Below are 57,671 nucleotides of genomic sequence, written 5' to 3' on the forward strand. Positions count from 1 at the left end.
AAGGACATTAGGAAATCCGTACTACCAGGAGTTCAATTTCAACTCACAGCCATGGCAGCTGATGTCGCTCTGGCCTCGGGTGAATATGTGAATGCACTGAACACCACAGTTCAGGCCCTGGAGTCCCCCGCCCTCCATGAGGAACCCAGAGACGTGCTCTACATGGCAACGTTGGGCCTTCTCGCGTCCTCCGGCGCCCGGCCCTTCATGGCCAACTCATCCATCGAAGAAAGAGTTAAACTTCTGGGTACCGCCGGATTGAGAGCAGCGGCGGAAAATTCCGGTGTCGTCCAGCAGGCCTGGGCAACAACTTTCGGCGCCGCGTTCGCTGCGGTATCAGGAGCACAGTCCACACCGGAGTGGCTGAAGGCAGCTCAACAGTGGGAAAGCCTCAGCAATCCGCTCTGGGCTATTCGGTGCCTTAACGCTGCTGGGAGCGCGGACCTCCACAGGAATCGTCGACGCGCAACTAGATTGCTTTCAAAGGCAAGATCCCAGGCCATTGCTCTCGGCGCTAGCCAGCTCATCCAGGGCATTGAAGCGCAGGCGCTAAGCACCAATCTGGTTTTGGCGGACCAAGTGGCGCCGGGCAAGAATCCATCACTTCCGTGGGGGCTTACGGCCCGGGAACTGGAAGTACTGGAGTTCCTCACCCACGGCGCCTCCAATCGAATAATCGGCCGCGAGCTCCTGATCACGGAACGAACAGCAGGGGTACACGTTTCCCACATATTGACAAAGCTTCGAGTCAAAACAAGAGCCGAAGCCGCCGCCATTGCGTTCAGGGAGCGAATGAAGGTGGCAGCGGAGTAGCCCAAAGGGGCCCGCATATCAGGGGATCGCCATATCAAGTGATCACCCGGATGCCGTGCGTTCCCCGATCATCTCTTAGCGACGCTACCGCAATAGTGTAAGAGCCTGAGTCCGGTGCGAGCCCACGCACTTCATCACCTCTGACTGGGTAAGGAACCCCTGCGTCGATTGAGGCCCAAAACTCAGACAACTTCTGTTGTGCTTCGGGCGGATACCCTTGGCTGGGGTAGGAAGCCACGCACCACACGGTGCGGCGTTCATGATCGACTTGAATAACGGCTATGTGCTCAGGTAATTCCTCGAGGCCGATCTTTTCGAGCTGGGTCCAAACGTCCGGCCGTTTATGTGCCAGCCAAGTCTGCAGCAAGTAAAAATCAGCCTTCTCAATCCTGAAGACTATAAGGTCCTTCAATGGCCATGACATGAGCTCCGCCTCCTCAGCAAAACATCTCTTAGACTACGGGGCCGCACCCTAGCCCCTTCGGCTTGCTTGCCGACGCCCTCGAACACGCAAACGACAACAGACAAAAGGATCATCGCACCCGCTGAATCGGATTGTGGGCACCACAAAGGATGCTCGAAAATACGGGAATCGTAGTCGGCGGCATTTTCGCGAAACCGGTCCAGTGTGTGCCCATGCCCGGCGTTAGAATCCCCTCGCGACACCTCCTTCGCTTGTTGACACAGAACGAAGTTACGCCTGTCTACATGAACCGTAAACAGCAAGGGATGAGACGATGGCCTTCCCGGTCATGAAACTGTGCCGCCGGCCGCCGTCAAAAAAATTCCCGGACGCTTGTCACATAGGTACGCCTCGTAACGCTCGGCTAACAAAACGGCCGATGCTAATGGTTCGTCGCAGAGGGAGGCTGGCCGGCTACGGCCTGCTGATCCTGGGCCATGGTGCCAGCCAGGCGCTCGTAGCTGGCTCCTGGCAACTGTTGATCCGTTGGTGCGTCGCCGCATTTGTCTGGTTTGAGGGCTTCGGCTGGTCTTCATCAACAGGCTCCGGACTCGCACGTGCCATCCAAAACCCTTGATAGGTATGCCGGTCGTCAATCGGTCCTATACTTGGCACGGCAAACACGCGCAAATCGGACATGTGGGTTCTTAGCGGCGGCGTCGTTCGCGGCTTTAACCTCGGGTGGATCGGTGAGGCAGTTTTGCCCCTAGAGGAACAGCGATGACGTCAGTCTGAAGTACACCCCGACCTGACGTCAGGCAGGTGGTCAGGGGTCGTCCAAATAGGGTTAGATTCTTCTTTTCTGACGATGGGTCGAGAAACTCTTAGACCGCACAGTGACACCTGATTACTCCCTGACGGCAGCACGACACATGGCAGGATATGGGCGTTTCATAGAGGTGCCGGGCCGGTGCGGCAGAGCTGTTCGACTTGGCGATCGCACAGGAACTAGCGGTTCGGAAGCCAATCCGTGCAGGCTGATTCTAGAGCCTTCATCATTCGCCGAGCACCAATGCAGGAGAGATGAGAGCTGCGGGGTGCTTCTGTATTCACAGACAAGTCCCTCGTCGAACATGCCGAACTCGCCCTCGCAAAGCACTCGGCCCACACCTAACACAGTAGATTCCAGACGAACTCCGCAGGATTCGACGGCGTCATACCGCCCCACTCCCCCGCCTCCATCAACCACCAGAAGCAACTTCGCTGTTTGATGCTCCTATGTCTCGTCAAGCGGCGTTAAGCCATTGCCGGTAGGCGGTTGTTAGGGCGGTGTCGTGGAGTTTTCCGCGTTCGATCTCTGAGATCCGGGCGGGTTGGACTCCGAAGTGGTTGGCGACGGTTTGAAGGGTGATGGCGCGTTTGAGTCGGGCCGGGCGTAGGTCCTCGGTTCCCGGGGTGGTGGGCGGGTTGGTCAGGAGCCGGTAAACCTCGCGGGCGATGGCGCGTTTGAGACAGCGGATGGCTTCCTTGGTGCCTTTGCCTTCGCTGGTTCGTTTCTGGATGTAGGCCCTGATGCGTGGTTCGCTGTTCATCCGGGTCAGGGCGATGCGGTGGAGCGCTGCATTGGCTTGACGATCTTCGCCTCGGTTGAGGCGGTGACGGGTGGTCTTGCCGGAGGATGCCGGCAGGGGGCTGGTGCCGCAGAGGGCAGCGAACGCGGCTTCGTTCTTGATCCGCTCCGGGTTGTCCCCTGCGGTTACCAGCAATTGCGCGGCGGTCACGATGCCGATGCCCTTGGCCGCGAACAGGGCCGGAGAGGTGGCCTGCACGAGTGCGCGGAGCTGGTCAGTGGCTTCGTCGATCTCTTCAGTTAGGCCGTGGTGGCGACGGGCGAGGTGGCGCAGGGCAATCATGGTGGCAGCCTCGGTCCCGGCGAGCACTTCACCCGGGCGGACGCGGCGCGGGGTCTCGAGCAGGGCTTTGCCGGTGTGCCGGGCGAGTTTCTCGCGCTGGGTTGCAGGGGCGGTGACCAGAACGGCCTTGTTTTGGCGCAGCACGTTCGCCCTGGCCTGCACGGCCGAGTCACGCACCAGGTGCTGGACACGGATCGATTCCACGGGACCGTTGGCGAGTTTAGGTGCCGGCAGGTCATCGTGGGCAAGAGCTTCCCGGGCGGCGGCCACCGCGTCCAGAGGGTCGGATTTGCCACGCAGGCGCCGCGCGGCCCTGTTGGGGCGGACGATTTCTGCGACCTCGAACCCGTTGCGGTGCAGGTGGCGGGCCAGGCCTGCTCCGTAGGAGTTGGTGCCTTCAACCCCGAACCGCACCGGTTCACCGTGCGCCAGGACGAACTCTGCCAAAGCCGCGTAGCCGGCCTGGTCGGCCCGGAACTGCCGGTCTGCCAGCATTTCGCCGGTCCCTGCGTCCAGGACCGCTGCGTGATGGGTGTCCGCATGCGTGTCGACGCCGACAACAACCGTGCGTTGATTTGTCATGATGGAAGTGCCTTTCGCTCGAGCGCGGGGCGGCAACACCGGCCGGGCGGGCAGACAAGACGTTGATGGGGCCTCTTGGCCAGGCTCCTGACTTGTTTCATTGATGGTGGGATGCCGCAGGATCTGCAGTCTTGTAGCGTCCAGGGTGTCAGCCGGCACAGGTCCGCAAGCTCCTTGCCGCCCGGTATCGTCCGGGTTGGCTCACTGATAGCGTGCCGCGCCGCTGACACCCGCCCGGGGCGTGGCTCGACAGAGGCATGCAAACACTTCAAGTCAGGGTGCCCGCCACGGGTGATTCATCACCGACATCGGCGAAAGGAACCCGGACGTGATCGTTATCGGCATCGACCCGCATAAATCCTCCATCACCGCCTCAGCCATCGATTCCTCGGGCTGTCAGCTCGCGGTGCGGCGCTTCGTGGTCAACGCGGGCACCGCCAAGCAACTGCTGGGCTGGGTCGCGCAATGGCCCGAACGCAGATTCGCTATCGAGGGTGCCAACGGACTGGGACGCGGAATCGCCCAGATCCTTGTTGCCTGCAGGGAGTCAGTTGTCGATGTCCCCTCGACACTGGCCATGAAGGTCAGAGTCCTTTCTACCGGCGGTGGCCGCAAGAGTGACCCGGCCGATGCGTTCGCTGTTGCCGTCACTGCCCTTCGGCAGGAGAACTTGCGCCCAGTCACCGCCGAAAACCAGAGCACGATTCTTCGCCTGCTGGCAGAACGCCGCGGAGACCTCGGCCACGAACGCGCCCGGCTGCTCAACCGCCTGCACCGGCTCCTGCGCGAACTGATACCCGGCGGCGTCGATCCCGGCCTCAGTGCCGACAAGGCCGCCGCCGCGCTGCGGACCATCCGGCCAGCAACAGCCACCGACGCAATCAGACGCGAGCTCGCCCGGGAACTGCGACGCACAAATCTAACAGACACCCCGGTGCCCGCCAGCCGCGGACTACCTTGCCCACGACGCCAGCCTGCTCTTTGCCGTGTACACCGGAATGTCCATCCGTGACGGGCTCCTCGTCGGAGACAACACCGTTTCCCAGTACGACGGCGATACCCACGACGGACTGACCCTCCCGCTGAAGGCGACCCAGTCGAGCCAGATCAACGCCGAATTCTTCTACCGCGGCAGCACCATCGCATCGACAAACCACATCACCCTGCCAAACCGCCCAGCAGATCTTGATCCCGACATGACGGGGAAGCGACTGAAAAGTAGAGAAGATCTTTCACAGCCGGAACAGGTCATGTCGCCCACTCGCTGAACGACGATGAAGAGGTAGCACGCACCAAAAACATCGAGGAATCAGACAGGGAGCCGCCGGCCACAGCATCGGCCACCAACAAAAAGGGCCCCGGGAGGGGCCCTCATGTGAACAGTTTGTGCACACTCAGAGGCCCGTAAGCCCCTGAACAGGGAAAACACGTGCCCGAGGTGGGACTCGAACCGCATTCCCGGCCTTGAATTGCCGCCTCTCCCCCGCAAAGCTGCGCAATCCGGCCCAGTCCGGCACCAGTACGACCCGATCCGAAGCCCAGGGTGTGCACATTGTGCACAGCCCCGGTTTTGGGCCTCGAATTCCCCCACCGACTGCTCATGGACTTCCGAGTCATCAGCCCTGCGACCCTTCAACAACACCAACTGCCGAATCAGGAGTTTCTCGATCAGGAACCCCGTCGAGGGCAATCGTTGGCGTTCAAGTCGTGCCGGTCGCAGTTGCCCCGGACAGCAAGACCATGAGCGCCCATGCGGTACGTTTGTTGCCGCCGATGAACGGAAGAAATCTGACCACGGACTCGAGGAGTGCTGCGGTCTTCGTGGCCAGTCGAGGAGAGGCTTCCGCGCCCATGACCGTCGTTGCGTGGCGCGCCAGGAAACGAGCAGCCCTTCGTCACGGATGTGACGCCGGGCACCGGCGCATGATCATCGGTCCCGACTGGGAAACAGCGTCACGGGACGACTGAACGTATGGCTCTGCGGGCACGGCATAACGGTGCCGCCCAGAGCATAACGACGGGGGCTGGAGGCGTCCACCCACCTTCGAACTACTTCGATGGCGATGGAGGGTCCAGATCCACAAAGCCTTTGGCCCAAATGGCCCCATAGATGCAGGAAATCGAAGTTTATGTGCGGAATTCTTCACTTTACTAACGGAAGGCGGGCTGTGACTATCGACACATAGACATTGTGATCGAGGAGGATCCACTGCAATGAATGAATCCACAGACTTTGGTTGCCCTTTCGGGTATACAGGGCGGCCCCACGATTCCGCCGTTCAGGTTCTTGACCACGCCGATACCTCTCAGCAGCCCCCGGTTGCGGATTGGGTCGATCTCGCTGAGCTGTCGCGTGATCCTTACCCGACGTACGAGCGCCTGCGTGAAGAGTCCCCTGTTGCGTGGATACCGGGCTTGAATAAGTTCCTGGTAACCAGTTTCGAAGGCTGTCGAGAAGCTGAGTCAGACCAAGCGGTGTACTCGGCAAACGTCAGCAGTGGGGCGATGGCTAAGGCTCTGGGCGCGCCGCCGATGCTACGCAAAGATGATCCGGAACACGCCGCCGATCGCAAGGCGGTCAATTCCGCGCTGCGGCCGAAGAATCTAAATGAGGCGTGGGCTCCCAAGTTCGAACGCAATGCCCGAGTCTACTTGGACGCTCTAAAAGATCGCGGTCCGGAGCACGCTGATCTGAATACAGATTTCGCGGCTCCTCTGGCTGCGCAGAATCTGATCGATCTCCTCGGACTGGAGGATGCCGACGCATCGGACATGCAAAGGTGGTCCTCTAATTTCATTGATGGTATTGCCAATGTCTTGGACCGTGCCGAGGTATGGACCCGCTGCGACGCCTCGCAGGAAGAAGTTGATGCGGTACTGAGGGAACTCATTCCCTACTACCGCCGCACACCGAATTCATCGTTGATTTCGGCTCTCGCCAACGGCGGCATGAGCGATTTCGATGTTGCCGCCAACGTCAAGCTGATGATCTCCGGGGGCATGAACGAGCCGCAGCATATGATCACAAACTCGATTTGGGCCCTTGACCAACACCCGGAACAGCGCAGGCGCGTATTGAACGGTGACGCTTTGTGGGATGCGGTCTTTGATGAGGCGGTCCGCTGGGTTTCTCCAATTGGGATGGCCCCCCGAGAGACGACGCGCGCCACGGTGCTTGAGGGTTACTCACTGCCCGCGAAGGCATCTATCGGGCTCGGACTGGCCTCGGCCAACCGCGACCGCCGGCATTTCGGACAAAATCCTGACCACTTTGATATTTCACGGCCCAAGCAATCGCACATGGCGTTCGGTAGCGGAGTCCACCTCTGTGCAGGACAGTGGGCTGCGCGGATCTCGATAGGGCGTATCGCGGTTCCCCTGCTCTATGAGGAGCTTCCGGAACTGCGGGTCGACACAGAGCGGCCCGCTGTTTGGAACGGCTGGGTCTTCCGAGGCTTAACCCAGCTTCCCGTTGCCTGGTCCTGAACTACACACCGGCGCACCAAAGCTTCCGGCCCCACACCCCACACCCGCACCCCGTAGAGATAAGTAGCGGCCCTTCGAATTAGGGCCGCTAGCACTCGCGTCCCCTGCGCAATGGCCTGGCGCACATTGCTGCACCTCTCTGATTAGGAGTTTGTTATGTCAGCTTCAGCTTCTGCTACCGAACCTCAAGGAATATTGAGGGGCCTGCCCCCGGAAAAACGGCGGGTCCTGGTTGGAACGCTCGTGGGCACCTCCATCGAGTGGTACGACTTCTTCATTTATGCCACTACGGCTGCGATGGTATTTGGTCAGCTCTATTTCCAGCCACTTAGCGACGACAGCCCCGCCATGGCGCAGATCATTGCGTTCGCATCCATAGGCATCAGTTTCCTTTTCCGACCCCTCGGTGCCATCATCGCGGGTCACCTGGGTGACCGCCTTGGACGCAAGAAAATGTTGGTGGTTACCCTTCTGCTGATGGGCGGCGCAACCGCCACCATGGGCATACTTCCCACCTACGCCCAGATTGGCGTTTGGGCCCCTGTCTTCCTCATGGTCCTGCGAATCCTGCAGGGTCTTTCAGCCGGGGGCGAATGGGGCGGAGCGGCGCTCATGGCCGTGGAGCATGCGCCCAAGGGCAAGCGGGGCCTCTTCGGGGCATTCCCTCAGGTAGGTGTCCCCGTCGGCATGCTGATGGCATCGCTGGTTCTTACAGGGCTGACACTGCTCATTGGTCCTGGAGCGTTTGTCGCGTGGGGTTGGCGTATCCCCTTCCTCCTCTCGGTTGTCCTCATCATCTTTGGCTTCTTCATCCGCAGGTCCGTCGATGAAAGCCCCGCCTTCGCGGAACTTCTCACGCGTCGGCGCCAGTCCTCTGCACCTCTGGGCATCTTGTTCAAAGGGCACTTCAAGGATGTAGCCAAATGTGCCCTCATCTTCATGGGAAACAACGCTGCCGGCTGGCTCCTTATCGCCTACATCTCCTCCTATGCAACCAAGACCTTGGGCATGGCGCAGACTCCGGTGCTTGCCGTGATTAGCCTTGCCGCGGTGGCCTGGCTGGCCACCACGCTGTGGAGCGGAGTGGTCTCCGACAAAATCGGGCGGGTCAAGACCTTTCAGATCGGCTACGCAGCTGTCATCCTCTGGATGATCCCGATGTTCCTGTTGATCGACACAGCGAACATCTGGTTCCTGGGGCTGGCGACCATCGTTCTAACCTTCGGGCTGGGTTTCGCCTACGGGCCCATGTGTGCCATGTACGCGGAAATGTTCCCCATCGAAGTCCGGTATTCGGGCGTTTCCATCGGATACGCAATAGGAACCATCCTCGGCGGTGCATTCGCCCCAATGGTTGCGCAGCTACTCATTAATGCGACCGGATGGTCCCCCTCAATCGGTCTGTACATCATCGCCCTCAGCGCCATCTCCCTTGTCACCGTCAGCACCGTCAAAGACGGCCGCAACAAAGACCTCGGAGTTACTCCGTCCGTCCAGCCAACAGAAGCCCGGGCCAGTTGACCCGAGGCCGCCAATTCCTACCAATCCCTTGAACCCAGGAGAAACCATGGCCACAGTAACTTTCGCCCAGCCTGATGGGTCTGAACGTCGACTTGAAGTCCAAGGCGGCACAACCCTGATGCACGCTGCCGTCAGCAATGGCGTCGAGGGCATCGTCGGCGAATGCGGGGGACAGGCAATGTGCGCGACCTGCCATGTCTATGTCCGGCCCGAATATTTGAACGAACTTCCCGGCCCTGACGAGGACGAAGACGAGATGCTTGATTGCACAACCGCCGAGAGAACCGACCGGTCGCGGCTTGGCTGTCAGATCCAAGTAGGAGCTGGCCTGGATGCCATCGTTGTCGACATTCCGGAAGCGCAGCGTTAGGCCGTGGCTGTCGTCATCATAGGTGCCGGCCACGCCGGGCTGCAGGTCGCCGATTCGCTCCGGTCTGAGGGCTACACCGCCGGGATAACGGTTGTAAGCGACGAACCAGGGCTTCCGTACCAGCGGCCTCCACTCTCGAAGGAATATCTGTTGCCGGGCAAGAAACCTCTGCCCTTGCCGCTGCGGGCGGCATCTTTCTTCACCGAAAAGAACATCGCTTTGCAGGAAACCTCCGCGGTCTCCATCGACCGGCAGACCCGCACCGTTACCCTGGCTGGCAACGGAGTCTTGACATACGACTGGCTCGTCCTGGCCACGGGAGCCCGCACCCGCGGCCTGCAGTGCCCCGGCGCCCAACTCCCAGGCGTTCATTCCTTGAAGACGCTTTCCGACGCAGAAGCACTGCACGCGGCACTGCCCTTGGCGCGCCACGTCGTGGTGATCGGTGTAGGATTCATCGGTTTGGAGTTCGCCGCTTCCGCTCGCGCTCATGGCTGCAGCGTAACGGTTCTTGAGCACGGCCCACGTCCCATGGGCCGGGCGCTAACCCGGCCAACAGCAGACTGGTTCGCCGCTGCCCACCGCGAATTGGGAGTGGACTTACGCCTGAGTGAGGGCACCACAGCCTTCGAGCCGGGCCCGGACGGCCGCGTAGCATCCGTCATCTCCACGACCGGCGCAACCTACGCCGCCGATCTCGCGGTCGTGGGCATTGGCGTGACACCCAATGACCGGCTTGCAGCCGAGTGCGGACTAGAAACGGACAACGGCGTGCTCGTCGACGAATCGCTGCGGACTTCTGATCCGGCGATTCTGGCCGTCGGTGACTGCGCGAGTTTCCCTAACATCCACACAGGAACACGCACACGGCTCGAGTCCATTCAAAACGCCACCGATCAGGCACGCAGCGCCGTACAAACGATTGTTGGCCGCGAAGACCCCTACATCGATCTGCCATGGTTCTGGTCAGTTCAAGGCCCTCACCGGCTCCAGATCGCAGGCCTGTCCGACCCAGCCGACGACACTGTAACCACGGGAGACCCGGGCGGGGCAAAGTTTTCGACATTGTGCTTCCGCAATGAGCGCCTGGTCGCCGTTGAATCCGTCAACTCCCCAGCAGATCACGGCACTGCCCGCCGACTCCTGGCATCAGGTCAGGGACCCACCAAAGAAGCAGCGGCGCGAGAAGGCTTTTCGCTGCGGCAGTTCGCCAAGGAGACCCGCGCAGCGGCCCCTGCCGGCAGGTAAGCCAATGAAACACCGCCCGATCACCCGGACGGAGCACCTGAACACATAAGGACTTCACCTTGAATATAGAGCGCCAACTCGCCGCGTTTATCCGGAACATCCAGGCCGGAGAAGCTCCTGCGCACGTCGTGGGCACCGCGAAGCAAGTGATCCTGACCGTCTTAGGCACTGCCCTCGCCGGGACAGGAGAAGACGGGATTGCCAGCCTTCGTTCCGTCCTTGTCCAACGTGGCGGACAACCCGAGGCCACGACGTGGGTCTTTGGTGACAAAGTGCCGGCTTCAAGCGCCGCACTGCTCAACGGGGCAATGGCCCGCGCCTTGGACTACTGCGACGCCATGAAACCAGGGCTTCATCTGGGCTCCTCAGTTGTGCCCGCAGCCCTGGCAGCGAGTGAACTCTTTCAGGATTGTTCCGGGCAGGATTTTCTGGCGGCCGTCATCGCCGGACTTGAGACCGGCTCCAGGCTCAATCTGACTGAAGAGCAGTACGACGGGTTCGACCCCACCGGGGTTGCAGGTGTCATGGGTGCAACAGCCGCGGCAGCACGCGTGGCCCGACTGTCGGAGGACGAAACCCTCCATGCCCTGGCGCTGGCGTTCAACCGCTGTGGCGGCAGCTTCCAAAGCAACATTGATGGGTCCCTGGCCGTTCGCCTTATCCAAGGCTGGGTGGCTCAAATGGCGATTGACTGCGTACAGCTGGCCAAGGCCGGGCTCACCGGTCCCCGCAATTTTCTCAGCGGCACCTACGGCTACCTGCGGCTCTTCGGCCGCGGCAGCGACGACCCTGCGACCTTACTCGAAGGCATCGGCACGGAGTACAAGCTCACCGGGATGGTGTTCAAGAAGTACCCCAGCTGTGGCGTGACGCAGAGCGTCACTGAACTGGCCTTGGACGCCGTAAGAAGCCCCGGATTCGATGTCGCCGACGTACGGGAGGTAGAAGTTCATCTGCCGCCGTACGCGTTCCGACTCGTCGGGCATCCTTTTGAGATGGGCGACACACCGAAGGTCAATGCCCAGTTCAGTGCACAATACTGTGTGGCCAACGCCCTCCTACGCGGTGATTCCCGCCTTGAGCACTTTCGGCCAACGTTGATTGCTGATTCCTCTGTTGGCGCCCTGATGCAACGCATTACGGTCAGGCAGGCCAACGAGTTGGATGAGGTGGGTCATACTGCTGCACGCTTGAGCATCGACCGTTCAGGGCACCCCACCTATTTGCGCTCCATCGAGACCGCCCCCGGGTTTCCCGGCAACCCTCTGTCCCAGGAAGAACACCTGCAGCGGTTCCGGGACTGCCTGAGCTATGCCGAGCAGGACCTAACGGCCGAGCGGGAGCACTCCCTCGCGGCCTTAGTGGATTCTGTGGAAGACATCGAGGACATCCGCTCCCTCATCAAGCAGCTGAATCCTAACCACTAGCCATTCACTGCTAATCGACCGGTTTCAGGCTGCTGGAGGGCCCTCCCAAATGACCGGCTGCGTAGTCCGTTAGTGCTCTGGCCCGGGGAGTCAGCTCAAACCCCTCGGGCCAGACAGCAACCACAGAGGAAAGGCCTGCACGCGGCGTCAGTGGACGTGCTGCAATTTCGCGGCCCTCAGTTGTCAGGTTCGTAGAGTTCGGCCGGGACATCAGCAGGCTATATCCCAAACCGCGCCCCACGAGGGCTTTCGCCAGCTCGACCAAGGGAACGGACGCTGACATGCGCGGGACGAGCCCCTGCTCCCGAAAGATGCGGTAGGTGTTTTCGGTACTTGGTTTGGAGTCCACCATAATAAAAGGCTCGTCTATCAGATCGGCCAAGCTGATGGACTCCTGGCCGGCCAGCCGGTGTGCACCCGGTACGACTGCCGTCACTTCAGTTTCGTATATGGTCCGACGGTGCAGGTTCGGGGGCAGCAGCATGTCATAAAGAATGACGAAATCGAGCTTTCCCCCATACAAACCAGGCAGAAGACTGTCATCAGTTCCTATGGTCAGCTCGATCGAAACATCGGGGTGGGCTTTGGGAAACCCCTCGAGCAGGGTCGGCAGGACGTTGTTAGCCACACCTGCGAAGCACCCCAGCCGGACCGGGCCCCTCAAATGACCTTCCGCGGTTGAAGTTTCGTTTGCGAGCTCAACGGCGTCCTGGATGAGCATCCGGGCCCGGTCCGCAAAGTAGCGGCCGGCCGGGGTCAGCGACAGGCCCCTGGCCTTTCTCCGCTGGCAGAGCTGTACCCCCACTGATTTTTCCAGGTCAGTGATGGAATGGGAGAGCGCCGACTCCGACACATGCAGGGCTGCCGCGGCTGAACTTAGAGTCTGGTGCTCGCTCAGAACCGCAAAATATTCGAGCTGACGAAAAGTGAACTTCACATCGTCCTTTCAGCGGTCCCAACACATCTTCGGTCTGGCATCCTGACGGCACAGCCAGCGGCCATCGGTCCAGTAGGAAATGCCGATCATCCATTGGAGGCCCCTCCCCCGGGTCCCTAACGGAACTTGGGCCGTTTTGATCTTACGCTGACGCCCCGCCCCTCAGATGCTGGGCACACTCCAGCACTGGTGGTGGCGGCATCCCCTACATGGTGACGATCGGGCGGACAGCGGCCAGCCCCAAGGCAGTTCAGGCGGCAGTCGCCGGGACTATTTTGCCGACGCAGTCGCCGAGCCGGATGTGCGTCTGCCCGCCGATGTCTGCGGTGGCACGGAGCGTCACCTCGTCTCCGTCGCGGAGAAAAGCGAACTCGGTGCCGTCAGCAAGGACGAGCGGATCCTCCCCGCCCCAGGCCAGTTCCAGGAACGATCCGCGCTGATTCTTTTCCGGTCCGGAAATCGTGCCGCCGGCAAAAAAGTCACCAGGACGCATCGCGGCCCCGTTGACAGTCATGTGGGCGAGCATTTGAGCTGCCGTCCAGTACGTGCTCGCGAAAGGAGGCCGGGAGACTGTCTCTCCATTCAGGAGGATCTCAATCTGCAGGTCGAATCCCCATGATTGCGTGCTGCTGTCATCGAGATACTTTGCCAGGGGAGTGTCCCGCGCGGGAGGTGCTGTCCGTACGGGCTCCAAGGCCGCGATGGGAGTGACCCAGGCTGCGATCGAGGTCGCAAAGGACTTACCCAGATTTGGCCCGAGGGGGACGTACTCGAAGGCCTGGATGTCCCGGGCCGACCAGTCGTTGGTGAGCACTACCCCGAAAATGTGCTCCCCTGCTCGATCCAGGGGTATTTCCCCCGCGGGGGCACTGCCACCCAGGACGAACCCGACCTCCGCTTCAATGTCCAGACGTCTGGATGGGCCGAAGGATGGTGTCCCGTCCGCTTCCGGCCGCATCCCCTTCGGGCGGGGCACCGCGGTGCCGCTCGCAACAATGGAGCCGGACCTGCCGTGATAGCCGATGGGGAGATGCTTCCAGTTTGCAGTCAGTGGGGCCTGCTCCGGCCTGAAGATTTTTCCAACGTTAGTAGCGTGGTATTCGTTGCCATAGAAGTCCACGTAGTCCCCGACCGTGAACGGCATATGTAGTTGGACATTACTGACCAGGTGCAACTGATCCTTTAGCCTGGCCGACACAGAGATGTCGGCCAAGGCTTTCTGGACCAGCGTCCGCAGTTGGTCCCAGACCAGCCGGCCGGCCTTTAAGAGGAGGTCCAGATTTGCGCCGTCACCGACCTGCTTCAGTTCGGGGGAAGCATCACCTGCAAGGCCTGTAATTGCCGAAACCGCTAAGACGTGATTGCCGATGCGGATGCCCAGGCTGGGCGAACCGGTCCCGGGCGCGGTAAAGGACGCATAGGGAAGATGTCCGAGCCCAAAGCCCTCTGCTGTATACAAATCGGCGATGCTGCCGGTGTCGATGGCTGTCATGAGCGAGCCCTCTCGTAATCGGGAGTGTGGGAAGTTGTTGTGGCTGGAAAGCCTGGTCCAAAGAGGTCGAATGAGGCCGGGTCGAGCCCCAGCGCAGCAAGTGAATCGAGCGGTTCATCGATGCTGCAGGTACCGAAGGAACGGAACCATTGCCTCCACGAGATTGTGCTGACCCCTCGGGCCTCCAAGGCCAGCGCGGCCCCGTCTTCGTTTTCCAGGATCTGCATGAGATGGCGCGGTCCGGCGCCCCGGTCGGCTGCGGCGGTGGCTAAGGCGATATTCAGGAATCCGTGGTGGGTGAACCCGGTCGCGTCGTTGGTGTGACGGACTGCCTGGTGCAGGCCCGCGGTGAGCTTGAACGGGACTTGCCGCCGGACGGCCTCCCCGATGACCTCGGCCAACTCTCCGGGCGTGGGGAACAGCCAGGATTCAAGACCGCCGGTGCGGAATTTCAGGTGCACTTTCCCGCCTTGCAGGGTAGCCACGGCGCCTTGGGCGACCTGCGCGCCGGTGAACTCGGCATAGCGGGACGCCGGGGTGTCTGCCTGTTGAAGGTCCCTCAGGGCGGTTTGCCAGTCCTCGGCGGGGGTTTTCATCTCTAGTCCGATGACCTGTGTGCCGTCGAGGGCGAGTGCCTCCAGTTCAAGCGCGTCCTGGAGCCTGCCTTCGGGGATGACGACGCCGATCCGCAGCGGGTCGGCGGCAAGGTCAAGTCCCAGGTCTCCTGCAGTTTCCAGTGCCAGCCGGTGGGCCTCCGGCACCTGATCCAGACCCAGCAGCAGCGGCCCTGTGAAGGGCTCAATCCGCGATGATCGCCTCCCCAGATGATCGCGGACGGCGATGTCCAAAGATGCGGACCCCGGGGGAAACACCGCTGCATCATCAAAGAAACCGTCCAGGCCCGAAGCCCGCGACTCACTCATGGGTCCACCGACCCCCGCTCCAGGAGCTGGCGTACTTGCCGTCGTCGCAAGCCAGGGCGGCCTCGCCAAGATCGAGGGGGCGGAAGGTGTCCACCATGACTCCAAGTTCGTCGAAGTAGTCCTTGCCGAGGCTGGCTTCGATGGCTCCAGGCTGGGGTCCATGGGCGTGGCCGCCGGGATGGACCGAGATGGAGCCGATTCCGATGCCGGATCCCTTGCGCGCTTCGTAGTCCCCTCCGACGTAGAACATGATCTCGTCCGAGTCCACGTTGGAGTGGTAGTACGGGACCGGGACCGAGAGCGGGTGGTAGTCGACCTTGCGCGGGACGAAGTTGCAGATCACAAAGTTGTTGCCTTCGAAGACCTGGTGCACGGGCGGCGGCTGGTGGACCTTGCCGGTGATTGGCATGTAGTCATTGATGTTGAAGACGTACGGGTAGAGGCAGCCGTCCCAGCCGACGACGTCGAAGGGGTGCTCCGGCACGGTGTGGATGGTGCCCGCAAGGCCGTTCGGGCCGGCACCGCGGTGTTTGATGTAAATATCGACATCCTGCTCCTCGATGAGAAGCGGCCCTTCGGGCCCGCGCAGGTCCCGTTCACAGTACGGCGCGTGCTCCAACAACTGACCATGTTTGGAGAGGTACTGCCGGGCAGGACCGATGTGGCTGTTGGCCTCAATGAAGTAGAGCCGGGCTGTGTCCCCGTCCTCGACGACCCAGCGGTGCGTGGTGGCTCGCGGGATGATCACATAGTCGCCCTCACTGACGGGCAGCCGGCCGAAGACGGTTTCGACGACGGCGCCGCCCGTCTCGACGTACACGCATTCATCACCGGTGGCGTTGCGGTAGAGCGGGGATGTGGCCCCTACCAGGGCGTAGCTGATGCGCACATCTGCATTGCCCAGGATAAGCCGGCGGCCGGTCACCGCATCAGTGGTCTTAGCCTGCTCGTCGGTGAACAGGTCATGCAGTTTGAGATGCCGCGGCACCAACGGCGCGTTGGGTGTCAGCGACTGCTCCGGCAGGTCCCAGACGCGGGCGCCGACGATCGCTGATGGAATGCTCCGGTGGTAGAGCAGTGAGGAGTCAGAGGAGAAACCTTCCTCGCCCATCAGCTCCTCGTAGTAGATTTCGCCCGAATCGGCGCGGAACAGGGTATGCCGAGTCTTGGGGAGGGAACCCAACTGACGGTAGAACGCCATACTGCACTCCTAAGATCATGATTCAACCAATGAACAAGTTGTCAAACCTTGTACGTAAATGATGGTAAAGCCTTATACGAAAAAATGCGAGAGGTAATCCCCTATCCACGGGTCTGCCTGGGTGCGGGCCGCCGGACGGCATCCACGGTAGATTGGCGAAATGACAGAGAGCACGAGCAGCGAGAACCCGCAGGACCTGAGTGGCCTGGACTACTGGACCTTCGTAGAACTCACCGGCAAGCGCATTGCCGAGGAGCTTGACGTCAATGACGCGATGGCCAGCAAGGTCATCATCACGCTTACCCGCGCAGCCAACCTGGTGGTTTACGACTTGGAATCCTCCGTACACCGCCCGCGGGGCGTCTCCTGGTCGGCCTTCCGGCTGCTGTTCGTTGTCTGGCTGGCGGGGCCGATCGAGCCCAGTAGAGCTGCGAAACTCGCTGGAATGAGCCGCGCAGCCGTATCCAGCCTGGCCACCACGCTCCTTGCCCGCGACATGATGCAAAAGAGCGCTTCCGGGACCGACGGGCGCACCATCATGCTCGAGTTGACCGCTGAAGGACGGGATTATGCCCGCAGCGCCTTTCAGGAACAGAACAAACAGGAAGCCCGCTGGGCCGCCGCCCTCACCGACGTGGAGCAGCAGTTGTTGATCATGCTCCTGCAGAAACTGATGTCCCACCGAAAGGAAGTCGGCGGGCGCGTGCGGGAATAGTCGACCGCTCCCCCGGCGGCCCGAAGCAATTTTCTAAGCGCCCTTCCCTGGGAACGTGTGCTGGGTTACAGTAAGTAAAACTTTGTATAAGGTTTTACGAAAGGTGATCATGTCAACGAAGACTTTTGCTTCTGTAGCCGACCTTGAAGACAAGAAGCAGACGCTTGAAGTCCTGGCCGACGGCGTATATGCGCTGACGGCCGAAGGCGACCCGAACGTCGCTGCCATCGAGGGCGAGGACTTCCTCGTCTGTTTCGACACCCTGGCCACTCCTGTGGCCACCAGGCGGTGGCTGCACATCCTGCGCCAGCACACCGACAAGCCCGTACGCCATGTCGTGCTCTCGCACTACCACGCAGTACGGGTCCTCGGAGCACCGGGATTCGGAGCAGAATCAGTCATTGCCCACGAGAACACACACCGGCTCATCCAGGAACGCGGCCACGAAGACTGGAACAGCGAGTTCGGCCGGTTTCCCCGCCTGGCGAAGGACTCGGACTCGATCCCGGGCCTGACCTTCCCGACTCTGAGCTTTGCCGACCGGCTGACCATCGACCTTGGCGGCGACCGGGGAGACCTGGTCCTCGAGCACGTGGGCCGAGGCCACACAAGCGGGGACGTCGTGGCCTGGCTGCCCAAGCAAAAGATCCTCTTTGCCGGCGACCTCGTCGAAGCCCAGGCCGCGCTCTACACCGGAGATGCCTACCATTTAGAGTGGGCCAACGAAACCCTGGACAGGGTGAAAGCCTTCGGCGCCGACCAGCTGGTCGGTGGACGTGGCACTGTCAGCCGAGGCAGGGACACCGTGGACGCCGCGATCGAACAAAGCCGTACCTTCCTCACCACGATGATCCGCGAAGCGTCGGCTGTGCAGGAGCGGGGAGGAACCATGAAGGAAGCCTTCGCCGCCTGCCACGCCTCGCTTCACGAGGCATATGGACACTGGCCGATCTTCGAGCACTGCCTTCCGTTCAACGTTTCCCGCCTGTGGGAAGAACTCAACGGCACCGACCATCCCACAATCTGGACGATGGAACGGGACCGCGAAGTCTGGGCTCAACTCCAGGACTGATCCCGACGGCCGCAGAGACAAGCGCTCTCCGGATGAACGGCCGTCGGCGCCGCCCGCGGGGCCATCAAAAAATCTTCTTCACATCACAACGCAAGGGACAACTGTGCCATGAACACAAAGCATGTACTGGTTCTCGGGAACGGGCCGGTCGGACAGACCACCGCCCTGCTGCTCGCAAAGCGGGGGATCAATGTCACGCTGCTGGACGGCCGCGTCCAACGGGACTCCATTGGATCGAAGGCCCTAGCGCAGCACCGCGATGTCCTCGACGTCTGGGAACACGTGGGGGCGGGTGCCAAGATCGCGCAGGAAGGGCTGACCTGGAACCGTTCCCGCACCTATTACAAATCCCATGAGCTGTTCTGCGATACGTATTTCGAATCCGCAGACTCCCCGTTCCCTCCATTCGTCAATCTCTCCCAGACCCGCACCGAGCAGCTGCTGGATGAGCAGATTGCCGACCAGCCGCGCATTAAAGTCCTCTGGGACCGTACTGTCCGGGGCATCGCCCAGGATGCCATCGGGGTCACCGTCACCGCCGCCGGCCAGGATGGGTCCGAACACGAGTTCTCCGGTGACTATGCTGTCGCAGCCTGCGGGGCGCGGGCGGATGAGCTGCGGAAGGAAATTGGCGTTTCCCTGGACGGCCGGACGTTTGGCGACCGGTTCCTCATCTGTGACATCAGGGCGGAACTGGACGGGTGGGAAGGGGAACGCCGCTTCTACTTCGATCCCGAGTGGAACCCTGGCCGCCAGGTACTCATCCACCCCTGCCCGGATTCCCAGTACCGCATCGACTGGCAGGTTCCCCCCGGCTACGACCTCGAGGAGGACGTGGCCACCGGCGGGCTGGACCGCCGTATTCGTCTCATCATCGGCGACGCCCCTTACGAAATCGTCTGGAAGTCGGTCTATCGCTTCCACTCACGCGTCGTCGACCGCATGCGTGTTGGCAAGGTGCTGCTGGCCGGCGACATGGCCCATCTTGTCTCACCCTTCGGCGGCCGCGGCCTGAACTCGGGCATCGGCGACGCAGAAAACGCCGCCTGGAAGCTGGCCTTCGTCCTCAACGGCTGGGCCGACGAAAAGCTGCTTGACTCCTATGACGGTGAACGCCGGGCAGCGGCACTGGAAAACATCGCCGTAACCTCAGAAACCATGGACTTTCTGGTGCCTCAGACACCCGAACAAAAGGAGATCCGGACCCGGTGCCTTGAGCAGGCCCTGAAAGATCCGCAGGCCCGGAAGAACATCAATTCCGGACGGCTGTTCGAGCCGTTCTGGTACACCGACTCACCCCTGACCACTCCCAACCCCGAGCGACCCTTCGCCGGACGGCCAGCCAAGGGCATGCTGGCGAACCCTGGACCGGGGGTGATTCTGCCCGACGCCGCGATCACGGTAGCCGGAACGGAACGCCGGATCCGTCGCCTGGCCCGGGAAGGCTCGATACTGCTCACCGGTGACGCCGTCGATGCCGAGTCCATCGAAGCGCTGGTGCGGCGCACGGGGAATGCGCCTGTAGCCGTCCTGAAAATTTCTGACATCGATCCAACACGTTCCCTGCAGTTACAGCTGAAACCATCCGCATACGACGTATGGATTATCCGGCCTGATGCCTATGTCGCCGCCGTTTGCGATGGACGCGACCCTGAAAACATCGTCGCTTCGTTCCGCAGGGCGGTTGGTTCAGACCCAGCCAACGAAGCGCATCTGGAGCGGAAACCACCGCTTATCAAGCAGGCCTCCGTTCCTCTGTATGCGCCGTAACAACGGTTCATCCGCCCCTCCTTCTTCCCAATGCCTCTTCCCGACCGAGTTTCCCGACTCAGAGGCCCTATCAGTCTGAATTGGACCCATGACAGCTCTCAATAAATCCTCTGTGGCCGCGGAACACCGCCGCGTCGCATGGGCAACAGCCATCGGAACGACCATCGAATGGTACGACTTCTTCATATACGCCAACGCCGCCGCGCTCGTCTTCGCCCAACTTTACTTCTCCCCGCTTGACGGAACTGCAGCCACACTCGTTGCGTTCGCCACCGCCGGAGTCAGCTTCGTTTTCCGCCCGCTTGGAGCGATCTGGGGCGGATATCTGGGAGACAAGCTCGGCCGCCGCGCGGTACTGGTCCTCACCCTCACCCTGATGGGCGGGGCGACATTTGCCATCGGACTGCTGCCTACTTACGGCTCCATCGGTATTGCCGCTCCCATCCTGCTCGTGTTCCTGCGCATCCTCCAAGGCCTTTCGGCAGGAGGCGAATGGGGCGGAGCGGCACTGTTGGCGGTTGAGCACGCACCTGACGGCCAGCGCGGAAAATATGGTGTCTACCCGCAACTGGGTGCGCCGGCGGGCATGGTCCTGGCTATCGGCATGATTACGCTGCTTTCGACGGTTCTGCCCGACGCGGACTTCTTCGCCTGGGGCTGGCGCATTCCCTTCCTGCTCAGCTTCCTCCTGATCATCGCCGGCATCATCATCCGCCGCAACGTCGCCGAAAGCCCGGTCTTCACCGAGCTTAAGGAAAAGAAGGCCGAGTCCATCACGCCGCTTGTCCAGCTTTTCCGCTTCAACCGGCGGCACGTTATCCTCGGCGCGCTGATCTTCATGGGAAACGGCGTCGGAGGCTACCTGCTTGTTGGCGGCTACATCACTTCCTACGCCACCGGTGCCATAGGCATGGACCGCAACACGGTCCTCTTCGCCGTCGTCCTGGCCTCGATCACCTGGCTCATCTTTACCTGGATCGCCGGCCCGCTGTCCGACCGCATCGGCCGGAAGCGTACCTACCAAATCGGTTTCATCGCACAGATGGCGATTGCGTTTCCCATCTTCGGCTTTATCAATACCGGCAGTTTCCCGTTGCTGCTGCTGGCCGTTGTCCTGCTCTCCTTCGGCCAGGGTCTGACCTACGGCCCGCAGTCAGCACTCTTCTGCGAGATGTTCCCCGCCAGGGTCCGGTACAGCGGAGCATCCATCGCCTATGGCTTGGGCTCCCTTATCGGCGGAGCATTCACTCCAACCATTGCAACGTACCTGTTCAGCACTACGGGCACCACCACATCGATCTCCCTGTACCTTCTCGCCGCGTCCGTCATCTCCATCGTCGCAGTTTCCATCGTGAAAGACCGGAGCAAAGAACCCCTGGAAATTCCGGATCCAGTTGATGCAGGCCTCGACGCGATCCGTTCAGCCGGGACGCAGACAGCCCGCCAATAAACCGGGTCCGTGATCCGTTCCTGGTGAACTGTGTCAAGGGTGGGCGGCCGGTCCCTATCGCGAAGGCCTGTAAATCCAACTCGGGCGAACCTCGCCCGGACCTACCATCTCACCTGCCCTCTACCTCCGGAGGGGCCAACTCATACGCAGCCCCCTGAGACCACCGAACGGGGTCGACGAGGTCACGCTTTGCAGAACCGGCCACTGCGGTCTGCAAAAAAGCTGCGGTGGGGCACCCGAGATGGCCGCCACGGCCATCGTCTATCGCAACGTAGGGTGCCTCACCGCTTGACGGTACCTGTCGAGTTCCATATGCGCGGCGGCAAGTTCAAGTGCCCCAATGGAATAGACCCGAGTATCCCCCGCGCCAGAGAACCGTGCCCCATGAACCGGTATTCGTCTAGTTTGGGCACCCCAAACCTGACAGGGGAGTCGGCTTGGGCCCCGAAATAAGAACTTAGATCTGGGCCCACTGAGAGGCCTGCCCCGCCGCCGCCCACAGCCGGGGACAATTCCTATGGGTTATCCACCGCTACTGCTGCCAGGGAGCTACCCCGACGGCTCCCGACTTCCAGCGGTGGATAACCCGAATTGACCCCAACTGTGGACGGAATAGGGTTACCGACGCGACGTGTCCGAGCCTGGCCAGGTTGACGGAATATCCGTTAGCGGCTTTGGAAATGGGCGGGGACCCCGGAAGGGCATTCCCTCAGGCCCTGTGCTATCGGTCAGTACATCGACTTCTTCGGGAAGCACCTACTTTCGCCCCGGCGCACTAGGAGAAGGTCAAAGGTCCTCCTCGATTCGCTTTCACGATGATGTGGGTGATCTGGGCGTGACTGGCCAAAAGGTTCTGAATTACACCACCCCGTGCTGCAAGCCTTGACCGAGAGCGGATATGACAGATCTCGTCTGCTGGGATCGCATTCCGGCGGTAAGCATTGATTTCATGGCATTTGCAATACTGCAGCACCGCCCCACCCGTTGCATTAGCACGGTCGGCCCACTGCTCTCTCTAAATCCGAACATTTCATTCTCCACATCGAGCTTTGCAGGCAACATTTCTCGAGGTCATTTATGGACTTGTCTCGTTGCGTTCGGACCCTACACGCGTGGGAATCCGTTGGGCCATCTGTCATACCTGGCCGCCGGAGCATCGTTCGTCCTGGTGGGCGCCGACGTCGCGCTCTTGGCAAGGGGCTCCCAAGCCCTCGCAGCGCAGTACGTCCGGCCTTCCGCTGGTGGTAACCCCGTCAGCTGCTAACCCCGATGGTTGGACCCTGTCGGCACCTCTGACCCGGTGTGCTCAACCCGGCCCTCACTTTCTGAGGAACGCGGCATTTCTTGAAGGCATCTAGCAGGTTGGGCAAGACACCCCTATTCGGTTCTTGGCGTCCCTGGCTCGAAGCAGAGGGACGGAAATCCAGAGAGGCACGCCTTCATCAACCACGATGACGAGCTGGGCCAAGCCGAAGCCGGCCCACGACATCCTTGGATACCGCAGGCCGGAAGCGGTGCCGCTTAGGGGGACACGGTCTGCCGCTCATGGGCAAACCGGGCATACTCTTTCAACAGCTCCGGATCATCCACCGACCCGAGATCCGCGACCGTTTCCAGCCGCGCCCCCTGCAGTAGCCGCTTGACGGGAACTTCCAGCTTCTTTCCCGTGCGGGTATGCGGAATGCCAGGCATGAAGACTATCTCGTCGGGCAGGTATCGGACGGAGAGGTTCTCCCGGATGGACCTAGTGATCGCTTCCTTGGCCACATCCGGATTGATGCCGTCGGCCAGGTGGACGAACAGTGGCATGTAGTAATCAGTGCCCAGTTCCGCACCGACAACCAGGGCCTCGGCCACCGCCGGTAGCGATTCAACCACCGTGTATATGTCTGCCGAACCGAGACGCAGCCCGTTGCGGTTGAGGGTCGAGTCGGAACGGCCGTGGATGAGGATTCCGCGAGGGGTGAATTCGATGTAGTCCCCGTGCCGCCACACCCCCGGATACATGGCGAAGTAGCTCTCGTGGTAGCGGCTGCCGTCGTCTCCCCAGAAGCTCAGGGGCATCGAGGGCATCGGCTTGGTCACCACCAGTTCGCCCTTGCCACGGGTGGGATCGCCGGCTTCATCCCACGACTCCACGCGCACCCCGAGGGCCGGAGCCTGGATGTAGCCGACATGCACGGGAAGCGTCGGGGATCCACCCACGAAGATGGAGGCGATGTCTGTACCGCCACTCATCGAGGCCAGCCAGATGTCACCCACACTGCCGTAGACCCAGCGATAGCCGTCGGCCGAGAGCGGCGATCCGGTGACCTGAAGGGATTTCAGGGCGCCCAGGTCGTGGTCCTGCATCGGCACCAGAGCGGCCTTCGCGCAGGAGTGGACGAAGCCCGCACCCACACCAAGGACCGCGACCCGCTCGGCTGCGGCAATTTGCCATACCCGGTCGATCGACGGGAAGGTGGGGTTTCCGTCGACGAGCACCGCTGTCGCCCCCACGCCCAGGGCGGAGACAACTGCGTTCCACAGCACCCAGCTGGTCGAGGCGACGTTGAGGTAACGGTCACCGGGCCGCAGGTCCGAGTGAATGAGGAGCATTTTCATTTCCTCCAGCAGCGCACCGCCGTGGCCGTGCACGATGCCCTTGGGAATGCCAGTGGTCCCTGAGGAGAACAGGACCCACAGGGGGTGGCTGAACTCGACGTCGTCGAAGACAAGATCCGACGGTTCGGCCACGGCCTGGGCCCACTCCACTGCCGGGGCCCGGGTCGGGATACTCGGGACGGAGGTGTGCCGTCCCACCCAGATCACGTGCTCGAGAGTGGGGAGCTGGGCGAAGATTTCCTCCAGCTCCGCGCGGCGGTCCCTGTCCTTCCCGCCGAGCATGTAGCCCGGGGCGGCGATGACGACCTTAGGGGCGAGCTGGGCGAACCGCGAAACGATTGCGCCCGGGCCGAACTCCGGGGCGCAGACGGACCACACGGCACCGATGGAGGCGGTGGCGAGTAGCCCGACGACGGCCTCGGCAACGTTGGGGAGGATCGCCACGACCCGGTCGCCGTGGCCCACGCCGCGGGCACGAAGGTGTGAGGCCAGGGAAGCCACCTCGCGCCGCAGCGCATCCCAGGTGACCGCCTCGCGCGTCCCGTCCTCGGCGATGCCGATCAGTGCGGTTCCGTCGTGACCCTCCAGCAGGTGCCGGGCGAAGTTGAGCGTACGTCCAGGGAACCAGCGCGTGTGCGGCATGGGATCCGTAGTGCAGACGGGCCCTGCAGTCCCGCCGAACTCGACACCCGCAAACCGGGCAAAAAGTTCCCAGAACTGCTCCGGCTCATCCACCGACCACTGCCAAAGCTCGTCATAGCCCCTACCGACGTCGATGCCCTGCCCGCCCAGGAATGCGGCGAAACGTTCGACGGCGGTCTCCGGGCTGCGTTCGAGATCCGGCTCCCAGATCACGTCGCCGTCGGCGGCCTGGGCGTCGAGGATCATGCTCTCTCCAAGGGCCGGGAAGCCTCCCTGCGCCGCTCGGCGATCTGGGCTGCAGAGAGGGGCTCGGTCCCGATCAGCACGAAGAGGACCCGGGCCGTGGTGTCGGTGCGGTTGGACCACGCGTGGCTGGTGGCGCGTTGCACGGCCACGTCGCCGGCGCGCATGGTCGCCTCACCCTCATCAACCAACAACGTGATTTCGCCCTCGAGAACGACGGCGTAATCCAGCGAGTCGGTGCGGTGGAACCAGAAGTGCTTCGATCCGCTGTGCTCGGCTCCCGCTTCGGCCTCCTCGTGCCCGTCGAGCTCGCTGAAGATCACGGAGCCTGCCTCATCCGGATAGACGGAGTCCGGCGGAAAGTCGGCAATACGCAGGATCGTCTCGCCGGCGGCGGGAAAGCTGGGAATCTCCGCGTCCGCTGTGGCCGGGTCGGTGTCACTGACGTGGTCGATGGGTCCGGCTGCGGTCAGCCACGGCACGGTGGCACCGAATCCGGGGATCAGTTCCGAGGACCAGTGGTTGGGCGCGGCCCCGTCCGAGAGGATGATGGCGCGTCCCTGGTCGTCGTGTCCGGTGACGATGCGGCGAACTGGGGGCCGGGTCATTAGGCCACCCATTCTTCGTGCGGGTACGTGCGGGGCTCGGGCCACCAGGGGGCCTTTTGGCGTTCCGTGGAGATCGGGGTGCGCAGAGTGCCGACGCCCTCAAGTTCCAACTCAATGACGTCGCCAGGCTTCAGGAATTTGCCGATCTCAACACCGGCGCCGAAGCCCATGGTGCCCGAACCGATGAGGTCTCCCGGCTGCAGGCGGTCGGAGATCGAGACATAGGCCAGCAACTCGGCGGGGGTGTAGACGAAGTCCTCGACCTTGGTATCGGAGAGCACCTCTCCGTTGACGCGGACCTGGCCGCGCAGTCCCTCGATGGAGTCAATTTCGTCCATGGTGGTGACCCAAGGACCGATGCCATAGCCGAAGTCCTTGCACTTTTGCGGGCCCATGCCAATGGCCATTTCCGCGCCCTGAATATCCCTTGCGCTGAAGTCGTTGAAGATGGTGATGCCAAAGAGGTGATCCAGCGCCTCATCCGGTGTCAGGTCGCTGCCGGCCTTGCCCACCACATACCCCACCTCAAGTTCCCAGTCCAGGGCATCGGTGAAGTCGGGATAGGGCAGTTCCTGGTCGTGCCCGTAGGACATGGCAGTGGTGCCCTTGAAGTAGCCCGGACGATCGTAGATCGAACGTGCCGGCTGTGCCTTGGCAACAATGCGGTGGAAGTTCTGGATGTGCTTCTCGAACGTCAGTCCGTCGCGTATGACCGGGGAGTCGACCGCCGCGCGCCACGAGACCTCGTCGATTCCGTACGAGGCATCGTCTGCAGCGGCAAGTGCATCATGGGCCGCGTCCAGGAAGATCGAGCCGCCGCCAATTCCCGCCGCCAGGCTTCCGGGAAGCACCGCCAACGCGAGCGCACGGGCACGATCCGGCTCGGCGGCCTTGCGCTGAAGTGTCAGGGCGTAGGCGCGCGCAAGGTCAATGACCCGGCCTTGTTCGGGCTGGGCCGCGACGAGTCGGATCTGTTCGCCGTCGGGCGTGGGTACGGCAATTCTTCCCAGTTTCATGGTTGCTCCTATAGTTCTAAATACGATACGTACAGTATCGCATCGGGTTTGTGGAGTTGCAATAGGCAACTTCGTGGGGTGACGCTCAGTTACTGATAGTGGCGGACCGGGTGGCCCTCAAGAGCGGTTCGCCATCGCAGAGCTCCTCCAGGCCGATGTCCGGCGGAAGTATGTCCAGGCTTCGACGAATCCCTGTCAGCAGCTCCAGCCCGCGTTGATCCACCGCAAGTGTGCGGGCCCGTGAGCCCCAGGCGCTCGCGGCCGCGGCTTTGTAACCGCTGCGTTCAAGCAACTCGATGCCGTGAGCATCTGCCATCGACACTCCGGCCTCCACCCCGCGCACCAAGGCACCGAGGTAGCGTTCCAGGTCCTCGGATTCGAGAACCTCGGCGCGGACCACCAGGCCTTGGCCGGGCAGTTCCGGCAGCCGGGCGTTGACATCCAGCACGCGCCGCAAACCGGCCTGTTCGGCCAGTTCGTCGAATGGCGGCCCGAGCAGGGTCGCATCCACTTGACCGCAGAGCAGCGCGTCCAGGCGTTCGCGCACGCCACCGACCACCACAAAATCGACCTCGACGCCGGCGTCCCGAAGCAGCCGCTTGGCGATGAGCGCGAAGCCGTTGTCCGGGGCGTCCACCGCGAACCGGCACCCGGCCAGGTCCGCCAGCGTTTTCGCCTCGCCGCGGGCATGGATGCCCAGCGGCGTGGTCGCCTCGACCTGGGCCACCAGGCGCAGGTCGGCCCCTGCCCGGGTCCACTCGAACAAGTTGTCGATCGCAGTGATGACCATGTCCTGCTCCCCGGCAATCAGGGCCCTCAGCTGTTCGGCGCTCGAGGTGGTCCGGGTGGGCAGCACCTCTAATCCTTGCAGGAATCCCAGTTCGGCCGCCAGCAGATACGACACCGGCGGGACGAAGTGGCTTTGGCGCAGGCTCACGAGGCGGCCCCGCCGGCCGCGGCGACAGCGACCGGGCGATCCACATACCAGGGAGGCAACTGCCCGCTGGGCCCGCGGACCGTCGAACGTTGGGTGCCGAGACCCGAAATCTCCGCTTCCATCACGTCGCCGTCCTGGAGGAATCGGCCCCAATGCGAACCGTTGCCCGCCGGCGAACCGGTGATCAGGACATCCCCGGGCTGCAGCACAGCGACCGAGGAGGCGTAGGCGATCAGGCTCGGGATGTCGAAAAGCAGGTCATCGGCCAGGGCTTCCTGCATCACCTTGCCGTTGAGGCTCAAACGGATCCGCAACTTCGCCGGGTCCGGCACGAACCGCTTCGGCACCACGTAGGGGCCGGTGGGGAAGAACGTCGGCTGGTTCTTCGCCCGGAACCAGTCGGTACCCATCATCGCGATGTCGTTGCGCGGGACGAGCGTGCGCGCGGTGACATCGTTGACAATCGTGTACCCGGCCACGTAGTCGAAGGCGTCCGCGGCCGAGACCCGGTGCGCCCGGCGGCCGATGACCACGCCAAGCTCCAGTTCCCAGTCGATGTTGCCCCCGACATCCGGCAATTGCACATCGTCATAGGCGCCGCAGACCGCCGAGGGGATCCCTGTCCAGACGTACGGGTCGCCAGAGCGGCCGCGCTCATCGATTTCGGCCGCGGCGTCGGCTGCCAGTTGTCCCGCGTCGGCGCCTGCCGCCCCGAGCTTGTGTGCCACGCTCATCTGCACGACGTGTTCGCGGTAGTTGGCCCCGGCAGCAATGATGGTGCCCACCGGCTGCACCGGTGGCAGCACCTTCAGCCCCTCGAGCGGGCGGCCACCGGCCGCGGCCGGGTCGATGGACCCGATCACCTCCAGGTTTGCGTCCCAGTCGGCGAACAGGTCCCCGATCCGCGTGATGCCAGGCACCGCCGTGCGCACGTCAACGACGACGTCCCCGAAGACGGCCCCGGGAAATTCCTCCCCGCCGTCCTCGAAGGTGCCCAACATGAATTGGTTCATGCGTGTTTCTTCCATAAATCCTCCGCTAGTCATCATCTGGTGCCGCTATACCGGCGGGGCGACGTACAGGCCTTGGTCCTTGTCGTTGAACATTTCGCGGGCGATGAATTCGTCCATGTCGCCGCCGGTGCCCCACTGATCGGAGGTTTCAGGTTCCCTGGTGTCATAGATGCTGGGGTGCCAGGTATCCTCGTCGACCGTGTCCAGTGCAGTGGTGTACTCCATGGTGTTGCCGTTGGGATCGTGGAAGTAGGTGAACGTGTTGTCCCCGGCACTGTGCCGTCCCGGGCCCCAGATCTTCTTGAACCCCGCACGCAGCAGTTTGCCGCTGCCGCGCATGTACTCGTCGATCCCGCGCAGCTCGAAAGACGCGTGCTGCAGCGAGGCGTGCGGGCCGCGCGCGATCGCGATGGAGTGGTGCTGTGCATTGCAGCGCATGAAGTAGAAGAGGTCGCCCATGTGCGGGTGGTTCAGGGTGTCCGAAAGGCGGAAGCCCAGGTGCTGCTCATACCAGGCGCGCATCTTCTCCGGCTCCGGGGAGTTGAGCACTACGTGGGAGAGCTTCACCGGGATGGCCTCGCGTTCCTCGATCTTGCGGTGCTTACGCACCTCGACGTCGGATGAGACCTCGATGGTGCGCCCCTCCAAGTCGAAGAAGCGGAAGCCGTATCCGCCGCCAAGAGTCTTGACGTCATCGGGTTCGCCAATGAGCTTCACGCCCTTGGCGATGAGGTCCGACGCGAGCTGGTCAACCGACGCCTTGTCCGCCGCGCCGAACGCGACCATGTCAAGGCGCTTTTCATCGGCCTTGCGCACGCGGACCGAATACTGTTCCGGGGAACCCTCGGCGGCGAAGTAGGTCACGCCGCCGTCGTTCTCCATTTCGGTGAGCCCCCAGTGGTTCTTGTAGAACTCGACCTGCTTTTGGTAATCGGGCACCGCGATGTCGAAGTGCCTCAGGTGTGTGATCGGGCTGAATGCCATGATGGTCTCCTGTGTTCTGACGCAGATGTGGGTCTAGATATGTGCCGGCACGTGGCGGCCGACTTTCGGGATGCTGCCGATAAGGCGTTCGAAGGCCTCGAGGGTGTCGCCAAGGCCCAGGATGTACCGGTCCGGACGAACGACGACGATGCTGGCGCCGGCGGCAGCAAGGATCTGGCCGACCTTAGCCGGATCGAAGAGCACGACGACATCGTCGTTCCCCTCCAGCTGTATGCGCAGGGAGGAAGGGAGCGCGGCATAGAGCTCGCGGGTGGTTGCCACCAGGAAGCGGGAACCCACCATGTCGTCCAAGCGAACCCCATCGGCGAGAATCGGCTGCATGCCGAGCCGGCCGGCACGGTCATCGGTGCCGCCTTCGTGCAGGCCCGGTCCCAGCGGGGGTGAAACGGGAGCTGATGCCGCGGGGTTCGCCCGGATGAAGGCGTCACGCTGCTTTGCCACCCCGGCGTCAGTGGTCTGCAGGAAGCCGGCGGCGTTGGCCGCCTGCTCAACCCAGAAGCGTGCGTGCGGCAGACGCTCGCTCTCATAGGTGTCAAGGAGACTGTCGTCGGCCGCACCGCGCTTGACCGCATCGAGCTTCCACACCAGGTTGGCAACATCACGTATTCCGGCGCACAGGCCCTGCCCAAACAGCGGAGGGGCCTGATGTGCGGCGTCGCCTGCCAGGAAGATGTTCCCGGCACGCCACTGTTGGGAAATGCGTCCCCGGAATGTGTAGGTCGCCAACCGGTCTGCGGTGAACTTGTCTGCCGGCAGTACGCCGTGGCTGAGGCGTTCGAGGCCGGCGGGGGTAGCAATTTCCTCGGGATCGTCCCCGGGCATCAGCATGAACTCCATCCGCACCCGCTTGCCCGGCAACCGGATCCACAGGGCGGGCCGGGTGTGGTGGCCCAGGAAGATCATGTCGGACGACAGGCCCGGGCTGTCTTCAAGGATCCCGTCGGCGACCAGCCACTGCGCATCCTCGCCGATTTTTTCGGTCTCGATGTTCAGTGCCTTGCGGCTCTGCGAGCGGGCTCCGTCCGCTGCGATGGCCCAACGGGCACGGATGAGGGACTCCTCGCCGTCCGAGCTGCGCACCGCGACTTCGACACCCTCTTCGGCATTGCGTACCGAGAGCACGGTCATGCCGCGGCGCAGCTCCACACCGGGCAGTTCCTCAACGACCTCCTGCAGCAGGACTTCGATGTCAGGCTGGTGAAAAGTAAGGTCGTCGTGCCAACCCTGGGCCCCGAGTCGTCCGGTCGGCACGGACACCAGGACCTCGCGCTCCTCGTTCTCGATGTGCATCGAAGCCATCGGCAAGGTGGCCTTGGCGAAGCGCTCGGCAACCCCCAGCGACTGGAGGGTACGGAAGGTCTCGCCATCGAAGTGCACGGCGCGCGCAGTCGGCCATGCCTGGACCTCGCGTTCCACGCCGACTGCACTCAGGCCGGCACGGCCCAGCATAGCCAGGGCCGTTACCCCCACGGGCCCTCCCCCGACCACCACCACGTCAACGTTGACGATGTCAGTCATCTCACTCCTTCAAGTTCAGTACGTATCGTTTCGGATAGAATGTAACACGCATCACTTCGTGGCACAAGAGCGCTGGAAGGCTGCGATGCGCGTCAGCTTTGCGTCTTAGGCCCTCCACACAGTTTTGAGGTTGCAGAACTCCCGGATGCCTACCGCGGCGAGCTCACGTCCGAAACCGGAGCGCTTGATCCCGCCGAACGGCAACTCCTGGTAGGAGACGGTCATACCGTTGATGAATACCGCGCCGGCGTCGAGATTGGCCGTGAACCACTCTTCCTCCTGGGCGTCACCGGTCCAGACCGCACTGGAAAGACCGAAAGTGGTCTGATTGGCGATCCTCAGGGCGTCCTCGCGATCCGCCGCACGGTAGAGGGATGCGACGGGCCCGAAGGTCTCCTCCTGGATGATCCGCATCTCTTCGGTAAGGCCGGCGAGCACAGTGGGGGCATAGAAAAAGCCGGGGCCCTCGGGAATCGTCCCGCCGGTAAGCACCTGGGCGCCCAGGGAGCGGGCGTCCTCAACGAGCTCGGCCAGCTCGTCGCGTCCGGACGCGGTGGCCAGCGGCCCCACCTGGGTTGCGGGGTCCAGCGGATCCCCGACGACAAGGTCCGACATCAGCTTCACGAATTCGGCGGCGAACGCGTCATAGACCTCGGTGTGCACGATGAAGCGCTTGCCGGCAATGCAGGACTGGCCGTTGTTGCTGATTCGCGCGCGTACGGCGGTCGCTGCAGCGGCGGCGACGTCTGCCGAGGGCATGACGATGAACGGGTCCGAGCCGCCCAATTCCAGCACGGACTTCTTCACGTGGTCAGCGGCAATGGAGGCCACCGAGCGTCCTGCCGGCTCGGAACCCGTCAGGGTCACCGCCTTGACCCGCGGATCGGCAAGGACGGCCCCCACCTCGGAACCGCCGATCAGCAGGGTGCGGAAGGAGCCCACCGGGAACCCTCCCCGCTCAAAGAGGGTGTCGAGGAAAAGCGCGGCCTGGGGCACGTTCGAGGCATGCTTGAGCAGACCGGAGTTACCGGCCATGAGCGCCGGTGCCGCAAACCGGATGACCTGCCAGAGCGGGTAGTTCCACGGCATGACCGCAAGGACGGTGCCCAGCGGCTCGTACCGGGTCCAGGCACGGCTTGCGCCGACCGTTGAGGGGTCCGCCAGCGGGGCGTCGGCGAGGAATTGCTCAGCGTTCGCGGCGTAGAAGCGCATGGCCTTGACGCACTTGTGCACCTCGGCGATCGATTGCCCAATCGGCTTGCCCATCTCGACGGTGATCAGCTCGCCCAGGCCCTCCGCTTGGTCCTCCAGAATGTCCGCCGCGGCCAGCATCCATTGTGCGCGCTTGTCAAACGTGGTGTCCCGCAGCAGCCGCGCCGCTTCGGCGGCTTCCGCGACGCGGTCCTGGACTTCTTGGGCCGTATGCGGCTCAATGATGATTTCGGTCAAGCCGGTGGTCGGGTTGATGGTTGCGATTGCCATGGTTGGATCCTTTTCCTCGAGACGTGTTCTCGATCACGATTGTATAGGATACGATTCGTATCGGACACTATTTAGGTCTACACAATAAATCCACCCACGCCCGCAGCCCGTGGACCGGCTGCCCGACATCCAAGGAGTGCCCGTGAGCACCACTGGCGAGTTGCCGACCAAACTTCCGCTCTTTCTCACCGACGCCGACGTTGCCAGCCTTTCGGACTGGGCCGCGGCGATCGAAGCCATCCGCGCCGCCTACAAGGCTCCCGGCGACGAGGCCGGAACCCCGGGGCGGATCTTCGCCCAGACACCGCGGGAGTGGTTGCGGATCATGCCCTCGGTACCGCCCAGCGGCCAGCTGTTCGGCGCAAAGTCAATCGCCGGGTCCTTCGCTGACGGCCTGCGCGTCAGCTACTTGATTTCACTCTTCGACAAGGACACCGCGGATTTGGTGGCACTCGTTGACGGAAATCGCGTCACCGGCCTGCGCACCGCCGCGACCACTGCTGTGGGCACGTCCACGATCGTGCCGCCACGGCCGCTGACCGTGGGCGTTATCGGCTCGGGCTTTGAGGCCCGCTCCCATCTGACTGCCTTTTCCCACCTGCTGGAGTTTGCCGACATCCGCGTGTTCAGCCCGACCCCTGCAAACCGCGAGGCCTTTGCGGCCGAGTTCGACGGCGCGTTCGGGGCTCCCGCGCGGGCTGTCGACTCGGCCCGCGAGGCCGCGGAAGGCGCGGATCTCATCCTTTGCGCAGCACGCTCCCGTGATGAATCCCCGACCCTGCAGGCCGAATGGGTAGGTAAGAACACCGCTGTAGTATCGATCGGCTCCACCACCGCTGCCCAGCGTGAGCTGCCCGCCGAACTCATCGCCCGCGCCGCGGTGGTCGTGGTGGATTCCCGTGACGAGGTCGTCAACGACAGCGGGGACATGATCGCCGCCCGCGCGCACGGCGTCGATGTCGATTCGATCGTTGTCACCCTCAATGCCGTCCTGTCCGGTGAAACCGAGATCGATTCCGCGCACGGGATCCGGATCTACAAGTCGACAGGTTCCGGCCTGCAGGACATCGTGGTTGCCGAGATGCTCGTGGACCGCGCCCGCGCCGAGGGCATCGGAACCGTCCTGCCCGTCGGCATTGTCACCAGCCGCAAATAACACCTCACAGAAATAAAGGAGAACACCATGGTGGAATACACCAAATCCGAGGCCCGATCCTGGGCCAAGGAGAACTTCACCGGCACCGTCGCGGTGACTCACCCATCGTTCACCCCTGACTTCTCGGGCATCAACGAGAACGCGATCCGCCACGACATCCTCCTGCTGAAGGAACGCGGCTACGCCGGTTCCCTGATCATCGCCGAAGCCAATGTCACCCCGGAGGAGAACGCCCGGATCACGGCCGTCGCCCGCGAAGCAGCCGGCCCGGACTTCGCCCTCTTCTTCCACGCCATCTTCGGCACCCTGGAAGAAAACATCCACGCAGCAAACCTGGCCACCAAGGCAGGCGCCGACCGCGCCCTGCTGGCCTACCCCTCATCGTTCTGGCCGACCTCCTACGACGAGGTCTTCGACTACACCAAGCGTTTCACCGACGAAACCGACCTGGCCACCATGCTGTTCCCGCTCCCGGCCTGGGGCTTCGAACGCATCCACCCGGCCGGCATGAGCGTGGACTTCGTGCGCCGCGTCCTCGACGCCATGCCGAGCATCGTCGCCATCAAGGCCGAACAGGGCTACCCGGGCATCCCGGGAGTCATGGAAATGTACCACCACTTCCGCGACGAAGTGGTGATCTCCTGCCCCATCGAGGCCGAAATAATCCCCCTCATGTCGGTCCTGGACGTCCAATTCTCCGGCACCGCGAACACGAACTGGATGGGCGACTACTACCCCAAGACCTTCGAGCTGGCGCGCGCCGGCAAGTGGGAAGAAGCCATGGAGCGCTACTGGGAGGTTCAGCCGGCCCGGGCCGCCAACATCGCCGTTTCGTCCACATCCACCCCGGGCACCAGCTCCATCAACCGAACCCAATGGAAATACCAGGAATGGCTCTCCGGCTTCAACGGCGGCGCCTTGCGCCCGCCGGCAGTCAGACTTCCCGACCGCTTCATGAAGCAGCTGCGCGCAAGCCTGGAAGCCTCGGGACTGCCCGTCACCGACTCCCCTGACTCCGAGTACCTGCGCGGACGCGTCAGCGCCTAACCGCTTCCGGACTTGTGCCGGCCTTGGAAAGCCCCTTGGAACATCGAATCAGTCTGCTGGTTCCGTGTTCCAAGGGGTTTCTTTGTGTATGGGACAGCGTGCCGGAGAAGATGCAGCACCCGAACCGGGTATACGCCACTACAGCGCTTTGCCGAAGTGGTTGCTCAAGCATCAGGCAGGGTTGCTTGCGCAGCCCAGTCGGTGGCATTGCCCGCAGGCCAATCGTGACCGAGCCTGGGGCCCGATCCAACGAACAGAGCCGCATTTGTCGGAAGCATCAGAATCCACGGTGAAAAGATGGTTCGTTGAGCATCGAATCGGGCCACCAACGGGCCAGCGGCCGCGTACCCTGCGTGGTGCTTTCCGAGCCGGTGGCCTCATGTCACGGTGCAGACCAAACTGAAGTGCCCTTTCCACGATGGATGTCCATTAGACCATCCACCGTGGTAAGGGCACTCGACTCCGGTTCAAGACTTGTGATGGTTCTTCACCCGCGTTCGAGTCAGGCTATGAAATTCTCCGAAGAACGCATTGAACCGCTCACCGACCGGCGTTCGTGCCGGCACCCCGGCCATGGTGGCCACGGGGACTCGTTGACATCACTCCATAACGGTCGCGCGCGCCGGGGCTCCTTCCGCAGGCAGGGGGCCAGTTGGACCGACCTGGGTTTGCTCCGGCACCCGGGTCCGCCGCGACTGCCGGCGAAGCCCCGTCAACGAACCCAAGAGCACGCCGATGGGCAACAGCAGAACCAGGAACAAACTCGAGAGGCCCATTCCGGCGGCGATCAGCGTGCCACCGGCAACGCCGCCCGCGGCCGCTCCCAGCCGTCCGCCGAATTCCGCGACGCCTATTCCCGCGCCCCGTATGTGGTCCGGGTAGGCCATGGCGGCCAGGACGCTCCGTGTGGGGCCGAAGGCAGTTGGCAAAATGAAGCCGGTGATCCCCAAGACCACGATCAGGGAACCGAATCCCGGATCGGGCAGGAGGTAAACCACGACCGACATGACGGCAGACAACCCGAGGACAACTCCGATGACCAGGAAACGGGACACCGTGGCCAGAATGGCGCCAAGTACCACGCCTCCCAAGACACTCATCAATCCATAGACACCGACGATGGTGCTGCTCTGCACTGTGTTGAGACCGGGCACCGGAAGCTGCAACAAGGTAGGCAGGTACTGGGCGATCAGCAATTGGGTGCCCAAGGAGAAGAAGCCGAATAGCCACAACAGGACCGTCGTGGGGGCAAGTGGCCGCGACAGGATGGTCCGCACAGACGCATCGGACCCCGACGTCGGAACCCTTGAACCGAGACCGTCCGATTCCCGTCCCCGGCCAGCCAGGGACACTGCGTTTTCCGCACGGCGCCTCGCCGAGAGAAAGGCAGGGGATTCGGGCACGACGACGGCAAGCACGACGATTACTGCCAACGGGATCAGGCCTCCCACCGCGAGGAGCACCCGCCACCCGGACGTTGGGAGCAAGACACCGGCCAGAGCTGCGCCGACCGTTGTCCCCAGGCCCACCCCGGCATACGCCATCGCGAGCAGTGCCGCGCGCCGTCGTTCGGGAATCAGGTCCGCCAGCAGGGTGTTTCCGGACGCCATCGCCGCGCCCATGCCCATGCAGGACAGTATCCGCCACGCGGCGAATGCCGTGAAGTCGCCAGACGTTCCCCCCAGGGCGGTGGCCCCGCCGAAGACGACCACGCTACCGACGAGGACGAACTTGCGTCCCCACCTATCAGACAGGCCGCCAGCGACGACCGCACCAAGGCCCATCGCCAGGAAGCCAACGGCTACCACGAAGGCAATGCCGCCCCCGACGGAGACTCCCCAGCTCTTGATGAGCGTGGGAAAGATGTGGCTGACGATCGTGACGTCCATGCCATCGGACAGCAGGACGAGCGTGATCAGAGTGAAGTAGATCCAGTGCCTGCGCGTCAGGCGCTCGGAGCCCGGCCTGCCGCAAGACGGGCCACCGGATTCATCCCTCGTATTCAATGCTCGCGCCATCCTATGCGCCGGGCTGGGAGAAGAACTCATTGAGGCGATTGGTGGGCAGGTAGTCCTCGGGGGCACCGGCCAGATCGCTCAGGTCATTGTGGTCCCACGAGGAATCCGCGACCTTGGCGAGGTTCTCCCGGGAGACGATCACCGAGGGTTCAACAATCTGGTTGATCTTCGGACCCTGGCCCTTCAGGATGCGCAGCGCCACGTCGGCCACTGCCTCACCGGTGCGCACGGACGGGGTCGTGGTTCCAAAGTACGGGTAGTCCTGCTTTGCCAGCGCCCAGGAAGAGAATCCGCGGCTCGATCCGTCGTCCGCGATCGGCGGCACGTCCATGCCCGATTCCTCAAAGGCGTTGCGGATGCCTACGCCCATCGTTCCGGCCTGAAGAACGGCGGCAACCCCGGCAGGGTTGGTCGCAAGGAACTTCTGGACCTCCGCCTGGGCCGTTGCCGGTTGGAAGAAGCCGGTGACCGACCCGGCCACCTTGATCTCCGGGCAGTTCTTCAGGACGGCATCGATGCCCAGGGTTGCGAAGGTCGAGACGGGGATACCCGGGATGCCGTCGACGCGCAGGACGTTACCCTTTCCCCCGATTGACCTCAGCGTGCCTGCGGTGACCTGGGCGATCGCCAGCGGGGTATTCCTCGTCACGCTGACGGCGTACTCGGAATCGATCGGCACCTGAGCAGCAACCAGCGGGATGCCGGCGTCAAATGCGGCCTTGGCCAGGCCCACAGAAGGCTCCGGTGCGATGGGCGTGTAAATGATCACGTCCGGCTTGAGCGAGAGCGCCTCATTGAACTGCTGGAGCTGAAGGGGCACATTCGACGGGTCATCCGGGGCGAATTCGCCTACGATCTTGACACCACTTGCCTTCAGGCTCGTGCGGATCGCCCCCGACATGGAGGCAATGAAAGGGCTGGCAGGTGGCATGCCCACGATCGCGGCCGTGAAACCGTCAATCTTCTTCGACTTGTAGCCGGCCCATGCCGATTTCCGGATCTCGTACGGGTAGAGGCTATACCCCGCGGCGATATCCTTGGGGAAACCGGCCAGCAGGCCGTTCGGATCGTTGACCGTATCCGTCGGCAGCGACCCGCAGGTCCCTGCGGCCGCCGACTCCGCCGACCCGGACGTGTTCCCGCCGGCGGAGCCCGGGGCCGCTGGCCCAGATGCCGCACAGCCCGTCAGGGCGAGGGCGCTTGCCCCCAGGATCGCGGCGCCGACTGTTGTGAAACGGGGGAAAGAGGTCATCTTCTTCATGTGTTCTTCCTTGCCGAGTGAACGCGTCGTTGCGTATCGCATAAGAGTAGCCACATGCTGTACGATTCGTCTAGTTTCGCATATGACCCACACCACATCGATTGCCAAGGAGATCCGCCGTGAACGACCAACCATCCGGCCTGGTGCTCACCGGGGTGAGCAAGCGCTTCGGTGCCACCCGCGCCCTCATCCACGGCGACCTCCATCTCAGGCCGGGCGAAATCCACACACTCCTGGGGGAAAACGGCTCCGGGAAAAGCACTCTCGTCAAGATCATGGGAGGCGTCCACCGCCCCGATTCCGGCACCGTCACCTTGGACGGCGTCCCCGTATCGAGCCGATCGCCCCGAGCTGCCATGGACCTGGGGATTGCGACGGTATTCCAGGAAGTCCTCACCGCGGGGAGCCAATCAGTCCTCGACAACGTCTGGCTCGGGTCCCACGGAGTGTTTCGTCGCCGACTGGGCCGCGCCGAGCAGCGAGCACTAGCCCAAGACGTCCTGAAACGCATCGCAGGCGAGATTCCGCTGGATCTTCCCGCGGGCAAGCTGTCGCTCTCCGAGCGCCAGTCCCTGTGTATTGCCCGCGCACTCGTGCGCAACCCCAAGGTGCTCATCCTCGACGAGTCGACGGCCTCCCTGGACGTCAGCTCCCGTGACCGGCTCTTCGTGGAGATGCGCCGGCTCGCGGCCGAGGGCACTGCCATCCTGTTCATCTCGCACCGCATGGACGAGGTCGCGGAGATCTCGGACCGGGTCACCGTCCTACGGTCCGGGCGCAGTGTCTCCACCGTGGAGAGATGGGATCTATCCGTCAACCGCTTAATCGCGGACATGACCGGAAACTCCGGCCATGACGACACCCGCCGGCAACCGCATGTTCCCGGGGACAGCGTCCTTCAGGGAGCGGCCGTCCGTCTGGCACCGGCGTCGGCACCCATCGACTTCGAGCTGCGCGCTGGCGAGATCGTGGGCCTCGCGGGGCTCGAGGGCCACGGCCAGGACCAGTTCATCAAGCGCCTGGCCGGTGTGGCGGGTGGGCCCGGCAGCGTCGTGCGCGTTCTTCCCGAGGGCGCCGCAGAGCTTACCGAGCGCAACGGGGATGTCCTGGGGGTGGCCTACCTGCCGCGCGAACGTCGCGGCGAGTCGCTGTTCGAGTCCATGTCGATCCGCGAAAACTTCGCACTCCCGACCCTGGCCAAGGACCGCCGCGGCGGGCTGCTGGACACCCGCAGCACTACCCGCCGGTTCGATGCCTTCGCCGACTTACTGTCCCTGCGCTTCGGTGCCGCGCACGATGCCATCTCCACTCTGTCCGGCGGCAACCAGCAGAAGGTGCTGCTGGCCCGGTGGCTTGCCACCGACCCCAAGGTCCTGCTGCTCAACGACCCCACCCGAGGGGTTGACATCGGGACCAAGCGGGAGATCTACGCAATCCTGCATCGGCTCAGCGCCGAGGGCATGAGTATCGTGGTCCTCTCCAGCGAGGTCGACGAGCTCGTGGACCTCGCTGATCGCGTCCTGGTCTTCCGCGACCAAGCGGTATTCGCCCAGATCCCCCACCCACAGCTGTCCACCGAATCCATCGTCGCCGCATACTTCGGCCAGAAATCAGAGGTCCTCACATGAACCGCGTCCTGACCCTGTTCCAGCGCTGGCCCTTCGCCTTTGCCCTGCTGCTCGCACTGGTGCTGCTGGTGCTGAACCTTTTCGTTTCACCGTCCTTCCTCTCCCCCGCGCGCCTGCCCGGCACCCTGGCCACGCTGGCGCCGTTCGTGCTGGTGGGATTCGCTTCCACGCCTTCGATCCTCGCCGGCGGCATCGACATCTCTGTCGGCCCGCTGGCCACGTTCATCAACTGCTTCTTCGTCGCCATCCTCATCCCCGCGGGGATGGGCAACTGGCAGCTGGCAGCTCCCATCATCCTGGCCGTTGCCGCCGGGATCGGTGCCCTGAACGGAATTCTGGTCGCTGTGGTGCGACTGCACCCGGTGGTCGCCACCACCGGGATGCTGTTCCTGCTCGTGGGACTGTCGCTGAGCATCGCCCAGAACCCGGTGGCTGCCCCGGATAACTGGACCGAGGTCTTTTCCGGAGGCATTGGCATCGTCCCGGGCGCACTCCTGACGATTGGCGCCGCCGGGGTCATCTGGTTCACCCTTCGCCGCACGGCATTTGTCAGCAATCTCCTGGCCACCGGCGAGAGCGATGTCTCCGCCTACGGTTCCGGGGTCAACATCAAGGTTATCCGGATCCTCGCCTACACCCTCGGCGGGCTGTTTGCCGGGATCGCCGGCATTGCGTTGACGGCCATTGTGCAGTCATCGCAATCCTCGCTCGCCTCTACCTATGCCCTGCTGGGCCTCGCCGCCGCTGTCCTGGGCGGAACCAGCCTCGCCGGCGGCCGCGGTGGTCTGTTGGGCGCACTCTTCGGAGCGGTCTCCATTTATCTCCTGCAGCAATTGCTCACCGCCTCGGGCGTGGCCCCCAGCCTCATCCAATTCGCCTACGGCGCCGTCCTCGTCGTCGGCGTCGTGCTGGGCGCGACGCTGCTGGCACCCCGCTTGAAGAGGAACGCATCATGACCAGTGACACATTGTCCCCCGCGGAAACACCGCACGCCCCAACGTCCCGGCAGAGGGCCTTGACCAGGTTCAAGGCATGGGTTTTGGAAGTGCCTGTCTTGCAAGTCCTGGTCGTACTGGCCTTGGCGGCCTGGCTGGTCTTTACCATCCCTGCCATCGCAAACCCCAGGTCCGTCACGTCGATCCTGGTCATCACTTCCCTGTTGGCTCTAGCGGCAATGGGGCAGACGCTCGTGGTGATCCTGGGCGGACTGGACCTGGCTGCGCCAGGCTACATCCTCTTTGGCGCCTTCATTGCGGCGAACGTTGCTGGCAAGCTCGCGGTGCCGGCGGTTGTGGCCGTGCTGATCACGGTCGTAGTCTGTGGCGGCATCGGCGCCCTGATCGGCTGGATCTGCCACCGCTTCGCGGTCCAGCCACTGGTCGTCACGTTGGGTACCGGCGCGGCACTGACGGGCGCGACGCTCTTCCTCGCCGACGGCGACTACTCCTCAGCCCCGCCGCAGGCGCTGCGTTCTTTGGCGAGCCTCCGGGGAACCACCTTTGGAATGCCGTTCCCGCCGATCATCCTGATCGTGCTCCTCTGCGGGGTGGGCTTGTGGATTTTCCTCAACCGAACCGCGGCCGGACGCCGCTTCCATGCCACGGGAGTCAACTTCCGGGCAGCCCGCCTGACCCGAATTCGCACCTCCGCCGTGTGGACCCTAGTTTTTGCCGCATCCGGCGCCTTGGCCGGGATCGCCGGCATCTTCATTGCCTCCTACGGCTCGGGATGGTCCCAAACCATCGGGGAACCGTACCTGTTCTCTGGCCTGGCAGCAGTCCTCGTTGGAGGCACCATCTTCGGCTCCATCCGCGGCAGCTACACCCGGACGCTGCTCGGCGCCCTCACCCTCACCCTTTTGTCCACGATCATCGTGAGTAACGGACTCTCCGAAGCGCAGAGCCGCATCATCTTTGGGATCATCATCCTTGCCGTCGTCTCGCTCTACGGACGGGAACGTCACGTCCGCGACAGGTTCTGAGTCCTGGTCTTACGTACACATAAAGAACGGGGATGCCCCTGCCAATGGGCAGGGGCATCCCCGTCTGCGCTTCCGCCCGCTGTGATTGGGTAGGGCCAGCCGAATTACCGCTGCCCTCTTCTATGAATCACACGCCGAGGCTCACATCATTTCTTCCCCACAGTGAGCCGTCCCTAGTATTTCTTCTGCGCGTTGCCCCACCGCGAGACCGCGTGAGCAAGAGCCTGCGGACCGCTCCCCCAGTCTCGGGAGGCAGGCCTCTCCAGTGTGCGTTGGGGATCGATCACCTAGTGGACCAGGATCTCGCAAATCTGCAGTCCAGTCGATCAGGTTCTGGCCAATCCTAGTGTCAGCCGAAGTGACGTAAGGACCATCCGGCCTGCGGAAATGGTAGGCGAAGGCCACGGCGGTGGGCCGGAGATCGGCCCACCGCTGCCGCGCTCGTATACGAACGAACCTCCCGCGCAGTTCTTCGCGGCGAAGCAGGCAAGGCCCCCGCCATCGGTCGTGGCGGAGGCCTCAAGACAAGATGCTCGTCGTTTACCAGTTCCTTGTTGGTCCTGCCGGGTGCAATGCGTACGGCACCTGCGCACCCCCAACTCGAAGTTCATTGAATCAGTGCCCCGTGTGCCTTAGCACATTCGAAGAGCCTGCTCATGGGCTCGGCGGAGCAGAGGCTCGGGCGCCAAATCAATCGCCCGGGCCTTCAGCGCGATGATGTTTTGCCTTGAGGGCTGTTGCCCTGTCGAGGAGACCAGGCAGCCCCTTGGAGGTCATTGGGGGCCCGCTCAGCGCGCCACGGTGTCTGGTTTCCTCATGATCATCCGGTGGATTTCCGCCCGGAGTTCCAGATACTCGGGGCGGGACTTGGTTTCGATCTGGTCGCGTCCGGTGCCCAGCGGGATCTCGACCAAGGCGGCAACTGAGGCCGGCCGGCCGGACAAGACGATGACCTTATCGCCCAGATACACCGCTTCCTCTATGTCGTGTGTCACCAAGACGATCGTAACTCCCAAGCGGTCGCGTATGTCCAACATCAGGTCCTCGAGGTCCGCCCGGGTCTGAGCATCAACGGAGGCGAACGGCTCGTCCATGATCAGGATCTCGGGGCGATAGGCCAGTGACCGGGCAATCGCGGCACGCTGTTGCATGCCGCCGGACATCTGCCAGGGATACAGGTCCTCGGCATGCCCCAGGTCCACGTCCCGCAGCGCCTGCTCCGCGCGTTTCCGGCGCTCCTCGCGGGACAAGCCTAGCCGCCTTAGCGGCAGCTCGACGTTTTTTCCCACCCTCATCCAAGGCATCAGCGACCTGCTGTAGTCCTGGAAGACGACCGAGAGTTCAGCCGGCGGCTGCACAACAACGCGCCCGTTGACTCTCACTTCCCCTGTGTTGCCCGGTCCCAGCCCGGACAGTGCACGCAGCAGCGTGGTCTTTCCGGTGCCGGAGGGACCAACGATGCAGACGAATTCACCTTTCCCGACGGAAAATGTGACATCGGACAAAACTTGGTTGTTGCCGAAGGACTTGCCGATCCCGTCGGCTTCCAGAATGGGCATCGGTGTGGACTGCATGTGGGCCTACTTTCAGTTTCGTGCCTGGCGGTGCCAGTCGAGCGCGAAGCGCTCGACGAGCATAAGGATGACGTTGAGTAAATAGCCGATGATGCCGAGCAGGATCATGCCGGACCACATCTCGGGCAACGAGAACTGGCGTTGGGTTTGCAGAATGAAATATCCGATCCCCCGTGATGCGCCCATCAGTTCACTGGCGAACATCAGGATCACGGATACTGCCAGGCTGGCCCGGATGCCGGCGAAAATCTGTGGCGCGGCGCTGGGGACGACTACCCGGAATACCCAGTCGACGGGTAGGAGCCGCGTGGACTTGGCGACGTCGACCAGCGCGGGGTGCACTCCCCGGACGCCGTCGATGGTGTTGAGCAACACCGGCCACAGGGCACCCAGGACCACAATCACGACCCGCATGTCGGGGCCAATGCCCATCAGCTGGATGACCAGCGGCAGCATCGCTACCGCGGGCAGGTAGCGCATGAACTGCAGCATGGGTCCAACAGCCGTTGCGATGGCATCGTTCAGCCCGAGCACGATGCCCAGGCCGACCCCGATCACGATGGAGATGCCGAGGCCGACCAGTACCGAGTTAAGGCTGGGCACCACGTGTTCACCGACGAGGTCGAACAGCCACAGGTCCTGGAACCTGTGCCAAATATTGGCAAGGGGAGGAAAGAAAATGGATGTGCTCCGGGCGCTGGCCACCCACCACAGCGCAATGAGCAAGGCAGGGACCAGGAGCGGTACGAGGAGCGAGGTAATCCTTCGCGTCATGAGACGACCTTCCGGTGCGACGGGTGCCAAGCGAGAATACTGCGTTCGAACCACCGGAATGTTGCGTCGATGGCCATGCCAAGGGCCCCGCACAACACGATGTAGGCGAACATCTGGGGGACCGCCCCACCCAGTTGGTTGATCACGATCTGTTCCCCGATCCCGCCGGCGGGAAGGACGATTTGCGCACTGATCGAAATCAGCAGGCAGATCGCGGCAGCCAGTCGGATCCCCGTTGCGATATAGGGCAGGGCCGTCGGGATGAGTAGCCGGGTCACCGTGTCCCAGCGACGGACGCCGTAGGAGCGGAAAGTATCTCGGGCAACGGGGTCCAGGTCGCGCGCACCGTAGATGGTTTGCATGACCATCGCCCACACGGCCCCAAAGAAAGCCAGCAGTATCGTGCTCTGCAGTCCCGCGCCGTAGAGCAGGACAACCAAGGGGACGAACACCAAAGCTGGGATTGTCCGCAGGAAGTCCAGCGTCACCACCGACAGCTGGTAGGCTAAGCGGCTCAGGCCGAGCGGGAAGCCCACAATCACGCCGATCACCACCGCCAACAATAGGCTGATAACCCAGCTGGCCAGGGTCTCCGTCAGGGGGCCCCACAGTGACCCGTCGAGGACAAGGCCCAGCCCCGCGCCGGCGACAACCAGCGGTGTTGGCACCACGCCGAGCTGCCCGGCAGTCGCGGCTGCCTGCCACACCCCGAGCACCAGAACGATGACGCTAAACTGGAACAACCGGTTCACTGCCACCCGATGAAGCCTGGGAACGGGTGGGCGGGGCTTGATCGGTGCTTCAACTGCCCTCAGTGGTCCAGATGAGTTTTGCGGGGTCGTAACCGTCATCGATGAATCCTTCCTTGGTCATCAGGTCGACAAACGCCTGGAGGTCGTCCACGCCAAGCTTCGTGTCGTAGGTGGGAATCACGGAATTCTGAACGGCCTCCGGCGATAACGAGGTGAATTTCGGGAGTACCTCGCGTACGGCTTCGGGATGCTCGTTTGCATACTCACCGGCACGCTTCATCGCTTTAGTGAACCGCTGAACGGCGTCCGGGTTGGACTTAGTGAATGCATCGCTGGCCACCCACTCCAGTGCGCTCATCCCGCCGATGCCCTCAGTGAACGGCCGTCCTATCACCGGCAGGTCCGCGGCCTGTGCCTTGGAAAGGAACGGATCGACGATGAACGCCGCGTCCACCCGGTTGGATTGAAGCGCCGGAACCATGTCCGGGTATGCGATTTCGACGACTTTCACCTGGCCGGGATCGACCCCGGCATTCTTCAGGAGAACCCGCAGGGCCAGCTCGGGCGCCGACTTGAGGCCGACCACAGCCACAGTCTTGCCGGAAAGGTCTTTCACGGAGCCAACACCGCTTCCTCGCGCGGCGACGAGAGCGGTCGTATCATGCTTCGGGTCGTGGGGATAGCGATCACTGCCCGAGACGACCCGGATCGGCAACCCCTTTGATGCGGCCGTCACAATGGGGACGGACGTCATTAGTGCCATCTGGAGTTGGTTGTTGAGCAAGGAGGGGATCGCCGTAGAAGCGGTCTGGATTGTCGTGGCCGTGACATTCAAACCCTCGTCCTTGAAGAATCCCTGCTGTTCGGCAATGTAGACGGAGGCCGCATTGGCTATCGGTGTCACGCCGACGGCCAACGTCACTGCGCCCGCCGCCGTTTCCTTCGGCGCAGACCCGGTGGCCGAGCATCCGGCCAGGAGGATTGTGCTGGCCGAAAGCGCGGCAATCGCTGTCAGCGTTGCGGAAAATCTGGACATTGGCTCTCCTGAGTTGTCTATGGGTATATTCGAAACGCTCCGATTCGTATTGAACGGTAGGTGACGCGCGCCATACTGTCAATCAGCCCCCGAGCCTCACGCCCCTGAAATTTCTTACCGCTCCATATGCAAAGGAGCGACAACACGATACGATACGAAACGACTCGCACGTGATATTCGGATGAATAATTTCATCCTGGTTCCACTAATAACCAAGGAGAAAAATGTCCCCCGAGACCGCTACCGTCGCCGAGGTGCTTTCCAGCCCCTGGAAAATCGACGGCCTGACCATCAAGAACCGTTATGTGCTCAGCCCCATGGCGGTGCTGCAGCCCACCAAGGACGGCCACCCCAGCGACCAGACAATCGAGTTCCTGACCACTCGTGCACGCGGCGGCGCTGGGCTGCTGATTATCGGCGGCACCGTTGCCACGGAGCGCGGGAATGAGGAAGCACCGTTCCAGCCGTTGATGCGTTTTGACCGTGACGATTTCATTCCGGGACTCAAGCGCATGGTCGATGCCGTACACGAACACGATGTTCCGATCTTTGCCCAGATCTTCCCCAGCTTTGGTGCCATGGGCGTACCGGCCGAGGGGAGGTCAACACGTGCTGCAAGCCCCAAGCCGGTCCGGATGGCAGCACCTCGCCTCCCGCACGGCTTCTACATCCCGGGCGGCCGCACAAACCCGACTCCGGAGGAGATCACCAAGGACGAGATCCTCGAAGTCCAAAACGACACCGTCGCCGCTGTACTCCGGGCCAAGGCCGCCGGCTTCGACGGCGTCGAGCTCGGGGCACACATGCGCTACCTCTATTCGTCCTTCCTCTCACCGCGCACTAACTGGAGGACCGACGAATACGGCGGTAGCGCCGAAAACCGTGCCCGCATCCTTGTCGACACGATTCGGGCGATCCGCGCCGAAGTCGGTGCCGATTATCCCGTGGGCCTGAGGATGAGCACCAACGACCACCTCCCCGATGGCCAGGGCCCCGAAGGGTTCGCGGAGGTGGCCTCGATCATCGAAAAGGAAGGTCTCGGCTACATTGCCCTCAGTGATGCAAACTACGAGTCGATGGACAACAATGTCACGTCCGAATCAGGTGCAATCATCGAGCACGGAGAGCCGCAGGCCTTCCGGGCCGCCATGCCCAACGTCCCCCTGCTCCTGAGTAGCACCTACAACCCGCGACAAAGCGCAGATGCCATCACCGCCGGATTCGCTGACGGAATCATGCTGGCCCGGCAACTGCTGGCCGACCCGGATTTCCCCAACAAGGTGCTCCAAGGGCGACAGAACGAGATCACATGGTGCGACCACGAAAACTCGTGCCTGCGCCGCTTGATCCTCAACGTGCCCGTACGCTGCCACAAGAACCCGGCCATGGGGCGCGAAGCGGTTCTCGCTGGGGCAAAGGAACCCTTATCTATCATGCTCAAGCGTCCGGTGGAGAGCCTGCTAATCGCCGCGACCGGTTCCCCGGTCCTTATGGGCATCGCCGATAAGCTGGCCACCGCCGGCCAGAAGGGCTCGAAGAACTGACCTATGGCCGCGCCGGACTTTCATCCTTCACAGGGTCCGGCGCGGAAATCTTGACACTAACGCGTGTGCGCCCGGACTCCACCTTGGAGTCCGGGCGCACACGCATTTTGACCTATATATGGGGCTTCTCTAGAAACTCACTCCACCGGTCGCAGGGCGCGTCCTGTTCCGCGGTAAATGGCCACTGTCCGCTCCCCCGCACGTACCATGACATCCACAATCATTCGGCGGCCCTCGTGGAAGCTCACTTCCGCGGAGGCAACCAGTTCGTCGGCGATGTGAGCCGGAGAAATGTATGAGATCGAAGCCTCGGCGGTCGCTATTCCGGCGCCGAAAGTGTTGGCGGCCATGGCGAACGCGGTGTCTGCCAGGGCGAAGACAAGGCCGCCATGGGCAATCCCGTGCCCGTTGGCCATTTCGGGAGTGACCGTCAGGACCGCCGTCGCACGCCCCTCGCTGGCACTCAGCACCTGAATACCGAGGCCCTCCAGGGCCCGGTCGGCGGCCAGCATCGAGCGGGCCGGGTCGGCGATAAGCGTTGACTGTTTCACGAGAGCCTCTCTACGACCATCGCCATGCCCTGGCCGCCGCCCACGCAGAGTGTGGCGAGGCCGAGCGATCCGTCCCTTGTCTGCAGTCCATTGACCAGTGTGCCGACCAGCCGTACGCCAGTGGCACCGAAGGGGTGGCCCAGGGCGATCGCCCCGCCAAACGGGTTGACCCGGTCCGGATCGGCCCCAAGCTTCCGCACGACGGGAACCACCTGCGCGGCGAAAGCCTCGTTCAGCTCAATAATGTCAATGTCCCCGATCGTCAGTCCGAGGCGCTCAAGCAGGCGGCGGGTCGAGTCCACAGGACCCAGTCCCATGATTTCCGGCGACAGGCCGCTTGCGGCACTGCCCAGGATGCGGGCCAGCGGCTTCAGCCCCAGCTCGTTGGCGCGCTGTGCACTCATGACCACCAAGGCAGAGGCACCGTCGTTAAGCGGGCTGGCGTTTCCTGCTGTGACTGTTCCAAATTCGTGAAACACGGGCTTAAGGCCGGAGAGGGCCTCCAAGGTGGTGCCCGGGCGCGGGCCGTCATCCGTGCCCACGACGGCGCCTTCAGCCGTGGTTACCTGGACGATCTCGCGGGCGAAGTACCCGGACTCCAAGGCCCGCTCCGCCCGGAGCTGGGATTCCAAGGCCCATTCGTCCTGGTCGCGGCGCGTGGTGCCGGTTTGGCGCGAAACGAACTCGGCGGTTTTGCCCATGGACACGTAGACGTCGGGCAGCTGCCCATGATCCCGGGGGTCCTCCCATGGCTGATCAGATTCGAAGAGCTCGTCGGCACGCCGTGCCGCGTCCGCAAAAGCGGGGTGCGGGGACTCCACCACGGGCGGTGTCGAACTCGTCGATTCGACGCCCGCGACCAAAAACGCTTCCCCGTCGCCGGCCTTCACGGCTTGGGCCGCCATCGCGGTGGCCTGCAGCGAGGAGGCGCAGAAGCGGTTGACGGTCACCGCCGGTACGTTGTCCATCCCGGCGAGCACCATGGCCCGGCGCCCGATGTTGTCGCCCTGCGCACCCTGCGGCACCGCGCAACCCACGTAGGCGTCGGAAAACCCCAGCAAGTCGATGTGTCCGAGGTCTGAGAGCGCTCCGCGGATTGCGGCCACGGCAAGATCCTCGGGACGCATGCCGGCCAGCGAGCCCTTGCGGGCGCGTCCGATCGGGGTCCGGCGGTAGGAGACGATGACCGCGTCATTGGGCGCGATGGCGGTACTCACGATGATGTGTCCTTTCATTGTGGATCGCCTGTCGGCGGACTTGCTCCACGGGCCGGGAAGGGAACGGCGCCGGAACGGGATGGCCAAAGTGCCGTGTGGGCACATCAGGGTATCGAAACGGACGTCCAACCCATCATATACGGACCGTATCGTATTGTACAGGATTCGGCCTTTCCATCAGACATTTCCCGCGCGACTAAGTCGTGAGGGGAGCATCGAAGATGGCGACAGACCTAATGCTGTAAAGGCTCCCCTGCAAACCACAGATACTGCGGAGCGATGGATTGAAAACGCCATCCACTCGGCGTCCGGACCAGGTCGCAAAAGTACCTACCCCCCGCAACCGCAATACGGGACGGATGCCCTAGCCCTATAACGTGGGTTCCGATCGCATTGGCCCGCAACGTGGCACGCTCGCCGTCCACGCTGACAAGCTGATTCGACACGACGTGCTGAGTCAGGAGGTAGCGCCCAAGGTCTGCGGCGGTGCGGGTTCGCAATTGAGTGGCTCCGCGAATCGCACCGCCGGGAAAGTCTATCGACCCGGTATCGGTGAAGATGTGAGGCAGGTCATCGAAACGGCGTTCGTCCAGGCAGGACGCGTATTCGGAGAGAAGATCGGTAATCTGTGCACGGTCCAGGAGTTCTTCCGGTGTGATGCTCATGCGGGACACCTTCCACTAGTTCGTCGTATCGTCAATCGATACTAAACGTTTAGTATTGAACGCCGCAATGACAGGACCTATCGACGGGCCCGAATCCCCATCGGTCGCTACCCGGCCGCAAGCCCCTCAAGCGCCGTCTGCATGATGGTATCGGTGGCCTTGGCGTCGAGGGTGCCCGATTGGAACAGTAGACGGAAGTAGATGGGGGCATACAGCATCTCCGTGACGACTCGGGCGTCGAGATCCTTGCGCATTGACCCCTCGCTGATGGCCCGCTCAACCAGGGATTCAACAACCAGCGCGCGGGGGGACCAGAAATGCTTCTTGAACTCAGCCATCGTTGTTTCGTCCTGCTGGCACTCTCCGATGAGTTGCGCCACGAGTCGGCCCTCATTGCCTGCGTAGACGTCCGCAAGGGAGGCCATGTGCTCACGGAGCGCGTCGATCGCGGGCACGTCCTCCCGCACGGGGGTACGCGCGACGTGGTTGTCCAGGAATGTATCGATGACCACAGCAACCTTGCTCGACCACCACCTATAGATGGTGGTCTTGCTGACGCCTGCTTCGCGGGCAATACGCTCAATGGAGAGCTTTTGAACGGTAAGCCCCTCGGGCCCCGAGTCTTCGAGCAACTTCATGGTTGCTTCCAAAACGGCCCGACGACTCTCTTCGCTTCTAATTGCCATGCGTCAACAATACGTGCCGGATCATCCAATACGAAACGTATGCGATCACTTCTGGACGATTCATCGATCCGGGCGTAAGGGGCCGTTTCCGGTGGTGGGCCCGCGGAGTAACCACCCAGCTTCCGCCGGTTGTACGCAGCCCACCGACGGGATGCTGGGGCATCTTTGCATAGCGATGTGACGCACCTTACACTCGGTACGGAACGGATCGAATATTTGGAAGGTGGCCCATGACGTCGGTACTGGACACCCGGTCGGTGCCCCCGGCCGAGCGCCGGGACTACTGGTCGGCGGGGATCGCCGAACGTTTCTTCCCCATGCAGGTCGAATCGGTCGGGGCGTCCTCCTTCGAGGCCCGCCTGGCCGGTGGCCAGCTGGGACCGGTCCGGGTCCAGTCCATCCAAGGACTTGCGCACCGGGTAGCCCGGACGCCACGGATGATCGCCACTGCAGACCCGGAATGCGTCTTGCTGTATGTGCTGACGCAGGGCTTGATCCATATCGAGCAGGACGATCGCAGCTGCGCCCTACGCCCCGGCGACATTGCGTGCCAGGATACGTCGCGGCCTTCCACCTTTGAGAGCCGCGAGGGTTTCGAGGTGATCGTCTTCAGCATTCCCAAATGGTTCATCGGGGCGCAGTCCGAGAGCATTATCCGGCAGTCTGCTACGAGGGTGGATTCGGGCCACGGACGACTCGCCGGGCCGGCAACGCCGTTCCTCGCCCAGCTCGCCCGAACCACCACGAGCGGCGGCGGGCTCTCGGGCCCTGACGGGGATTCCGCGGCAGAAATGCTTTTGCCCCTACTTCGAGGCATGTACGGCGCCCAGGACATTTTGGAGCCGCAGATTTCTGATCCGCGCTCCCGCTCCGAGGCACTGCTCGCACGGATGCAGCGGTATGCGATGGACCACCTGCACGATCCGGAACTCGGGCCCGAGCTGATCGCACAGGCCCATTTCGTGTCCACCCGCTACGTGCACAAGATCTTCGCATCCTCCGGCACCGGGGTGTCGTCCTGGATCCGCGAACGGCGGCTTGAAGGGGCTGTGGTCGAGTTGCGCCGGTCTCCGGAAACGACAATCGCGTCTGTCGCGACGAGGTGGGGATACCGCCATCCGGCCAGCTTCAGCAGGGCTTTTCGCGAGGTGCACGGTTACGCTCCGCGCGATGCCAGGCAGCTGCCGGAGGCGGCGGGGAACCCCCCGCCCTCATAGTAGGGCGGGGGTTTCCTAAGGATGCGCGGTCAGGTTTGCGGGAAGCCGGCCTCACGCAGGCGGGTGCCCCAGATCCCTGACTTACCCGGAGCGATAATCCCGTTGGGATCGAGCGTGTCCTTGATCGTCTCGTTGAAGCGCCGCAACGCGTGGTCGTTGAAGCCGAATTGATCGGCTGCGAGGTCCATGAAGGACAGATGCGCCCTGTATTCGCCGTATCCGCGCTTGCCCGCCTCTGCGACCATGCGCTTGGCCAGGGCGTACGCCTTTGCTACCTGCTCCGGGTTCTTCGTGTCGAAGGGGATCACGTTGATGAAGGTGGTTGCACGCGCGTTGATCGGGAGCATGCCGCCGAGGAAATCAAGGCCCACCTCGGCGCACATCTCGGCCATCAGCTTCTGCGCGGCGATCGCGTGCTGGGAGGTAAGCGGGATGACCGGCGAGAAGTCGACGTGGCCGCCCTCCTCGCCGCCTGACCAGCCTGCCATCTTGTAGAGATCCTGGCTCGGCACCCCGATCTGAACGCGCTCGTGCGGGTTGGGCAGTGTCTCCCACGCGTCGGCCCCGTGCTTCTGGCCCACGAGGTCGACACTCGGGATCTGCAGGAAGCGCGCCTGAAGCTTGGCGAAGTTGTGGTCGACCACCGCTTCGTCACCGTAGAGCGCAAAACGCATCATCCAGCGCCCCAAACCCATCTCCTTGGCGATCTTATCGATGATCTCCTCCGGCATCGGGCCCTCACCGGCGTACCACTCAGCGCGGGTGGTGAGCATCGAGGCCATGCACAGCGTGTTCGACAGCTGCGGGCGCATGTCGATGGTGCCGGACAGCATAAGCTCGCGCAGCGCATCGACCACAGCGGGCATCTGCGCCTCATCCCAGACGCGCAGCCACAGCGGCATGTAAACCTCGGGCTTCGGCATGAGCCAGTAGCCCATCTTCGTGACGATGCCGTAGTTCGACTGCATGAACATCTCGGTTGAGGTCGGCCCGATGCCCCGCTTGTACAACGGCCAGGTCGGGTTGTTGTCCATGGCGCCCGAGCCGGTGCGCATGAGGTCCCCGTTCGGGAGTACGACCTCAAAGCCGCAGTGCGAGGCCTGGTCGATCGAGTACGGCATGTAGGTGAGCCCGTGCTCGAGCGTGTTCGAAACGACGCCTCCCCAGCCGATATCCACGATGGAAGCCACGAGGTTGTGCCCGCCGGCCTTGATCGCATCGTGCAGGTCGTACCAGCTCACGCCCGGCTCCACGATCGCGTAGCCGAGCTCCTCGTTGATCTCCAGGACGCGGTTCATGTTCCGGAACGAGAGCATCACGGAGCCGCGCACCTGAGGCGCAGCTCCCCCATAACCATTGTTCTTGCCGCGGCTGATGGGCCACAACGGAATGCGATACTCGTTGGCGATCCGAACGATCGCCTGGACGTCCTCAGTACTCATTGGGCTGACGACAGCTGACGGGAGATTCGTCGCGGAGCCGGGAACCTGGAAGGGATCCTGGAAGTCCTGCAGAGAATCGGCATCGCTCTCGACCTTGTCTTCGCCGATCGCGGCGGCGAACGCCACGAGTGCCTTTTCGAGGTCAAGCTCGGTGACTCCGGGCGGGAGCGGGCGAGTCGACGTTTCGGGGGTGATACTCATCATTCATCATCTCCTTTGATGCGGTGTGTCGTGCGTAACACGTGCTTTTCATCCTGCGTGATCCCGCACCCGAATAGGGCGGTTGCGGGCCCATGGTGCAGTCCGCGCACAGAACTGTGCACGGACTGCACCATCCCACCCCTCCGGGCCACGGCGTCCTCCTCGCTGTGGTTGCATAGGCCCCAATACATATGACGAGATGAACGGAGAAGAAACCATGGCTGGTGGTCGTCTGGAAGGAAAAGTCGTCCTCTTGACAGGCATCGGGGGCGGAATGGGCCGGGTCACCGCCCGGCTGTTCGCACGCGAAGGCGCCACAGTCGTCGGTTGCGACCTAGACGCCGACAGATCTGCGGAGACTGTCCGTTTGGTGGAAGCCGACGGAGGCGCAATCGAATCAAGCGCTCCGATGGACTTGGGCAACCGGGAGAACATCGATCGCTGGGTTAGGAGCGCTATGGAACGCCACGGTCGCATCGACGTGCTCTACAATAACGCCAGCATGCCGAAATTCGCGCCGTTCGCCCAGATGAGCGGCGCGGATTACCGGTTTACCATCCAGAACGAACTGGACCTGGTGTGGCACGCGTGCCAAAGCGCTTGGACGCACCTGGCCGCCGTCGGCGGTGCGATCGTGAACATCGGTTCGGGCGCAGGGATCCTAGGTGCCCGGGCCCTGCCGCAGGCCGCACATGCTGCCGCCAAAGGCGCCGTCATCGCCCTCACTCGCCAGCTCGCCGCCGAGGGTGTCGCCGTCGGCGTCCGCGTCAACTGCGTCAGTCCTGGTGTCATGGCAACCCCGCCGGTACTTGCGATGTTCGAGGAGTTTGGCGCGAACGCTCCGGTAGCCCCGATCGTCGAGCGCACGATAGACGGGAAGCCAGGGGACCCTATCGCCGTCGCGTATGCAGGCCTTTACCTTGCTTCCGACGAGTCGAAATGGGTCACGGGATCGCACTTGGTGGTGGACGGTGGAGCCAGCGCAATGATGTAGGTCCGCAGTTTATTAATATTCACCCCGCTAAATTGCGCGGTCCCCGCACCCCCTGCACGATATATTCTTCCGTCAGCGTGAGATGTACTGGAACCTGACAAGCTATGTCAGTTTCAGTAGTCGTCTGCAGGCATGTCAGGAGTCCCCTGCGCCCAAATCATGCCGGGGCTACGGCGCAAATTGAAGCCTGACCGGGGCCTCGGGTTGATGATCGCTGCGGCGTCGTGCGGTGAGTCGATGATCACGCACTCATCGTCATTGCCGATGATCCAGCCGTTGTTGTCCACGTCCCAGGTGCCGCCGTCGAGCGAAAAAGTGCCCGAGGTGACCAGGTTTTCAATAGTGACGCCCATCAGGAACCCGCCCCTGACTGGATTTCCACGACCGAGCGCAGGACCTTGCCCTCGTGCATCTTCTCGAAGGCTTCCTCCACCTGGTCGATAGTGATGCGTTCGGTGACGAAGGCGTCCAGGTCCAGGTTGCCCTGTTTGTAATGGGACACGAGCATGGGGAAATCGCGGGAGGGCAGGCAGTCTCCGTACCAGGAGGACTTCAGCGACCCGCCCCGGCCGAAGACGTCCAGCAGCGGCAGCTCAAGGGTCATCTCCGGCGTCGGGACACCCACCAGCACCACACGCCCGGCGAGGTCGCGGGCGTAGAACGCCTGCTTGTACGTTTCAGGGCGTCCGACGGCGTCAATCACCACGTCCGCGCCGTTGCCGTCCGTGAGGGCACGGATCGCCTCGATGGGGTCTTCCCGGCTGGAATCCACGCCGTGGGTGGCGCCCAGGGACTTGGCCATCTCCACCTTCTTCGCGTCGATGTCCACCGCGATGATGGTGGTGGCGCCGGCGAGCTTTGCCCCGGCGATCGCGGCGATACCCACCCCGCCGCAACCGATCACGGCCACGGACTCGCCGCGTTTGACCTCGCCGGTGTTGATCGCGGCACCGATGCCGGCCATCACACCGCAGCCGAGCAGCCCGACAGCGGCGGCATCGGCGTCGTCGTCAATCTTGGTGCACTGCCCGGCGGCGACGAGTGTCTTCTCCGCGAACGCGCCGATGCCCAGCGCGGGAGAGAGTTCCGTTCCGTCCTCGAGCGTCATCTTCTGCGTCGCGTTATGCGTTTTGAAGCAGTACTGTGGCTGGCCCTTCGCGCACGCACGGCACTCACCGCACACGGCGCGCCAGTTCAGGATCACCCGGTCACCCGGCGCCACCTGCATAACATCCGGTCCCACCGCGCTGACCACACCTGTGGCCTCGTGGCCCAGCAGAATGGGGAAATTGTCGGTGATTCCTCCCTGCCTGTAGTGCAGGTCGGTATGGCAGACCCCGCACGTGAGGATGTCCACCAGCGCCTCTCCCGGACCCGGGTCCGGAACTAGGATGGTTTCCACAGACACAGGTGCGTTCTTTTCCCTGGCAATAACTGCCCTAACCCGGTGTGCCATTAATTGCTGTCCTTGTCTCGGCCGCTCTGTCGCAGACCTTTGTAGTGCGTGAATTGTGGGTCATTATTGCCGGCTTCGATCGCTAGCTTCCGCCGGTTGGGGCCGTCGATCAGTTGGTGCGAACGGGCTCATTCAAGAGATCCGCGGTGCGCCGGTGAAAAACTAGCGCTCCGACTTCTTGTTCGGCCTGATTCCGAATGGAAAGGTCGATGCCGGAGCGGTCCCGCACCAGTGCGACGGCCACAAGGGAGACAAGCGTCATACCCACGAGATACAGGGAAACGGCGTCTGTTCCACCCGTGGCCTGCACGAGCGCTGTGGCGATGGTGGGGGCAAAGGCGCCGCCGAGGATGGCACCCAGGGCGTAGGAGATGGAGACGCCGGAGAAGCGCACCGAGGCGGGGAACATTTCCGAGTACAGGGCGGCCTGCGGGCCGTACGCCAAGCCCAGACCCACGGTGAAAATGGTCATCGCCAGGTAGAGCATCGGCAGGGACCCCGTGTTGATCATCCAGAAGAGCGGGAAGCAGGCCAGCAGTTGGGCGCCTAAGCCTATGAAGTAGGTGTTCTTGCGGCCAATCCTGTCCGAGAGGTAGCCGGCGAGGTAGGTGAAGGCAAGCCAGACGGCTGCACCGTAAGTGACGGCGAGGAGCACGTCGGTACGTTCGTGACCGACAGCGGGGCCGGACGCATAGCTTGGGATGAAACCGCCGGTTGCCATGTAGCCTGCGGCGTTGTTGCCTGCGAAGATCAGGGCAGCGATGATCACGAGCAGTCCGTGACGGCGGAACAGTTCCACGATCGGTATCCTGGACTGCTTTTTGGCGGCAGCGATTTCCTGGAAGACGGGCGACTCATCTACAGCGCGGCGTACGAAGTAGCCGACTACGATGAGAACGATGCTGAGCAGGAAGGGCACGCGCCATCCCCATTCGAGGAAGGCTGCCCCCGGGGAGATTACACCGGTCATGAGCGCTGTGACGCCGGTGGCCAACAGCAGCCCCAGCGGGACGCCCAGCTGAGGGAAGGCTCCTGCCCGTCCGCGGCGGTCGCTGGGGGCGTGCTCAACTGCCATCAGGACGGCTCCGCCCCATTCCCCGCCGGCGGAGATGCCTTGCAGGATCCTCAGCAGCAGGAGCATGATCGGGGCGATCACGCCGGCGGTCGCGTAGGTGGGCAGGAAGCCGATCAACGTGGTTGCCGCGCCCATTAGCACCAGGGTCATCACGAGCATGGCGCGGCGGCCGATCTTGTCGCCGTAGTGGCCGGCCAGGAAGGCGCCGAGGGGCCGGAAGAGGAAGCTGATGCCGACAGAGGCAAAGGACAACATCAGACCAATGGATTCGCCAGCTGGTTCGAAGAAGAGCTTCGCGAACACCAGGCCGGCGGCCGTGGCATAAATGAAGAAGTCGTACCATTCAACGGTGGTTCCGATGACGGTAGCGAAGGCGACACGACGTTGGTTCGCCATCGAACTGTGGGTGGACGTGCTCATGGTTCTCCAGTTGGTGTGAGCGGTGTACCTCCAGGGGAAACCTGGGGATTGAACTGTGGTGCAGACTTGTTGGAGTTGAGTCAGCTGCGCCCGTCAGGCGGGGACCGGGACGACCGGAGTGCTGGCGGCAGCCTTCAGAGTGAACCCCTCGGCTTCTGCCTGGGTGCGGGTGATGCCCGCGCCGGCGGCGAGTAATTTGCGGGCCGCCATATGGTCCGCGGCCTTGTTGACCGATTCCACAGCCGCAAGGACGCCGTCCCTGAAGCAAAGGACGGAGAACTTTGCTGCCCCCTGCTCCCCCAGGATCAACATGTCATCATCGGGCCGCGCGAGCCCTGCCATCTGCAGCCTGTATGGGCCCTGTGTAGACCAGAACCACGGCAGTTCCGTGTAGGGGTTGCCGGCTCCGAGGATGGTCCGTGCGGCATGCCGAGCCTGATCGGTGGCATTCTGGACCGACTCCAGACGCAGACGGGCCTGGGCATGTGCGCTGGGGAAACTGGCGCAGTCCCCGATTGCCAGAACGGCTGGGTCTGCTGTGCGAAGAGTTTCATCGACGACAATGCCGTTGCTGGTTTCGAGGCC

48 protein-coding genes and 2 pseudogenes (2 of these 50 running past the window's edge) are annotated in these 57,671 nt (G+C 63.0%); 21 read left to right on the forward strand and 29 right to left on the reverse strand.

Annotated features, from left to right (window positions below; translation table 11 throughout):
* A protein-coding gene (locus tag AC1DD3_RS13680; protein ID WP_476881941.1) for a helix-turn-helix transcriptional regulator crosses the window boundary here: on the forward strand, nucleotides 1–813 show its 3' portion. The gene continues 2,049 nt to the left of window position 1, outside the view; 813 of the gene's 2,862 nt are visible here — the last part of the coding sequence; its start codon lies off the left edge, out of view; its stop codon occupies nucleotides 811–813.
* 1,689 nt (nucleotides 814–2,502) lie between these two features.
* On the opposite strand, the gene AC1DD3_RS13685 is transcribed toward AC1DD3_RS13680, so the two are convergent.
* Nucleotides 2,503–3,711, reverse strand: a complete 1,209-nt coding sequence (locus tag AC1DD3_RS13685; RefSeq protein WP_230118279.1) for an IS110 family RNA-guided transposase — start codon at nucleotides 3,709–3,711, stop codon at nucleotides 2,503–2,505.
* Between the two features lie 328 nt (nucleotides 3,712–4,039).
* Here AC1DD3_RS13685 and AC1DD3_RS13690 point away from each other — a divergent pair, with 328 nt between their 5' ends.
* Together AC1DD3_RS13690 and AC1DD3_RS13695 are read left to right on the forward strand one after the other, a co-directional pair.
* A complete protein-coding gene (locus tag AC1DD3_RS13690; protein WP_230118280.1) occupies nucleotides 4,040–4,723 on the forward strand; it encodes an IS110 family transposase in 684 nt (227 codons plus the stop codon).
* Nucleotides 4,698–4,979: a hypothetical protein gene (locus tag AC1DD3_RS13695; RefSeq protein WP_476881888.1), complete on the forward strand. Its 282-nt coding sequence runs from the start codon at nucleotides 4,698–4,700 to the stop codon at nucleotides 4,977–4,979. The genes AC1DD3_RS13690 and AC1DD3_RS13695 overlap by 26 nt, the downstream gene beginning before the upstream one ends.
* Before the next feature lie 432 nt (nucleotides 4,980–5,411).
* On the opposite strand, the gene AC1DD3_RS13700 is transcribed toward AC1DD3_RS13695, so the two are convergent.
* The gene (locus AC1DD3_RS13700; RefSeq protein ID WP_476881942.1) at nucleotides 5,412–5,588 is read right to left on the reverse strand and encodes a Fic family protein; all 177 of its coding nucleotides are present in this window, start codon (nucleotides 5,586–5,588) and stop codon (nucleotides 5,412–5,414) included.
* Nucleotides 5,589–5,925: 337 nt separating this feature from the next.
* Between AC1DD3_RS13700 and AC1DD3_RS13705 the strand changes: the two genes are divergently transcribed.
* The 5 genes from AC1DD3_RS13705 to AC1DD3_RS13725 all read left to right on the forward strand — a co-directional run bounded on the left by AC1DD3_RS13705 (nucleotide 5,926) and on the right by AC1DD3_RS13725 (nucleotide 11,763).
* Nucleotides 5,926–7,197, forward strand: coding sequence for a cytochrome P450 (locus tag AC1DD3_RS13705; RefSeq protein ID WP_476881889.1), 1,272 nt, complete (start codon nucleotides 5,926–5,928; stop codon nucleotides 7,195–7,197).
* 156 nt (nucleotides 7,198–7,353) lie between these two features.
* Nucleotides 7,354–8,718 (forward strand): MFS transporter, encoded by a 1,365-nt coding sequence (locus tag AC1DD3_RS13710; RefSeq protein WP_476881890.1) that lies wholly within the window; start codon nucleotides 7,354–7,356, stop codon nucleotides 8,716–8,718.
* 46 nt (nucleotides 8,719–8,764) lie between these two features.
* Nucleotides 8,765–9,088, forward strand: a complete 324-nt coding sequence (locus tag AC1DD3_RS13715; RefSeq protein ID WP_476881891.1) for a 2Fe-2S iron-sulfur cluster-binding protein — start codon at nucleotides 8,765–8,767, stop codon at nucleotides 9,086–9,088.
* Between the two features lie 3 nt (nucleotides 9,089–9,091).
* On the forward strand, nucleotides 9,092–10,336 hold the full coding sequence (locus AC1DD3_RS13720) for an NAD(P)/FAD-dependent oxidoreductase (RefSeq protein ID WP_476881892.1): 1,245 nt from the start codon (nucleotides 9,092–9,094) through the stop codon (nucleotides 10,334–10,336).
* A gap of 59 nt (nucleotides 10,337–10,395) precedes the next feature.
* Nucleotides 10,396–11,763, forward strand: coding sequence for an MmgE/PrpD family protein (locus tag AC1DD3_RS13725; protein ID WP_476881893.1), 1,368 nt, complete (start codon nucleotides 10,396–10,398; stop codon nucleotides 11,761–11,763).
* Nucleotides 11,764–11,773: 10 nt separating this feature from the next.
* Here AC1DD3_RS13725 and AC1DD3_RS13730 read toward each other — a convergent pair whose 3' ends face one another.
* The 4 genes from AC1DD3_RS13730 to AC1DD3_RS13745 all read right to left on the reverse strand — a co-directional run bounded on the left by AC1DD3_RS13730 (nucleotide 11,774) and on the right by AC1DD3_RS13745 (nucleotide 16,316).
* Nucleotides 11,774–12,700, reverse strand: coding sequence for a LysR family transcriptional regulator (locus tag AC1DD3_RS13730; protein WP_476881894.1), 927 nt, complete (start codon nucleotides 12,698–12,700; stop codon nucleotides 11,774–11,776).
* Nucleotides 12,701–12,950: 250 nt separating this feature from the next.
* Nucleotides 12,951–14,192: a fumarylacetoacetase gene (gene fahA, locus AC1DD3_RS13735; RefSeq protein ID WP_476881895.1), complete on the reverse strand. Its 1,242-nt coding sequence runs from the start codon at nucleotides 14,190–14,192 to the stop codon at nucleotides 12,951–12,953.
* Nucleotides 14,189–15,115, reverse strand: coding sequence for a hypothetical protein (locus tag AC1DD3_RS13740; RefSeq protein WP_476881896.1), 927 nt, complete (start codon nucleotides 15,113–15,115; stop codon nucleotides 14,189–14,191). The genes fahA and AC1DD3_RS13740 overlap by 4 nt, the downstream gene beginning before the upstream one ends.
* On the reverse strand, nucleotides 15,108–16,316 hold the full coding sequence (locus AC1DD3_RS13745) for a cupin domain-containing protein (protein WP_476881897.1): 1,209 nt from the start codon (nucleotides 16,314–16,316) through the stop codon (nucleotides 15,108–15,110). Before AC1DD3_RS13745 ends, AC1DD3_RS13740 begins: the two co-directional genes overlap by 8 nt.
* A 160-nt stretch (nucleotides 16,317–16,476) precedes the next feature.
* On the opposite strand from AC1DD3_RS13745, the gene AC1DD3_RS13750 reads away from it, so the two are divergent.
* The 5 genes and pseudogenes from AC1DD3_RS13750 to AC1DD3_RS13770 all read left to right on the forward strand — a co-directional run.
* The gene (locus tag AC1DD3_RS13750; protein WP_476881898.1) at nucleotides 16,477–17,031 is read left to right on the forward strand and encodes a MarR family winged helix-turn-helix transcriptional regulator; all 555 of its coding nucleotides are present in this window, start codon (nucleotides 16,477–16,479) and stop codon (nucleotides 17,029–17,031) included.
* Between the two features lie 109 nt (nucleotides 17,032–17,140).
* Nucleotides 17,141–18,103, forward strand: coding sequence for an MBL fold metallo-hydrolase (locus AC1DD3_RS13755; protein ID WP_476881899.1), 963 nt, complete (start codon nucleotides 17,141–17,143; stop codon nucleotides 18,101–18,103).
* Nucleotides 18,104–18,166: 63 nt separating this feature from the next.
* Nucleotides 18,167–19,873 carry an FAD-dependent monooxygenase gene (locus AC1DD3_RS13760; protein ID WP_476881943.1) on the forward strand — a complete coding sequence of 569 codons (1,707 nt, stop codon included), beginning with the start codon at nucleotides 18,167–18,169 and terminating at the stop codon, nucleotides 19,871–19,873.
* Between the two features lie 88 nt (nucleotides 19,874–19,961).
* Nucleotides 19,962–21,323 carry an MFS transporter gene (locus AC1DD3_RS13765; protein ID WP_476881900.1) on the forward strand — a complete coding sequence of 454 codons (1,362 nt, stop codon included), beginning with the start codon at nucleotides 19,962–19,964 and terminating at the stop codon, nucleotides 21,321–21,323.
* A 1,138-nt stretch (nucleotides 21,324–22,461) separates the two neighbouring features.
* Nucleotides 22,462–22,587 (forward strand): annotated as a pseudogene (locus AC1DD3_RS13770) (2-dehydro-3-deoxyglucarate aldolase); the annotation flags it as partial.
* Nucleotides 22,588–22,844: 257 nt separating this feature from the next.
* Here AC1DD3_RS13770 and AC1DD3_RS13775 read toward each other — a convergent pair.
* The 8 genes from AC1DD3_RS13775 to AC1DD3_RS13810 all read right to left on the reverse strand — a co-directional run bounded on the left by AC1DD3_RS13775 (nucleotide 22,845) and on the right by AC1DD3_RS13810 (nucleotide 32,391).
* Nucleotides 22,845–24,815 carry an acetoacetate--CoA ligase gene (locus AC1DD3_RS13775; protein WP_476881901.1) on the reverse strand — a complete coding sequence of 657 codons (1,971 nt, stop codon included), beginning with the start codon at nucleotides 24,813–24,815 and terminating at the stop codon, nucleotides 22,845–22,847.
* Nucleotides 24,812–25,420 carry a cupin domain-containing protein gene (locus AC1DD3_RS13780; protein ID WP_476881902.1) on the reverse strand — a complete coding sequence of 203 codons (609 nt, stop codon included), beginning with the start codon at nucleotides 25,418–25,420 and terminating at the stop codon, nucleotides 24,812–24,814. Before AC1DD3_RS13780 ends, AC1DD3_RS13775 begins: the two co-directional genes overlap by 4 nt.
* A complete protein-coding gene (locus AC1DD3_RS13785; protein ID WP_476881903.1) occupies nucleotides 25,420–26,436 on the reverse strand; it encodes a fumarylacetoacetate hydrolase family protein in 1,017 nt (338 codons plus the stop codon). The genes AC1DD3_RS13780 and AC1DD3_RS13785 overlap by 1 nt, the downstream gene beginning before the upstream one ends.
* An 85-nt stretch (nucleotides 26,437–26,521) precedes the next feature.
* Nucleotides 26,522–27,373 (reverse strand): ABC transporter substrate-binding protein, encoded by an 852-nt coding sequence (locus AC1DD3_RS13790; protein ID WP_476881904.1) that lies wholly within the window; start codon nucleotides 27,371–27,373, stop codon nucleotides 26,522–26,524.
* Nucleotides 27,370–28,386, reverse strand: coding sequence for a fumarylacetoacetate hydrolase family protein (locus AC1DD3_RS13795; protein ID WP_476881905.1), 1,017 nt, complete (start codon nucleotides 28,384–28,386; stop codon nucleotides 27,370–27,372). The genes AC1DD3_RS13790 and AC1DD3_RS13795 overlap by 4 nt, the downstream gene beginning before the upstream one ends.
* Before the next feature lie 45 nt (nucleotides 28,387–28,431).
* The gene (locus tag AC1DD3_RS13800) at nucleotides 28,432–29,370 is read right to left on the reverse strand and encodes a VOC family protein (protein WP_476881906.1); all 939 of its coding nucleotides are present in this window, start codon (nucleotides 29,368–29,370) and stop codon (nucleotides 28,432–28,434) included.
* A 33-nt stretch (nucleotides 29,371–29,403) separates the two neighbouring features.
* Nucleotides 29,404–30,909: a bifunctional 3-(3-hydroxy-phenyl)propionate/3-hydroxycinnamic acid hydroxylase gene (locus AC1DD3_RS13805; protein ID WP_476881907.1), complete on the reverse strand. Its 1,506-nt coding sequence runs from the start codon at nucleotides 30,907–30,909 to the stop codon at nucleotides 29,404–29,406.
* Between the two features lie 105 nt (nucleotides 30,910–31,014).
* Nucleotides 31,015–32,391 carry an aldehyde dehydrogenase family protein gene (locus AC1DD3_RS13810; RefSeq protein WP_476881908.1) on the reverse strand — a complete coding sequence of 459 codons (1,377 nt, stop codon included), beginning with the start codon at nucleotides 32,389–32,391 and terminating at the stop codon, nucleotides 31,015–31,017.
* A gap of 142 nt (nucleotides 32,392–32,533) precedes the next feature.
* On the opposite strand from AC1DD3_RS13810, the gene AC1DD3_RS13815 reads away from it, so the two are divergent.
* Complete coding sequence (locus AC1DD3_RS13815; RefSeq protein ID WP_476881909.1) at nucleotides 32,534–33,547, forward strand: ornithine cyclodeaminase family protein; 1,014 nt, start codon at nucleotides 32,534–32,536, stop codon at nucleotides 33,545–33,547.
* 27 nt (nucleotides 33,548–33,574) lie between these two features.
* Nucleotides 33,575–34,594, forward strand: coding sequence for a dihydrodipicolinate synthase family protein (locus AC1DD3_RS13820; RefSeq protein ID WP_476881910.1), 1,020 nt, complete (start codon nucleotides 33,575–33,577; stop codon nucleotides 34,592–34,594).
* Nucleotides 34,595–35,193: 599 nt separating this feature from the next.
* On the opposite strand, the gene AC1DD3_RS13825 is transcribed toward AC1DD3_RS13820, so the two are convergent.
* On the reverse strand, nucleotides 35,194–36,600 hold the full coding sequence (locus AC1DD3_RS13825) for an MFS transporter (protein ID WP_476881911.1): 1,407 nt from the start codon (nucleotides 36,598–36,600) through the stop codon (nucleotides 35,194–35,196).
* A gap of 13 nt (nucleotides 36,601–36,613) precedes the next feature.
* Entirely contained in the window at nucleotides 36,614–37,873 is a 1,260-nt protein-coding gene (locus AC1DD3_RS13830; protein ID WP_476881912.1) for a substrate-binding domain-containing protein, read from the reverse strand.
* 119 nt (nucleotides 37,874–37,992) lie between these two features.
* Between AC1DD3_RS13830 and AC1DD3_RS13835 the strand changes: the two genes are divergently transcribed.
* Genes AC1DD3_RS13835 through AC1DD3_RS13845 form a run of 3 tightly spaced genes read left to right on the forward strand, consistent with a single transcriptional unit; the run spans nucleotide 37,993 to nucleotide 41,482 of the window.
* Complete coding sequence (locus AC1DD3_RS13835) at nucleotides 37,993–39,501, forward strand: sugar ABC transporter ATP-binding protein (protein WP_476881913.1); 1,509 nt, start codon at nucleotides 37,993–37,995, stop codon at nucleotides 39,499–39,501.
* Nucleotides 39,498–40,457, forward strand: coding sequence for an ABC transporter permease (locus AC1DD3_RS13840; protein WP_476881914.1), 960 nt, complete (start codon nucleotides 39,498–39,500; stop codon nucleotides 40,455–40,457). Before AC1DD3_RS13835 ends, AC1DD3_RS13840 begins: the two co-directional genes overlap by 4 nt.
* On the forward strand, nucleotides 40,454–41,482 hold the full coding sequence (locus AC1DD3_RS13845) for an ABC transporter permease (protein ID WP_476881915.1): 1,029 nt from the start codon (nucleotides 40,454–40,456) through the stop codon (nucleotides 41,480–41,482). The genes AC1DD3_RS13840 and AC1DD3_RS13845 overlap by 4 nt, the downstream gene beginning before the upstream one ends.
* 788 nt (nucleotides 41,483–42,270) lie before the next feature.
* On the opposite strand, the gene AC1DD3_RS13850 is transcribed toward AC1DD3_RS13845, so the two are convergent.
* Genes AC1DD3_RS13850 through AC1DD3_RS13865 form a run of 4 tightly spaced genes read right to left on the reverse strand, consistent with a single transcriptional unit; the run spans nucleotide 42,271 to nucleotide 45,504 of the window.
* Nucleotides 42,271–43,056 carry an ABC transporter ATP-binding protein gene (locus AC1DD3_RS13850; RefSeq protein ID WP_476881916.1) on the reverse strand — a complete coding sequence of 262 codons (786 nt, stop codon included), beginning with the start codon at nucleotides 43,054–43,056 and terminating at the stop codon, nucleotides 42,271–42,273.
* 12 nt (nucleotides 43,057–43,068) lie between these two features.
* On the reverse strand, nucleotides 43,069–43,830 hold the full coding sequence (locus tag AC1DD3_RS13855) for an ABC transporter permease (RefSeq protein WP_476881917.1): 762 nt from the start codon (nucleotides 43,828–43,830) through the stop codon (nucleotides 43,069–43,071).
* Nucleotides 43,827–44,573, reverse strand: a complete 747-nt coding sequence (locus tag AC1DD3_RS13860; protein WP_476881918.1) for an ABC transporter permease — start codon at nucleotides 44,571–44,573, stop codon at nucleotides 43,827–43,829. Before AC1DD3_RS13860 ends, AC1DD3_RS13855 begins: the two co-directional genes overlap by 4 nt.
* A 58-nt stretch (nucleotides 44,574–44,631) precedes the next feature.
* On the reverse strand, nucleotides 44,632–45,504 hold the full coding sequence (locus tag AC1DD3_RS13865) for an ABC transporter substrate-binding protein (protein WP_476881919.1): 873 nt from the start codon (nucleotides 45,502–45,504) through the stop codon (nucleotides 44,632–44,634).
* Between the two features lie 338 nt (nucleotides 45,505–45,842).
* On the opposite strand from AC1DD3_RS13865, the gene AC1DD3_RS13870 reads away from it, so the two are divergent.
* Nucleotides 45,843–47,162, forward strand: coding sequence for an NADH:flavin oxidoreductase (locus AC1DD3_RS13870; RefSeq protein WP_476881920.1), 1,320 nt, complete (start codon nucleotides 45,843–45,845; stop codon nucleotides 47,160–47,162).
* Nucleotides 47,163–47,299: 137 nt separating this feature from the next.
* Here the strand turns inward: AC1DD3_RS13870 and AC1DD3_RS13875 are convergent, their stop codons facing one another.
* The 4 genes from AC1DD3_RS13875 to AC1DD3_RS13890 form a co-directional block, all read right to left on the reverse strand.
* On the reverse strand, nucleotides 47,300–47,713 hold the full coding sequence (locus AC1DD3_RS13875) for a hotdog fold thioesterase (RefSeq protein ID WP_476881921.1): 414 nt from the start codon (nucleotides 47,711–47,713) through the stop codon (nucleotides 47,300–47,302).
* A complete protein-coding gene (locus AC1DD3_RS13880; protein WP_476881922.1) occupies nucleotides 47,710–48,930 on the reverse strand; it encodes an acetyl-CoA C-acyltransferase in 1,221 nt (406 codons plus the stop codon). The genes AC1DD3_RS13875 and AC1DD3_RS13880 overlap by 4 nt, the downstream gene beginning before the upstream one ends.
* 233 nt (nucleotides 48,931–49,163) lie before the next feature.
* Complete coding sequence (locus AC1DD3_RS13885) at nucleotides 49,164–49,595, reverse strand: nuclear transport factor 2 family protein (protein WP_476881923.1); 432 nt, start codon at nucleotides 49,593–49,595, stop codon at nucleotides 49,164–49,166.
* 107 nt (nucleotides 49,596–49,702) lie between these two features.
* A complete protein-coding gene (locus tag AC1DD3_RS13890) occupies nucleotides 49,703–50,233 on the reverse strand; it encodes a TetR/AcrR family transcriptional regulator (protein ID WP_476881924.1) in 531 nt (176 codons plus the stop codon).
* Nucleotides 50,234–50,511: 278 nt separating this feature from the next.
* Between AC1DD3_RS13890 and AC1DD3_RS13895 the strand changes: the two genes are divergently transcribed.
* Nucleotides 50,512–51,498: a helix-turn-helix domain-containing protein gene (locus tag AC1DD3_RS13895; RefSeq protein ID WP_476881925.1), complete on the forward strand. Its 987-nt coding sequence runs from the start codon at nucleotides 50,512–50,514 to the stop codon at nucleotides 51,496–51,498.
* Nucleotides 51,499–51,527: 29 nt separating this feature from the next.
* Here the strand turns inward: AC1DD3_RS13895 and AC1DD3_RS13900 are convergent, their stop codons facing one another.
* Nucleotides 51,528–53,144, reverse strand: a complete 1,617-nt coding sequence (locus tag AC1DD3_RS13900) for an FAD-binding oxidoreductase (protein WP_476881926.1) — start codon at nucleotides 53,142–53,144, stop codon at nucleotides 51,528–51,530.
* Nucleotides 53,145–53,358: 214 nt separating this feature from the next.
* On the opposite strand from AC1DD3_RS13900, the gene AC1DD3_RS13905 reads away from it, so the two are divergent.
* Nucleotides 53,359–54,135 (forward strand): SDR family NAD(P)-dependent oxidoreductase, encoded by a 777-nt coding sequence (locus tag AC1DD3_RS13905; RefSeq protein WP_476881944.1) that lies wholly within the window; start codon nucleotides 53,359–53,361, stop codon nucleotides 54,133–54,135.
* A gap of 203 nt (nucleotides 54,136–54,338) precedes the next feature.
* On the opposite strand, the pseudogene AC1DD3_RS13910 reads toward AC1DD3_RS13905, so the two are convergent.
* From AC1DD3_RS13910 to AC1DD3_RS13925, 4 genes and pseudogenes are all read right to left on the reverse strand, one after another.
* Nucleotides 54,339–54,488: pseudogene (locus tag AC1DD3_RS13910) on the reverse strand (MBL fold metallo-hydrolase); the annotation flags it as partial.
* Nucleotides 54,488–55,591: an S-(hydroxymethyl)mycothiol dehydrogenase gene (locus AC1DD3_RS13915; protein ID WP_476881927.1), complete on the reverse strand. Its 1,104-nt coding sequence runs from the start codon at nucleotides 55,589–55,591 to the stop codon at nucleotides 54,488–54,490. The pseudogene AC1DD3_RS13910 and the gene AC1DD3_RS13915, both read right to left, overlap by 1 nt.
* Before the next feature lie 109 nt (nucleotides 55,592–55,700).
* Nucleotides 55,701–57,086 (reverse strand): MFS transporter, encoded by a 1,386-nt coding sequence (locus AC1DD3_RS13920; RefSeq protein ID WP_476881928.1) that lies wholly within the window; start codon nucleotides 57,084–57,086, stop codon nucleotides 55,701–55,703.
* A 93-nt stretch (nucleotides 57,087–57,179) separates the two neighbouring features.
* Nucleotides 57,180–57,671: the 3' portion of an NAD(P)/FAD-dependent oxidoreductase gene (locus AC1DD3_RS13925; protein ID WP_476881929.1), read on the reverse strand. The gene runs 747 nt beyond the window's last position; only the last 492 of its 1,239 coding nucleotides appear in the window; its start codon lies off the right edge, out of view — the gene reads right to left on this strand; it ends in the stop codon at nucleotides 57,180–57,182.

The organism is Arthrobacter sp. 05T444 (assembly GCF_056395905.1).

Excerpts from the sequence above, each read along its gene's own strand:
- AC1DD3_RS13845 (WP_476881915.1), top strand. The coding sequence starts at position 40,454 with ATGACCAGTGACACATTGTCCCCCGCGGAAACACCGCACGCCCCAACG.
- AC1DD3_RS13855 (WP_476881917.1), bottom strand. The coding sequence starts at position 43,830 with ATGACGCGAAGGATTACCTCGCTCCTCGTACCGCTCCTGGTCCCTGCC.
- AC1DD3_RS13715 (WP_476881891.1), top strand. The coding sequence starts at position 8,765 with ATGGCCACAGTAACTTTCGCCCAGCCTGATGGGTCTGAACGTCGACTT.
- AC1DD3_RS13850 (WP_476881916.1), bottom strand. The coding sequence starts at position 43,056 with ATGCAGTCCACACCGATGCCCATTCTGGAAGCCGACGGGATCGGCAAG.
- AC1DD3_RS13755 (WP_476881899.1), top strand. The coding sequence starts at position 17,141 with ATGTCAACGAAGACTTTTGCTTCTGTAGCCGACCTTGAAGACAAGAAG.
- AC1DD3_RS13685 (WP_230118279.1), bottom strand. The coding sequence starts at position 3,711 with ATGACAAATCAACGCACGGTTGTTGTCGGCGTCGACACGCATGCGGAC.
- AC1DD3_RS13785 (WP_476881903.1), bottom strand. The coding sequence starts at position 26,436 with ATGAAACTGGGAAGAATTGCCGTACCCACGCCCGACGGCGAACAGATC.
- AC1DD3_RS13915 (WP_476881927.1), bottom strand. The coding sequence starts at position 55,591 with ATGGCACACCGGGTTAGGGCAGTTATTGCCAGGGAAAAGAACGCACCT.
- AC1DD3_RS13840 (WP_476881914.1), top strand. The coding sequence starts at position 39,498 with ATGAACCGCGTCCTGACCCTGTTCCAGCGCTGGCCCTTCGCCTTTGCC.
- AC1DD3_RS13905 (WP_476881944.1), top strand. The coding sequence starts at position 53,359 with ATGGCTGGTGGTCGTCTGGAAGGAAAAGTCGTCCTCTTGACAGGCATC.
- AC1DD3_RS13740 (WP_476881896.1), bottom strand. The coding sequence starts at position 15,115 with ATGAGTGAGTCGCGGGCTTCGGGCCTGGACGGTTTCTTTGATGATGCA.
- AC1DD3_RS13820 (WP_476881910.1), top strand. The coding sequence starts at position 33,575 with ATGGTGGAATACACCAAATCCGAGGCCCGATCCTGGGCCAAGGAGAAC.
- AC1DD3_RS13870 (WP_476881920.1), top strand. The coding sequence starts at position 45,843 with ATGTCCCCCGAGACCGCTACCGTCGCCGAGGTGCTTTCCAGCCCCTGG.
- AC1DD3_RS13795 (WP_476881905.1), bottom strand. The coding sequence starts at position 28,386 with ATGAACCAATTCATGTTGGGCACCTTCGAGGACGGCGGGGAGGAATTT.
- AC1DD3_RS13920 (WP_476881928.1), bottom strand. The coding sequence starts at position 57,086 with ATGAGCACGTCCACCCACAGTTCGATGGCGAACCAACGTCGTGTCGCC.
- AC1DD3_RS13800 (WP_476881906.1), bottom strand. The coding sequence starts at position 29,370 with ATGGCATTCAGCCCGATCACACACCTGAGGCACTTCGACATCGCGGTG.
- fahA (WP_476881895.1), bottom strand. The coding sequence starts at position 14,192 with ATGACAGCCATCGACACCGGCAGCATCGCCGATTTGTATACAGCAGAG.
- AC1DD3_RS13830 (WP_476881912.1), bottom strand. The coding sequence starts at position 37,873 with ATGAAGAAGATGACCTCTTTCCCCCGTTTCACAACAGTCGGCGCCGCG.
- AC1DD3_RS13780 (WP_476881902.1), bottom strand. The coding sequence starts at position 25,420 with ATGACCCGGCCCCCAGTTCGCCGCATCGTCACCGGACACGACGACCAG.
- AC1DD3_RS13745 (WP_476881897.1), bottom strand. The coding sequence starts at position 16,316 with ATGGCGTTCTACCGTCAGTTGGGTTCCCTCCCCAAGACTCGGCATACC.
- AC1DD3_RS13705 (WP_476881889.1), top strand. The coding sequence starts at position 5,926 with ATGAATGAATCCACAGACTTTGGTTGCCCTTTCGGGTATACAGGGCGG.
- AC1DD3_RS13775 (WP_476881901.1), bottom strand. The coding sequence starts at position 24,815 with ATGATCCTCGACGCCCAGGCCGCCGACGGCGACGTGATCTGGGAGCCG.
- AC1DD3_RS13900 (WP_476881926.1), bottom strand. The coding sequence starts at position 53,144 with ATGATGAGTATCACCCCCGAAACGTCGACTCGCCCGCTCCCGCCCGGA.
- AC1DD3_RS13805 (WP_476881907.1), bottom strand. The coding sequence starts at position 30,909 with ATGACTGACATCGTCAACGTTGACGTGGTGGTGGTCGGGGGAGGGCCC.
- AC1DD3_RS13810 (WP_476881908.1), bottom strand. The coding sequence starts at position 32,391 with ATGGCAATCGCAACCATCAACCCGACCACCGGCTTGACCGAAATCATC.
- AC1DD3_RS13750 (WP_476881898.1), top strand. The coding sequence starts at position 16,477 with ATGACAGAGAGCACGAGCAGCGAGAACCCGCAGGACCTGAGTGGCCTG.
- AC1DD3_RS13890 (WP_476881924.1), bottom strand. The coding sequence starts at position 50,233 with ATGAAGTTGCTCGAAGACTCGGGGCCCGAGGGGCTTACCGTTCAAAAG.
- AC1DD3_RS13885 (WP_476881923.1), bottom strand. The coding sequence starts at position 49,595 with ATGAGCATCACACCGGAAGAACTCCTGGACCGTGCACAGATTACCGAT.
- AC1DD3_RS13895 (WP_476881925.1), top strand. The coding sequence starts at position 50,512 with ATGACGTCGGTACTGGACACCCGGTCGGTGCCCCCGGCCGAGCGCCGG.
- AC1DD3_RS13710 (WP_476881890.1), top strand. The coding sequence starts at position 7,354 with ATGTCAGCTTCAGCTTCTGCTACCGAACCTCAAGGAATATTGAGGGGC.
- AC1DD3_RS13765 (WP_476881900.1), top strand. The coding sequence starts at position 19,962 with ATGACAGCTCTCAATAAATCCTCTGTGGCCGCGGAACACCGCCGCGTC.